Origin of the sequence: Actinomadura sp. NPDC000600 (genome assembly GCF_040492135.1) — a bacterium.
Taxonomy (GTDB): Bacteria; Actinomycetota; Actinomycetes; order Streptosporangiales; family Streptosporangiaceae; genus Spirillospora.
This window is the reverse complement of record NZ_JBEUPD010000005.1, coordinates 1-57132: the sequence shown is the minus strand read 5'-3', so window position 1 is coordinate 57132 and position 57132 is coordinate 1. Positions and strand designations below refer to the sequence as shown.

Here is a 57132-nt window from a genome sequence, read left to right as displayed (position 1 = left end):
GCGCGATGCGCGCGGTGTACCGGGGCCACCAGGTCGGGTACAGCGGACGGAACTGGGGGCCGATGTCCTCGGCCGCCGCGTCGCGCAGCCGCTCGGGGTCGGGGTGGCGTTCGGTGAAGAGGGCGCAGTCGAGGGTCGGCCACGCGGTGTGCATCTCGCCGAGAACGAGGGTGAACTCCCCCGCCGCCATCGCCTCGACGCTCGGCGCGCGGACGCAGAGGTCGGGGCTGTGGATGCGGGCGCCCGCCCATCCTGGACGCTTGGCGGCGAACAGCCGGGCGGCCTCCGCCCGGAGATCCGCGGAGGTGAAGTCCAGGCGGCGCTCGCGCGGCGCGGAGTCCAGGCCGAACAGCGTGTCCCAGCGGCGGGCGAACTCGGCGGCGACCGCGTCCACCGGACGGTCCTTGCCGGTCAGCAGGGGCTGGGCGGCGTCCCAGAACTCCGGCATCGGGACGGCGGTCGCGCCGGGGCCGAGCAGGTCGCGGAAGGCGGCGTCGTACGCCTCCGCCAGGACCGCCGACAGCCAGCGCGCGGCGGGCAGGAGGACGGCCCCGAACGGGCCCGACAGCGTCTCAAGGAACGGGCGGCCCAACGTGAGGTCCAGGTCGCGAACCGTCTCCTCGTAGCAGAGCCGCCGCCCCGCGTACATCTGCCCGCTCCGCCGCTCCGGCTCCGCCCCGGTGACGGCGGTGAACTCGGCGTCCAGGTCTGCCAGCGCGATGGCCAGGGCGTCGGCGTCACCGGCCGCGGCGGCCACGGAGGCGCGGGCCCGGTCGAGCCGCGCGAGCCCGGCCAATGCCCGCTCCCTGGCCTGAGGCTCAGGGATCGCTTCGAGTGTGTCGCGCAGGACGCGCTCCGCCTGCGGGTTGTATGGCATGTTCACGCCTCGCCAGACGATCCCGTCCTCGATCAGACGGTCCAGGGCCGCGGCCAGGTGCGGTTCGGGGGCGATCTCCGCTGCGGGGCTGGTGCCGTCGCATCGGGAGAGCACTTCGGTCTCGGCGGGGGTAAGGAAGCGCGGGTCGTCCCCAGGGCGTAAGACGCGGTTTCCATCGACGAGCAGGTGCGGGTGGACGCCGGCGGGCAGCCACGGCGCCACGTCCGGGTCGTCCAGGAGTGCGGCGACGTACGCCTCCAGCGCCCAGAACTCGTAGTCGACCTCGCGGGACCGCACCAGTCCCCCGCCGGGCTTCGCCTCGACCGCCACCGGAACCTCGGGGTCGAGCGTGCCCCACGCGACGGGGCCGAAGAAGCCCGCGGTGTCGTTCTTGCCGCAGTACCGCTGCCAGTAGCGGACGAGGGTGTTCTCGCGCGCGCGTCGCTTCTGGCGTTCGCGCCTCGGGTTCTTGCCCGGCCGGACGGCCGGGGCGTCGGCGAGACGTGCCAAATGCCGCGCGGCGCCGGGGTTCTGCCATGTCACCGCCTCGCGGAAGAGCGGATCGGCGGCGATCTCCGCGGCGGCGCGGCCCGCGTCCGCCAATGCGCCGTGCATGGCCTGCGTGAATTCGGTCTCGGCCGTGTTCCCGTCGAGAAACGCGTCGGCGATTCGGGCGCATTCCGGGGCCGCGAAAAGGACGAGGCCGCCGACGGGAAATCCGGTGGAGCGGATCAGCACATCTCGCCAAACCGACCATCGCGTTCCGGGTAGCGGCACGGAGTGCCCTGCGTCGCCCACCGCGAACTCCCTCCGCCGTTGAGAACGGCTCTCGCCCCGGGACGGTGATCACCATAATGTGTTGATTTGTTCGCCGTCACCATCCGGAGGTCCGCACATGCGCTGCGACGGTCTGTTCCTCGCCGGGCTCGCCCATCGGATCCCCGAGGCCGTGGACGTGGACGATGCGGTGGAGGACGGCCGCTACGACCCGGACGACCGGAAGGCCGACGACTACGCCTCCGTGGCCGTGTCCACCGGGGAGGCCCCGCCGGAGATGGCCGTAGCCGCGGCGCGCCTCGCGCTGGCCCGGGCCGGGCTCCCCGCATCGAGCGTCGCGATCCTGCTGCACGCGTCGGCCTGGTTCCAGGGCGTCGACTTCTGGCCGGCCGCCTCCTACGTGCACCGCGAGGTCCTCGGCGAGGACGGCCGGCGCGCGCCCGCGCTGGACGTCCAGCAGATGTGCGCGGGCGCCCTCGGCGCGCTGGAACTGGCCGCCTCCTACCTGGCCGCCGACGCGTCCCGCGGATCCGCCCTGGTCACGACCGCGGACCGGTTCGCCGACCCCGGCTTCGACCGGTGGCGCGGGGACGTGCGCGGCATCGTCTACGGGGACGGCGCGGCCGCCGCGGTCCTCGCCCGGGACGGCTTCGCGCGGCTCCTGGCCGTCTCGACGGTCGTCGACACCGGGCTGGAGGGCATGTACCGGGGCGACGAGCCGTTCGCCGCCGCCCCCGGCCGCCGGGTGGACGTGCGCGCCCGCCGCGCCGCGTTCGCCGCGAGCTCCCGGCACCTGGTGGGGAGCGTGGCGGAGCGGACCACCTCCGGCCTGACGGAGGCCGTCGACCGGACGCTTGACGAGGCCGGGCTGAAGCTCGCCGACGTCTCCCGGTTCGCCTTCCCCAACGTCGGCCTGCATGTGCTGCGCACCCGGTACGCCGAACCGCTCGGCCTGGACGTGGAGCGCACCACGTGGGACTGGGGCCGCCGCACCGGGCATGTCGGCGCGGCCGACCAGCTCACCGGCCTGACCCACCTGGTCGAGACCGCCCAGGTGGGGCCGGGCGACCGGGTGCTGCTGGTCGGGATCGGAGCCGGGTTCGCCTGGACGTGCGCCGCCGTCGAGATCACCGCCCGCCCCGTCTGGGACGTCTGACACGGACGGCCGCCGCGTTCAGGTCAGGCGTTCCCGGAGGGTCGTCTTCTGGACCTTGCCGGTGACGGTCTTGGGCAGTTCGTCCACCAGTTCCAGCCGTTCCGGCCAGTAGATCGGGGTCATCTCCGCCTCCTTCAGCGTCGCCCGAAGCTCCTCCAGGGTGACCGGAGGCTCCCCGGCGGTCGGCACGACCACCGCGCAGATGACCTGGTCAGCGCCCTGCCGAACCGGGATGCCGATCACGCTGGCCTCTCGGACGCCCGGGTGCCGGCAGAGGGCCGCCTCCAGTTCGGTGTCCGGGACGAACAGGCCGTTGCGCATCACCGTGTCCTTGGCGCGTCCGGTGATGCGGATGCCGCCGCGGCCGTCGTCGCGGGCGAGGTCGTCGGTGTTGAACCAGCCCTCATCGTCCAGCAGCGCCTGGTACAGCTCCGGGCGCCGGACGTAGCCGAGGCACTGGGTGGGGCCGCGCACCCACAGCACGCCCGAGCCGTCGCGCTGGCCCTCGATCGGGTCGATGCGCAGCTCCATGTCGGCCATCGGGCTGCCGTCGCTGTGGACGGCCCAGTCCTCGGGGTCGTCGGGGCGGCTGACGGTGACCGCGCCGTTCTCCGACATGCCCCACAGGGAGTGCAGCCGCAGCCCGAGCACCTCCTTGACCTCCTCGACGAGCTTTGGGGGGATCGGCGCGGAGCCGCTGATGACCGCGCGCAGCATGCCGAGGTCGCGCGGCGCCTCCCGCTGCGCGTCCACCAAGGAGCGCAGGTAGTGCGGCGGGGCGTACACGTAGGTGACGCCGTATGAGGCGAGCATTTCGAGGGTCGGCGGGCCGTCCTGGGAGTCCTGGAAGACGGAGGTCGCGCCGAGCGACAGCGGCATGAGCATGCCGCGGACGAACCCCGTGTAGTGGGTGTTCCAGGCGACCATGGTGATGACGTCCGAGCCGTCCAGCGCGAACACCTCGGCCTCGCCGCGGATCGCCGCGTACAAGGTGTTCTGGCTGTGCAGGACGCCCTTGGGCTCGCCGGTCGTGCCGGACGTGAACAGCACGAGGAACGGCTCGTCCGGCTCGCGCTCCCGGCCGTCCAGGTCGTCCGCGCGGGTCTTCTCCCAGGGCGTGTCGAAGAAGTGCGCGTGCAGGTCGAGGGCTCCGGCGGGCTTCGGGCCGCCGGACACCGCGACGTGCTCCAGCGACGGCAGCTCGCCCGCCAGCCGCACGCCGAGCTCGCCGAGCTCCTCGCCGCCGTGCACGGCCTCGGTGATCAGCACCCGCGCGTCGGTGAGGTCGAGCATGACCTCCAGCTCCCGCCGCCGGTAGATGGGCAGCAGCGGGCAGATGCGGGCGCCCGCGCGCAGGCAGCCGAGCGCGAGGACGGTGATCTCCCAGCCGTTGGTGAGCTGGACGGCGACGGTGTCGCCCGGCCGGACGCCGAGCTCGGCCAGCGCGCCGGCGCACCGGTCGGCGAGCCGGGTCAGGTCGGCGTAGGTCAGCGCGCGGGTCTCGCCGCCGACGCGGCGGGCCACGAGGGCGGTCTTGCCGGGGTGCGCGCGGACGTGCCGGCGCAGGTCGTCGAGGAAGGTCTCGTCCCGCCACCAGCCCGCCCGGCGATATTGCAGTGCGTTGGTCAGCCCCGCCATCACGGCCTCCGTCTGTTATGTCACGACGTCACAAAAAGACGAATCAATCCTGTTCTTATCTTGGTGGTTCCGCTTTACGCAAGATCATGTTTTTATGTTCCCGACCAGGTTGCACCGGTACGCCCGGAGGAGCCGAGTTTGCCAGTGAAGGTGCTTTACATCACCGGTTGGTGTCGCAGCGGCAGCACCATGCTGGGCAACGTCCTCGCCGAGGTACCGGGCGTCGTCCATGTCGGTGAACTGCGTTTTCTCTGGTTGAACGGGGTTCTCGGAACGGGCAGCAACGGGCGCTGCGGCTGCGGTTCCGGACACCGCGAATGCCCGTTCTGGTCGGAGGTGCTGGAGGAGGTCCGGCCGTCCGGGACGTCCCTCGAACGGCACGCCGCCGAGGTCGTCGCCTGGCAGGACGCGTACCGGACCCGGCACACCTGGCGGGTGCTGCGCGACCCGTCGCGCAACGCATGGCCGGACGTGCTGGCCGCCACCTACCGCGCAATCGCCCGCGTCTCCGGTGCGCGGGTCATCGTCGACAGCTCCAAGTTCGCCTCGGACGCCGCGCTGCTGGCGTCCCTCCCGGACGTCGAGGGGCGCTACGTCCACCTGATCCGCGATCCCCGCGCGGTCGCCTGGTCGTGGCTGCGGCCGAAGGACTACACGGGCCGCCGCTCCGCGCTGAACAGCACCTGGCACTGGACCGGCTTCAACCTGGCGGCCGAGGCGGTCGGCCGCGCGCACCGCGACCACGCGCTCCACATGCGCTACGAGGCGCTGGTGCGCAACCCGCGCGCCGCCGTCGACGCCGTCCTGGACCTCCTCGGGCACGAGGGCCCGAACCCCGTCGCCGCCGACGGGACGGTCGAGCTCGGCGGCAACCACACGGTCACCGGCAACCCGAACCGGTTCGGCCGCGGCCGGACCCGCATCGAGGAGGACCGCAGGTGGCACGCCGCGCTCCCGCGCCCCCAGCGGTCCGCGACCACGCTCATGGCGCTCCCCCTGCTGCACCGCTACGGCTACGAGAAGAGGGTGTGACGTGGACCTGGGACTGAACGGAAGGGTGGCCCTCGTCGCGGGCGGATCGGCGGGCATCGGCCTCGCAATCGCCCGCGACCTGGTGCGCGAGGGCGCGACGGTGTCGATCGCGGGCCGCGACGCCGCCCGGCTGGCCAAGGCCCGCGACGAGATCCGCGCGGACCTCGGCGCGGAGGTCGGGACCCGGCCGCTGGACGTGCGCGACACGGAGGCGGCGCGGGCCTGGGTGGACGACGCCGCGGCCGAGCACGGCGCCGTGCACATCATGGTCACCAACGCGGGAGGGCCGCCCGCCGGGCCGACCGGGGCGTTCGGCCCGGACGACTACCGCGCCGCGCTCGACCTCGGCATGATCGCCCACATCGGGCTCGTGCAGGCCGCGCTCCCCCACATGCGGCAAGCCGGATGGGGCCGGGTCCTCATGGTCACCAGCGAGACCGTCCGCGACCTCATCCCCGCGTTCGCGCTGTCGGGGATCGTGCGGACCGGCCTCGTCGGCTACGCCAAGACCCTGGTCCACGAGCTGGGCCCGGGAGGCATCACCGTGAACGTCCTCGCCCCGGGATACACCGCGACGGACGCGCTGCTGTCCGGCATCACCGGCGAGCCCGAGGCGGAGACCGCACGCGTCGCGCGGGAGGCGGGCATCCCGCTCGGCCGGGTCGCCCGCCCCGAGGAGGTCGCGGCGGCCGGGGTGTTCCTGCTGAGCGAGCGCGCGAGCTTCGTCACCGGCACCGTCCAGGTCGTCGACGGCGGCCGCTCCCTGGGGGTCTGACCATGTCGAATATGCCCGTGTCCGACGTCCGCATGATGCTGGACGACCCCGAGTTGACCCGGCGCAGCCCCGGCGAGGAGTTCGCGCTCGCCCACGCCCGGTACGGGCCGGACGCGGCGGTCCACCTGCGCGCCTCCATCAGCGACCTGTTCCCGCCGGCCAAGCGCCGTCCCCGCTTCACCGTCCGGCACCTGCTCCGCAAGGCCGTCGTGGACGCCGACGAGACGACCGTCTTCACCGAGCGGGCCGAGAACACCTCGCCGGACGACGCCGCCCCCGAGTGGGAGTTCGAGGTGGGCGTGGAGACCGTCCGGACGCAGGTCGTGCGGGCTTCGGTGCCGGTGCCCAAGGAGATCCTCGCCGACCCCGCCGCGCTCGCCGCGTTCGTGGACTACCGCCTGCTGGTGCGGCTCGGCACGGCGGAGAACGACGTCCTGCTCAACGGGATGGGACCGATCCGGGGCCTGCTGCGCCACCCGGGGCTGCGGCGCCGCCCCGCCGAGCCGTCGGACGGCGGGTCGGCCGCCCGGACGCTGCTGGCGACGGCCGCGCTGTGCGAGTGGTACGGCGGCTCTGCGGACGGGATCGTCATGCATCCCGACGACTGGTGGCCGCTCGTCGCGGACGGCGCGTTCCTGGAACGGCTCGCCGTGCAGGGCGTCAAGGTCAGCCGGACCCGCATGGTGCCCGCGGGCACGGCCCTCGTCGGCGACTTCACGGCCGCCGCGACTTTGCTGGACCGCCGCTCCTCCACGATCCGGCTCGACGGGGACGCGCTGGTGGCCGAGATCATCGAGGGCCTGGCCGTGCACCTGCCCGGCCATTTCGTGCTCACCTCGCTTCCCGGCGGGCGCTGATGGGCGGCCCCGCACCGACCCGGCCGCCGGCGGCGGACCTGCCGGCCGTCGCGCACCGGGTGCGCGAGCACATCGTGCGGATGTGCGCCGGGCCGGAGGGCGGCCACCTCGGCGGGTCGATGTCGCTCGTGGAGATCCTCACCCTGTTGTACTTCGAGGTGATGCGGGTCGATCCGCGCCGCCCCGCGGCTGTGGACCGTGACATCTTCATCCTCAGCAAGGGGCACGGCGCCATGTGCCTCTACGCGGTGCTGGCCGAGCGGGGCTTCTTCCCCGCCGCGGAACTGGCGGAGTACTCCCGGCCGGGGAGCAGGCTGATGGGCCATCCGGTCCGCGCGGTGCCCGGGGTGGAGATGCCCACCGGATCGCTCGGGCACGGGCTCGCGCTCGCCAACGGGTTCGCCGTCGCCGACCGGGGGCGCCGGTGCTTCGCCGTCCTCGGGGACGGCGAGTTGCAGGAGGGTTCGGTCTGGGAGGCGGCCATGGCCTCCGCCGCGCTCGGCCTCGGGAACCTGACGGCCGTCATCGACCGCAACCGCCTCCAGATCACCGGCCCGACCGAGGACGCGATCGGGCTGGAGCCGCTCGCGGACCGCTGGCGCAGCTTCGGCTGGACGGTGCGCGAGGTCGACGGCCACGACTTCGACGCGCTGCGCGAGGCGCTCACCCCAGAGGAGACCGGGAGCGGGCCTCCCGTGGCGGTCATCGCCGGCACCGTCAAGGGACGCGGCCTGCCGTCGCTGGAGGCGAAGACGCACAGCCACTACGCGAAACTGAGCGGCCGCCAGGCGGAGCGCTCCCTCGCCGTACTGCGCGCCCGACGCAAGCGAGCGCTCTCATGACAGCCGACATCCCCGGCGAAACGGCACGGCCGCGCTCCGCCCGTGAGGTGTACCGGGACCTGCTGCCCGAACTGATGCGGGCCGACGGGCGGCTGTACTGCCTGGACAGCGACACCGGGCTGTTCGACGCGGACGCCTTCGCCGACGTCCCCGGCCGCTACCTCAACCTCGGCATCGCCGAGCACAACCTGATGGGGACGGCCGCGGGCCTGGCCGCCAGCGGGAACGTCCCGTTCGTCACCACGATGGCGACCTTCGCCGCGACCCGGGCACTGGAGGCCATCAAGATCGACATCGCCTACAACGCGCTGCCGGTCCGGATCGTGGCCACCCACGGCGGGCTGGCCGCGGGGCATCTCGGCCCGACCCACCACGCGCTGGAGGACCTGGCCGTCATGCGGGCGCTGCCCGGTTTCACCGTGGTCGTCCCGGGCGACGCGGCGCAGGCGGGCGAGGCCGTCCGGCAGTGCGCGGCGCTGCCCGGTCCCGCCTACGTGCGGCTCGGCCGCTCGGCCACCCCGGACCTGGACGGCGCCGCGCCCGGAGGCGGCCCGTTCGAGATCGGGCGGGCGCAGTGGCTGCGGCGCGGCCGGGACGTGGCGATCATCGCGTGCGGGCCGTACCCGGTGCTGGCGGCGGTGCGGGCCGCCGACCGGCTCGCGGAGCGGGGCGTCCGGGCGACCGTCCTCAACCTGCACACGCTGCGCCCGCTGGACGTCGCGGCCGTGGTGGCGGCGGCCGAGGGCGCGGCGGGCGTCGTCACCGTCGAGGAGCACTGGCGCTCCGGCGGCCTCGGCGGCGCCGTCGCCGAGACCCTCGCCGAGCACGCCCCGGCCCGGGTGGCGCGCGTCGGCATGCCCGACACGTTCGCCGAGCGGGCGGGCGGCCAGGAGGACCTGCTCGACCGGTACGGCATCACGGCGGGCGCGGTCGTCGCCGCCGCGCTGAACCTGACCAGCGGAAGCCATGGAGGTGGCACGCATGACCCAGACCTGTCCCGAGTGTGAGGGCCCGGTCCAGCTCGCCGAGCCGGTCCGGCTGAGCGAGATCGCGCAGTGCGCCGACTGCTCCAGCGAGCTGGAGGTGGTCGGCCTGGAGCCGGTGACCCTCGCGCTCGCCCCCGAGATCGAGGAGGACTGGGGCGAGTGAGGCCGGTGGCCGTGCTGGCCTCCCGGGTGCGGTACGAGGAGAAGCGGATCTTCGCCGCGCTGGAGCGCCGCGGGGTTCCGTACGCGCATGTCGACACCCGCCGGTTCAGCGCCGAGCTGGGCGGTGAAGCGGCGAGCGCCGGGCCCCGGTACGCGGCGGCGCTGAACCGGGAGATCTCCCACAGCCGCGCCCTCTACGCCTCGATGCTCCTGGAGGCGCGCGGCGTGCCGGTGGTCAACCGGTCGGGGGTGATCGCCGTCTGCGGCGACAAGCTGCGCACCTCGCTGGAGCTGGAGCGCGCCGGCGTCCCCACTCCGCGCACGGCGGTCGCGCTCACCCCGGAGGAAGGGGTCGAGGCCGCCGAGCGCCTGGGCTTCCCCGTGGTCGTCAAGCCGCTGACGGGGTCGTGGGGACGGCTCGCGGCGGCGGTGCGCGACCGGGACGCGGCGCAGACCGTCCTGGAGCACCGGGCCGCCCTGCCCTCGCCGCTCCAGCACATCGTCTACCTGCAAGAACTCGTCGACAAGCCGGGCCGCGACATCCGCGTGATCGTGGCCGGGGACAAGGTGGTGGGCGCGACGTACCGCTACTCGGACGGCTGGCGCACCAACGCCGCGCGGGGTGCGCGCTCCGAGCCGTGCCCGCTCACGCCCGAGCTGGTCGAGCCGGCGATGCTCGCCGCGCGGGCCGTGGGCGGCGGGGTGCTGGGCGTCGACCTGATCGAGGGACCCGAGGGGCCGCTCGTGCTGGAGGTCAACCACAACGTCGAGTTCCGCGGCTTCCAGGACGCGCACGGCGAGGACGCGGACGTCGCGGACGCGATCGTCTCCCACGTGCTGGAGGCGGCATGATCCGGGTCGGCGTCATGGGCGCCGCCGGGTACCTCGGCGGCGAGCTGCTGCGGCTGCTCATCGGCCATCCGGGGACGGAGGTCGCCCACGCGGTCTCGACCCGGTTCCCCGGCCGCCGCGTGGACTCCGTCCACCCCAACCTGCGAGCCCAGACCGACCTGGTGTTCAGCGCCCCGGACGACCTGGACGCCTGCGACATGCTCCTGATGGCGACCCCGCACAAGGCGACCATGAAGCTGCTGCCCGAGATGCGGGGACGGGCCAAGACCGTCATCGACCTGTCGGGGGACTTCCGCAACCCCGACCCCGCCGTCTACGAGCGGTACTACGGCGTCCCGCACACCGCGCCCGAGCTGCTCGGCGCGTTCGTGCCCGGCGTCCCCGAGCTGTTCCGCGCGGAGCTGGCCGAGGCCGACCTCATCAGCGTGCCAGGGTGCATGGCCAGCGCGGCGATCCTCGCGCTGCACCCTCTGACCGGGCTGATCGGCCCGGACGTCCAGATCGACGCGCGCACCGGGTCGAGCGGGTCGGGCGCGCTCGCGGGGGACGCCAACCTGCACGCCGAACGCAGCGGCGCGCTGCGGGTCTTCGCCCCGGTGCGGCACCGCCATGAGGCGGAGGTCGCGCGGCTGACCGGCCTGAACGCCAGGATGACCGCCACCGGGGTCGAGGCCGTGCGCGGCGTGCAGGTCGTCTGCCACGCCACTGGCTCCGCCGACGAGAAGGCCGTCCGCCGCGCCTACCGCAAGGCGTACGCGGACGAACCGTTCGTCCGGATCGTCGCGCACCGGACGGGGACGCACCGGCTCCCCGATCCGAAGCTGCTGTCCGGGTCCAACTACTGCGACGTCGGCTTCGCGGTGGACGGCGACCGGATCACCGCGATCGCCGCGCTGGACAACCTGGTGAAGGGCGGTGCGGGCGCCGCGGTGCAGTGCCTCAACATCCGCACCGGCCAGCCCGAGACCCTGGGCCTGGGGTTCCCCGGCCTGCACCCGGTCTGATGGGCTCCGGTCGGATGGGCCCTGGTTCGGGGATAGTCGTGGTGAAGTGCGGCGGCGCGGTACCCGCCGAGACGGTGTGCGCGGACCTCGCCGGGCTCGTCGGGCGGGCGGTCCTCGTGCACGGCGGCGCCGCCGACGTCGACCGGCTCGCCGGGGACCTCGGCGTGCCCGCCCGCACCCTCGTCTCGCCGAGCGGCGTGACCAGCCGGCACACCGATCCGGCCATGCTGGAGGTGCTCACACTGGCGCTCGCCGGACGGGTCAAGCCGCGGCTGCTGCGCACCCTGGCCGCGAACGGCGTCCCGGCCGTGGGTCTGACGGGGCTGGACGGCGGCCTGCTGCGGGCGCGGCGCAAGACGGCGCAGCGCACCGTGCGCGACGGCCGCACCGTCATCGTCCGCGACGACCACAGCGGGCGGCTCACCGGCGTCCGGCCCAAGGTGCTGAACGTGCTGGTCGGCGCCGGGTTCGTCCCGGTGGTGTCGCCGCCCGCGCTGGGCGAGGACGGCGCGCCGGTGAACGTGGACGCCGACCGGGTCGCGGCCGCGGTCGCGGGCGCGCTGCGCGCCGAGCGGCTGGTCCTGCTGACCACGGCGCCGGGCGTGCTGCGCGACGCGTCCGACGAGGGCTCGCTGCTGGACCGCTGCCCGCTCCCCCGCGAGGGCCCCGTCCCGCACGCGGCGAGCGGCGGCATGCACCGCAAGCTCATCGCCTCCCGCGAGGCCCTGCTCGCGGGCGTCCCCCACGTGTCGATCGGCGACGGGCGGCTCCCCCGCCCCGTCACCGCGGCCCTGGGCGGCGCCGGCACGACCTTGGAGATCATGTGAGCGACCCCGTCGAGCTGCTGCACGCCATGCTGTCGATCCCCTCGCCGTCCGGGCGGGAGGACGAGCTGGCGCGCTACCTGGAGAAGGTCATGAACGACCTCGGCATGGCCGCGCGCCGCGACGAGGCCGGCAACGTGATCGGCGACATCGGCACCGGCGCGGGGCCGGTGGTGATGCTGCTCAGCCATCTCGACACCGTCGACCGGCCGCTGCCGGCGCGGCGCGTGGGCGGCCGCCTCGTGGGCCGGGGCGCCGCGGACGCCAAGGGCCCGCTCGCCGCGATGATCAGCGCGGCGGCTGCCCGGCCCTCGTTCCCCGGCACGCTGCGGGTCGTGGGCGCGGTCGAGGAGGAGCGGCTGTCGCGGGGCGGCGAGCACCTGGCGCGCACCTGCCCCGCGCCGGACGCGCTGCTCGTCGGGGAGCCGAGCGGCTGGTCGCGGGTGGTGCTCGGCTACAAGGGCAAGATCGACGTCGAGTACCGGGTCGCCCGGCCCTCGACGCACTCCACCAACCCGGCCGCCAAGGCGACCGAGGTGGCGGTGGCGTTCTGGCACGACCTGCTGGAGGCGCTCGGGCCCGAGCGCGACCACGCCGCGTTCGGCCTGCCCGCCGCGACGCTGCGCGGCGTCCACGGGGACCTCACCGAGGCGCGGCTCGACGTCGACTGCCGCGTCCCGCCCGGATACGACGCCGAGGCCTTCGCGGCGCGGCTGCGCGCCCGCGCGGACGGCGGCGAGGTCACGATCGTCCGGCACGTCCCGGCGGTGCGCAGCGGGCGGTCCGACCCGGTGGTGCGGGCGGTGACGGCCGCCATCCGGCGGCACGGCGGGACGCCCCGGCCCACCCTCAAGACGGGCACGTCCGACATGAACACCGTGGCGCCGCACTGGGACGTCCCCATGGCGACGTACGGGCCGGGCGACAGCTCGCTGGACCACTCCGACGAGGAGCACATCGAGATCGCCGAGTTCCTGAAGGGCGTCGACGTGCTCACCACCGCGCTCGACGAACTGGCCGCCGTCCTCTGACCGTCCCCGCGCGGAGTCAGGGTGCGCCGGCGGGGGTCGCGTCGCGGGCGGTGGCGCGTTCCCAGGCGTCGCGGTCGCGGAGGTAGAGGCCGCCGGGGGCGCGGATGGACAGCACCGTCATCCCGTCGCGGTCGAGGCGGTAGGTGATGCGGCCGGTGACGTGGCGGGCGACGCTCTCCACGAACGCCTGCGCGGCCTCCCGCAGCGGGCCGTACCAGCGCCCCTCCACGGCCTCCCGCGTCCACAGCTGCTCCAGCGCCATCTTCTCCCGCGTCGTCTCGGCCGGGACGGTGGCGCTCTCCAGCTGGCGGTAGGCGTGCAGCAGCAGGCACGCCGCCGGCATCTCCCGCACTTCGAGGACCTTCTCGCCGCCCTCCAGGTGCTCCAGGCCGGAGTAGCGGCCGAGGCCGAACCGGCCGGCGCGGACGTTCAGCGACGCGATCATCTCGCGCAGGCCGGCGGCCGCGCCGTCGACGGCCACGGGCCGGCCCGCCTCGAAGTCGAGCGTGATCTCCGCGGGGCGGTCCGGGCGCGGGCCCGCCGTCCAGAAGTAGAGGTCCTCCGGGACGGGGAACCACTCCGGATCGTCCAGGATGCCCGACTCGAACTCCCGGCACCACAGGTTGGAGTCGCCGCTGTAGGCGCGGTCGGCGAACTCCGCGAACCCGGCGTCCTTGAGCGCCGCGCGCTTGTCGTCGCGGCCGATCGCGTCCCGCTCGTAGGGGCTGCCGAAATGGCCGTCGAACCCGAGCGCGGCGATCGAGGAGTCGATCCGGCGCAGGCTGTTCTGCGACCGGTTGGCGGTGTGCACGATCGCGTGCGCGCCCACCTCCCGGGCGAGGTCGACCGCGGCCCGGGCCAGCAGCGGGCGGCTGAGCGACGAGCTGACCGGGTGGATGCCGAGGTAGACGGCCTGGGCCGCGATGGCGGGCGCCACGAACTCCTCGGCGAACTCCTCCGACAGGTCGGCCCGCACGTGCTCGGCGCCGAGCGAGCCGAGGTCGGCGCCCGTCCGGTCGTACTCGGCGTCGCCGCCGAGCTCCACGGACAGGGCGTGGACGCGCAGGCCGCGGTGGCGGCTGAGCCGCCACAGGAGGTAGAAGCTGTCGAGGCCGCCGCTGAAGAGCGTCACCACCCGACCGCCCTGCGCCGCCACGGTGTCGATGTGCCCGAACTCGCGGATGCGTCTCCCACTGTGCCTTCGCGTTTCCGGACCCACGTAACCGACCCTCCAGGAGCGAGCGGCGAGCAGCGGTCAAGATCAACTTATGGGCCAAGATCATCGCCGCGCACTGGCACGTGATCACAAAATCGGCCGCGAACGCAGACAGCAATCGCCGGTTGCGCCGCGCGCGCTCACCGGGCGGGCGGACCGGCCGTCAGGACGCAGGGGCGGAGGCCGCCGGGGACGCCGGTGAGGGCCTCGCCGCCGCTCTCGTAGGGGAGGGCGAACGGCAGGCCGGCGGCGGCCAGCGGGCGCGGGCGGTCCATGAGGTGGAAGTGCAGGTGCGGCTCGGAGGTGTTGCCCGAGTTGCCCACCTCGCCGAGGACGTCCCCCGCCCTTACCCGGTCGCCCTTGGCGACTCGCACCGACCCGCGGCGCAGGTGGGCGAAGACCGCGTACACGCCGCCGCCGAGGTCGAGCGTGACGGAGTTGCCGACGACGAACCTGCCCGCCGACAGCGTCAGGACGGACAGCAGCTGGCGGAACACCATCCCCTCGACCAGGAGGTAGGCGATGCCGGGCCAGGAGTTGCGGCTCCAGTGGTCGCGCTGCCACCCGCTCGCCTGGACGACCACGCCGTCGGCCGGTGCGACGACGGGGCGCCCGAAGGACGGGAACGTCTCCGGGCGCGCGGCGAGCGGCCAGCGCCGAGTCGCGCGCCATTCGCCGTCCGGGACGTGGACCAGGTCGATCGCGTAGGTCTGGCCGAGCTCGTGCGTCCCGTGACTGGGCACCTTGTCGGCGGGACTGTTGACGGGCACCCAGCGCCCCTCGACCGGGCTGCGCAGGACGACCGGCTCGCGGTCCGGTGCGCTGCCGGACACGAAGAACAGCACGAGCCCCGCCGCGATGAGGACCATTCCGGCGCCCCAGAGCACGCCTATGCCATGCAGGGACGTGGTGAGGGCCAGCGCGAGGCCCAGCAGGATGAACAGCGTCCGGAACCGTGCGAGCGTCCTGATCATCGTTCCTCCACGGGTCGGTCAGCGGCGGGTCGCGGCGATCACGGTGAGGATCGGCACCACCCGTTCGCCGGGGACGGTGTAGCGCCCGCGCCCGGTGGTGCGCAGCCAGCCGGCCGCGACGAGCTGGCGCAGATGGTGGTAGAGCTGGCCGGTCGTGCCGAGGCTCTCGTGGGCGGCCAGCTCGGAGACGGTGCGGGAGCCGTGCAGGATCTCCCGGAGCAGCAGCAGCCGGACGGGGTGCGCGAGCGCCGAGAGCGCGTCGGCGGACTGGGACCAGTCGTCCGACAGCAGATCTCCGGTCGGGTGGCCCTGCTGCCATTCATAGTGCTCGCCGGACGGCAGCGCCACCGAGCCGGTGAACAGCACCGCGCCGGGATCGGGCGCCCGCTCCTTCAGCGCGTCCAGCGCCCAGAAGGTGTCGCCCGGCTCCGGGCGCCCGGCCGCGGGGGCGACCCCTTCCAGCGCGGCCATGCGCTCCTCCAGCCGCGCGACGCGCTCCGCCAGCGTCTCCTCGGTCACTCCTCCACTATTACGTAAGTACGTAGATTCGACAAATCCCGCCCCTCGGTCGAGGTCGGGCTCAGTCGGAGGCTGGGGTGACGAGGGGGCGGTAGTGCGCCAGGTAGGTGCGGTGGTCCCAGTCGTCCAGGAACTGCGCCGCCGCGGCGCGACCGGCCTGGAAGAGGCGCTCGCGGGTCGCCGCGTCGAGGTCGAAGTCGGTCGCGAGCACGCCGTCGGTATGGGCGAACATCGTGCGGGCCACGATGGCCGGCTCGTCCATCTGCACCCGGTCGTGCGCCTCCGCCATCGTCGAGACGAGCGCGCGGCCGTACCCGACGGGGCCGCGGACGGCGCGCCATTCCCGGTACACGCCCTCGGAGGGGGGACGGGCCGACAGCTTCACGCCGAACGTCGGCCAGCGGGGTTCGCGGTCCTCCCGGTCGAAGATGGTGATCGGGTAGTTGGAGAGCATTCCGCCGTCCACGTGGAGGCACTGGCGCCCGTCGTTCCGGCACAGGCGGCGCGGCCGGAAGAAGACCGGAATGGACGCCGAGGCGCGCACCGCGTCCGCGACGGGCTGCTCGTCGGCGGGCAGGCCGTACCTCTCGTAGTCCCACGGGAGCCGGACCATACGCCCGCTGCTGATGTCGGAGACCACGACGACGAGCTTGTAGGCGTGCCGGGGCGGCAGCGCCGAGTCGGGGTCGTGCAGTTTCAGCTGCCCGAACGTCTCGACCCCGCATTCCTTCAGGCGCGCCGCGATCCACCGGTGCAGGGCGTCGCCCTTGTGGAGGCCGAGCGTGGTGAGGAGGGACAGGCCGCGGACTGCCGCGAAGCGCGAGCCGTCCTGGAACGTCCGGTAGTCGAGTCCGCGCATGAGCTCGACCATGTCCGGGACGGGCATCCCGGCCGCCAGCAGCGAGCCCACGATCGCGCCGGCGGAGGTCCCGGCGACGCGGGCCGGCGCGCCGAGCCGGTATCCCCGCGCCTGCGTCTCGGCGATCGCGCCCACCAGCGCGATGCCCTTCACGCCGCCGCCCTCCAGGACGAGGTCGGCGCGCGGTGGTGCCGAAGAGCCCATCGATCTCCCTTCCCCCGCGGCGCCGGGCGGCGCCGCGAGCCGCTTTCCGAACCGGAACGCGAAAACGACTGACAGGCGAATGGAATCCGTTTCGCCTTTCTATTGAGAGATGCCCTATCGATCTTTCTTTCAATGGTCTCCGCACGATTTTTTCCGCACGGCTTTAGTGATCGAGAAAGTGCGGGGCGACCAAAGGCGGTATCGATCGGCGGCAGAAGCCCCGAGGACGGGGCACTTCGGCGGATCGCTGGGCTCGAAACGTTTCGACAGATGATCTGCCGAGCCGGGTCGCCGGTCAACAGCGCTGACCTGTGAAAGCAGGAACGGGTGGTTGACGCTGGTGTCTCACAGAGTTAGTTTCCTGTCGGCTGCCGAAAAGATATCGAAACTTTTCGGATCCGCTCCCGCCGAGGCAGCCGAATGGCAGATCCCCGCGGACCTGGGCAAGGAGGAAAGAGACCATGAGAAGAGCACTCACCGCGGTGCTCGGCACGGGCGCGCTGCTCCTGGCGATGCTGGTGGCCGTCGCGCTCCCCGCGTCGGCCGCCCCGGGCACGCTGAAGGAGGCCGCCGCGGCCAAGGGCCGGGTCTTCGGCGCCGCCGCGGCCACCGCCCACATGGGCGAGTCGGCGTACGCCGCCACGCTCGACCGCGAGTTCAACCAGCTCACGCCCGAGAACGAGATGAAGTGGGCCACCACCGAGCCGTCCAGGAACTCGTTCGACTTCGGCCCGGCCGACCAGCTCGTGAGCCACGCGCAGGCCCAGAGCATGAAGATCCGCGGGCACACGCTCGTGTGGCACAACCAGCTGCCGGACTGGGTGAGCGGCATCTCCTCGCGGGACGACCTGCTGAGCGCCATGCGGAACCACATCGCGAAGGAGGCCGGCCACTACGCGGGCAAGGTCGCCTACTGGGACGTGGTGAACGAGGCGTTCCAGGACGGTTCGGGCGCCCGGCGCGACTCGGTGTTCCAGCGGGTCATCGGCGACTCCTACATGGAGGAGGCGTTCCGCGCGGCGCGCGCGGCCGACCCCAGCGCCAAGCTCTGCTACAACGACTACAACATCGACGGGCAGAACGCGAAGAGCAATGCCGTCTACAACATGGTCAAGGACTTCAAGGCACGCGGCGTCCCGATCGACTGCGTGGGCCTCCAGGCGCATCTGACGCTGGGGGCCGTCCCGTCCGACATGCAGACCAACATGCAGCGCTTCGCCGACCTCGGCGTGGACGTCCACATCACCGAACTGGACATCCGCATGTCCACCCCGCCGGACAGTTCCAAGCTCGCCACCCAGGCGAACGACTACAAGAAGGTCGTCTCCGCCTGCCTCGCCGTGTCGCGCTGCACCGTCATCACCGTCTGGGGCGTCACCGACAAGTACTCGTGGATTCCCGACGTGTTCCCTGGTGAAGGCGCCGCGCTGCTGTTCGACGGCAACTACGCCAAGAAGCCCGCATACGACGCGGCGCTCCAGGCCCTCGGCGGCGAGGACCCGGGCGACCCCGGCGACCCGGGCGACCCCGGGGCCGTCACCTGCACCTACGCTCGCACCGCGCAGTGGAACGGGGGCTTCAACGGCCAGGTGACCATCAAGGCCGGCGCCACCGCGGTCGCCTCGTGGACGGTCGTCATGACGATGGGCTCGGGCCAGCAGATCGTCGCCCTGTGGAACGGCACCGCGAGCACGAGCGGCAACGTCGTCACGGTCAAGCCGGTCGGCTGGAACGGCAGCCTCGCGCCGGGCGCGTCGGCGTCGTACGGGTTCACCGTCAACGCCCCGACCGGGAACACGGCCGACCCGGTCATCAGCTGCGGCACCCCCTGACCCGCTCGCGTCCTCCCGCAAGACCTCCGTCCGGCACGGCGGCGGCTCCCATGCCGCCGTGCCGGACGGGGCCTCACCGGCTCGCCACAAACACCTGCGCCCCGTACATACATCCCTGATCACGGGTTAGTGGAGGAAGCCAGAGGAACCGAGGACGGGAGGTGGCGCGTCTTGGCACTGCGGATCGAGGACTACGGGCTGCTGGGCGACACGCAGACGGCGGCGCTGGTCGGCAAGGACGGCTCGATCGACTGGCTCTGCCTGCCCCGGTTCGACTCCCCCGCCTGCTTCGCCTCGCTACTCGGCGACGAGGACGCCGGGTTCTGGCGCGTCGCGCCCGCGGCCGGCGGGATGTGCGCGCGGCGCCGGTACCGGGACGACACGCTGATCCTGGAGACCGAGTGGGACACCCCGGACGGGTCCGTCCGGCTGATCGACTTCATGCCGCCGCGGGGTGAGGCCGCCGACGTCGTCCGGATCGTGGAGGGGCTCAGCGGGAGCGTCCCGATGCGCATGGCGCTGCGGCTGCGGTTCGACTACGGGCGGATCGTGCCATGGGTGCGGCACCGGGAAGGAGAATTCAACGCCGTCGCAGGCCCGGACGCCACCTGGCTGAAGACGCCCATCGCCCTCGAAGGGCGCGACCTGACGACCTGCGCCGACTTCACGGTGTCGGCCGGGGAGCGCGTCCCGTTCGTCCTGACATACCAGCCGTCCCACCTGCCGCGTCCGAAGGCGGTGGAGGCGGAGCAGGCGCTCTCCGACACGGAGCTGTTCTGGTGGGACTGGATGGGCCGCTACGACTACGACGGGCGGTGGGACGAGGCGGTCCGCCGTTCGCTGATCACGCTGAAGGCGCTCACCTACGCCCCCACCGGCGGCATCGTCGCCGCCGCGACCACCTCGCTGCCCGAGCGGCTCGGCGGCCCGCGCAACTGGGACTACCGGTTCTGCTGGCTGCGGGACGCGACGTTCACGCTCCAGGCCCTGCTCGGCACCGGGTTCGTCGCGGAGGCGAAGGCGTGGCGGGAGTGGCTGCTGCGCGCCGTCGCCGGCGACCCCGCCGACCTGCAGATCATGTACGCGATCGACGGCACCCGGCGGCTCACCGAGTACACCGTGGACTGGCTCGCCGGCTACGAGGGGTCGGCGCCGGTGCGGGTGGGCAACGCCGCGTCCGAGCAGTTCCAGCTGGACACCTGGGGCGAGGTCCTGGACGGCCTGCACATCGCCCGCGAGGCCGACATCGGCACCGACGGGAACGCCTGGGACCTCCAGGTCGCCCTGATGGACTTCCTCGAAGGGCACTGGAGCGACCCCGACAACAGCCTGTGGGAGGTCCGCGGGGAGCGGCGCGACTTCGTCCACTCCAAGGTGCTCGCCTGGACGGGCGTCGACCGCGCCGTCAAGGCCGTCGAGGGGTACGGGCTGGACGGCCCCGTCGGCAGGTGGAAGGAGCTGCGGGAGCGGATCCACGCGGACGTGTGCAAGCACGGCTACGACGCGGACCGCGGAACGTTCACCCAGTTCTACGGGTCGCGCGGGCTCGACGCGGCGCTGCTGCTCATCCCGCGGGTGGGGTTCCTGCCCTGGGACGACCCGCGCGTGATCGGCACCGTCGACCAGGTGCAGCGGGAGCTGTACCGGGACGGGTTCGTGCTGCGCTACGACACCGGAGCCGACGGCGGCGTGGACGGCATGCCGGGCGGCGAAGGGGCCTTCCTGGCCTGCACGTTCTGGCTCGCCGACGCCCTGCACGGCATCGGCCGCACCGAGCAGGCCACCGACCTGTTCGAGCGGCTGCTCGGCCTGCGCAACGACCTCGGGCTGCTCAGCGAGGAGTACGACACCGCCGCCGGGCGGCAGATCGGGAACACCCCGCAGGCGTACTCGCACGTCGGGCTCGTCAACACCGCGCGGCATCTGAGCGGCTCCCGTCCCGCCCATCGCCGCGCCTAGCCGCCCAAGCCGCTGGAGACGTGGAAGTCGTGGAAGGAGAAGCGCCATGCGCGCCTTGACCGTCCTGCCGGAGAAGCCCGGCTCGCTGGCCGTGACCGACGTCCCCGACCCGGAGCCCGGGGAGGGGGACCTGCTGGTCGACGGGCTCGCCGTGGGCGTGTGCGGCACCGACAAGGAGATCGCCGCCGGCGACTACGGATGGGCCCCGCCGGGCCGCGACCGCCTCGTCATCGGGCACGAGTCGCTCGGCCGGGTGCGGCACGCCCCGTCCGGCAGCGGCTTCTCCCCCGGCGACCTCGTCGTGGGCGTCGTGCGGCGGCCCGACCCGGAACCCTGCGGGGCCTGCGCGCACGGCGAGTTCGACATGTGCCGCAACGGCCGGTACACCGAGCGCGGCATCAAGGAGATCGACGGGTACGCGAGCCGGGCGTGGCGGGTCGAGGCCGACTACGCGGTCCGGCTGGACCCGCGGCTGGCCGAGGTCGGCGTGCTGATGGAGCCGGCCACGGTCGTCGCGAAGGCGTGGGAGCAGGTCGAGAAGGTCGGCAACCGGGCGTGGTTCGAGCCGCGCCGGGTCCTGGTCACCGGCGCGGGCCCGATCGGGCTGCTCGCGGCGATGCTCGGCGTGCAGCGGGGGCTGGACGTCCACGTCCTCGACCGGGTGGCGGACGGGCCGAAGCCGCGGCTCGTCGCCGACCTCGGCGCGACCTACCACCGCGGCGGCATCGAGGAGGCCTTCGCGGGCGCGGAGCCGGACGTGGTGATCGAGGCGACCGGCGCGTCCCGCCTGGTGTTCGGCGCGATGGCGCACAACGCCTCGTACGGGATCGTGTGCCTGACCGGGGTGTCCTCGTCGGGACGGCCCCTCGAGGTGGACGCGGGCGACCTCAACCGGCAGATCGTGCTGGAGAACGACGCGGTGATCGGGTCGGTCAACGCCAACCTCCGGCACTACGCCGCCGCCGCGGACGCCCTCGCGCGGGCCGACCTGGACTGGCTCGGCCGGCTGATCTCCCGCCGCGTCCCGCTGGAGCGCTTCGCCGAGGCCTTCACCCCCCATCCGGACGATGTGAAAGTGGTCGTCACCCTCGCCGAATAACCCGTCGAATAAATACCTCAAATACCATCAATCCTTAATCTTTCCGGCGTTCGAATACGGGAAAAGCCGTGCGCGCGGGGCCGCATCCGGCCAGGATGCGGGCATGACGTTCCCGCTGATGCACGGGTACGACCACATCAACGTGGCGGCCCTGCTCGATCCGGTCGCGGACGTCCGCGACCGGGAACTCGGCGAGCGGATGCTGCGGTACCCGAAGCTCTTCCCCGCCGGATCCCCCGAATTCGGTTATGCGGTGCAATTCGCGAAGGAATGGCGGATCGCGTCGCTGGGCGCGGACGGACCGGCCACCGCCCGCTACAGCCTCGCGATGGACCTCCGCACGGCCGCCGCGCGGGAGACCGACGCCCCGACCGTCCAGGCGATGCTGGCGGCGGCCGGGCGGCTCGACCCCGAGGAGGGCGAGCAGCTCGCCAAGGACGAGTGGGAGATCGGCGACCGCCGCTACCGCGTCATCCGGGTGGAGAAGTTCATCCTGCTCGGCCACCGGGTGATGGAGCCGCCCCGGTCCACCGACGCCGACCTCTCCGCGAACGGCCTGCTGCGCGACCACCTCATCGACCCGGCGGCGCCGTGCGGCCAGTGGGAGGCGCAGCTCCGGCTGAACCTGGTCGGGCGGCTGCCGGTGCCCGGCACCGTCCCCGACATGGTCCGCACGGAGGCGCGCCACGCGATCCGGACGCATCCCGGGGTGGTGCTGCTCCCGCCCACCTTCATAGCGGTCGAGGTCGACGGCGACGCCTGGGCCCCGCTCACCGGCGGCGACAACCCGGAGGAGGCCCGCGACCGGCTGGCCCGCCACTTCACCGACCTCATGCCGAGGCTCCGCGAGTTCCAGGGCGACCCCCCGACCCCCGCCGAACTCGCCGAGTGGACCGCGATCGCCGACGGCATCCGGGCGACGCCGGGCCACGAGTTCAACGTCCGCGGCCGCGAGTTCCGCACCGTCCGCGTCTGCCGCATGCTCCGCCTGGGCCGCGACGGCCCCGAGGCCCCCCGCCCCTCCGACCAGGACCGCTACGACCTCCCCACCTTCGGCTGACCCACCCTTCCGATGCGCTTCGTGCGATCTTCCCCGAGTGTCAACCTCCGGCTCCTTGCCTTTCGCCGTGCGCGCGTCATGATCAAAAACAAGGGAGCCAGACGGAAGGGCGGGCGGATGGTGCGCAGGTGGGTGGCCGGTTGGGTGGCGGCGGTCGTGGTGGTCGGGGTCGGAGGAGTGCCCGCGCGGGGTGAGGTGGGGCCGGCGCCTGGGGTTGACGGGGCCGGGTCGGGGGAGCGGCCGGACGGGCGGGTGCGGGGGCTGCCGTCTTCGGCCGGGATCGGGGAGGTGCGCTTCACCTCCTCGGAGCAACTTGCCTCTGGCGTGACGTTCCGGACGTATGAGACGTCCGGAGTTGGCGGGGCTGTTGCCGGGGATCTGCTGGACGTCGATCTGCGGAAGGCCGAGGTCGGGCTTCTGCGGCCGCCCGTGGTCGCCGCGCGGCGGACGGTGTCGGCCATGGCGGACGCGCAGCACGCCGTGGCCGGGGTGAACGGCGACTTCTTCAACATCAGCGAGACCCATCCCGGGGTGGTGCCCACGGGGTCGTCGTCCGGGCCGGAGGTCGATGGCGGCCCTCCGCTCAAGGGGGCCGTGCCGGACGGGCAGCGGTTCGGGCCCGCGCTGCCGCCCGGGACGTCCACCGAGGACGTCATCGGGGTCGGCGACGACAGGCGCGGACACATGGCCCGCCTGCACCTGACCGGGACCGTCCGTTCCGGCGGGACGTCCATCGCGCTACGCGGCCTCAACCAGTACGCGCTTCCGGTGGGCGGAGTCGGGGCGTTCGGCCCCGAGTGGGGCGAGGTGTCGCGGCAGCGTGCGGTGTGCGGGACCGACCAGGTGCGCAGCGACCCGTGCAGCACGAACACCGCCGAGGCGACCGTGCGGCGGGGCGTGGTGACGGGAGTGTCCGGCACGGTGGGCGGCGGCGCGATCCCGGCCGACACGACCGTGCTCGTCGGGCGGGAGAAGGGCGCCGACGCGCTGCGCCGGCTCAGGCCCGGCGACCGGGTGCGGGTCTCCTACCGCTTCACCGGGCCGGTCCGCTTCCGGTTCGCCGTGGGCGGGTTCCCGATCCTGCGGGACGGCAGGCCGCTGGACGGCCTGGGCACCGCCGGCCCGGCGCCGCGCACGGCCGCCGGGGTGAGCCGCGACGGCCGGCACGTCTACCTCGTCGTGGTGGACGGCAGGTCCGTGCTGAGCGGCGGGGCGACCATCCCCGAACTGGCCTCCCTCCTGGACAAGGCGGGCGCCGACGACGGCGTGAACCTCGACGGCGGCGGCTCGTCCACGTTCGTCGCGCGCTCCCCCGGCGAGACCTCCGTGACCGTCCGCAACAACCCGTCGGACGGAACGGAACGCGCGGTCGCCAACGGCGTCGGCGCCTTCCCCTCCTTCGCGGGCCGTCCGTCCGGGTCCGGCCCCGACGGACCGAACGGACGGCTCCCCTAACCCCGAGACCCCACAATGGTGCGGTGACGGATCTGGACTCGGGGCCGGACGGACCACTGCCCTTCGCGCATCTCAGCGCGCCCAACGCCCCCCTCTACCGGGACGTGCTGCGCTCGTTCGCGCGGGCCAAGGAGCGCTTCATCGTCCACCTGCGTCCCGAGGACGTGGCCGCGGAGCTGCGCCGCGACACCGACGAACAGCTCGCCCAGGCGCTGGACAAGCTCGTCGAATGGGGCAACCTGCGCGCCGACGCCGACACCGGCCGCGTCACGACCGTCGAGGACTTCCACCGCAAACGGTTCCTGTTCCAGCTGACCCCGGCCGGGCACGCCGCCGAGCAGGCCATCGCGTTCTACGAGGAGGCGATCGGGCAGCGCGGCGTCCTGCAGTCGGTGGCGCTGGCCGACATCGCCGACCAGCTCGCCGCCCTGGCGGCACTGGCCGGCGAGCCCGACCCGGATCCGGCCAAGGCCCATCTGCTGCTGCTGGCGCTGGCCGAGCGGTTCTCCTCGCTGGCCGACAACGCGCAGGCGTTCATGGCCTCGCTGCGCCGGGCGATCGACTTCTCCGACGGCGACGTGGAGGGGTTCATCGCCTACAAGGAGCGGCTCATCGACTACATCAACCGGTTCATCGCCGACCTCGCCAACTCGGGCGCCCGGATCGCGGCGCTGCTGGCCGAGGTGGAGTCGCGCGGCCACGAACGGCTGCTGGCGGTGGCGGCGCGGCGCGAGGCGTCCGACGCCGTCCCGGAGGGCGCGGACGCCGCCGAGGCGTACGCCCGCGCCGAGGCCGCGGCGCTGGTGTCGTGGCGCAACCGGTGGCGGGGCCTGTGCGACTGGTTCGTGTCCGGCGGGACGGCCCGCCCGTCGCAGGCGCGGCTGCTCCGGCAGTCGGCGGTGACCGCGATCAAGCAGTTGGTGGACACGGTGGGGCTGCTGAACGAGCGGCGCTCGGGCCGGTCGGACCGGTCCGCCGACTTCCGGGCATTGGCCCGCTGGTTCGCCGAGGCGCCGGACGAGGAGGCGATGCACCGGTTGTGGCGGACGGCGTTCGGGCTGACCTCCGCGCGGCACCTGACCGTCACCGCGGCGACCGTGGCGGCGTGGGAAGAGGAGGCCCCGCAGGGGCTGCCGTGGGCGGAGGCGCCGCCGGTGCGGATCTCGCCGCAGCTGCGCCGGACCGGCTCCTACGAGCGGCGCGGAAAGCCCAACCGCGTCCAGGACCGGTCGGAACTGCGCCGGCTGCTCCGCGAGCGCGCCGACCGCGAGGCGGCGGAGACCGCGGCGGCACGGGCACGGCTGCGGACCGGCGGCCCGGTGCGGCTGTCGGAGCTGGGCGTCCTGGACCCGCGGGCGTTCCGCCTGTTCCTGGCGCTGCTGGGGGACGCGCTGGCGGCGCGGCTGCCGGGCGAGACGGAGGTGAAGGCGCTCACCGGGGACGGGTCGATGGAGGTGCGGCTGTCGCTCGTCCCGGACGGCGGCGAGATCCGGATCGTGACCGAGGACGGCGTGCTCACCGGCCCCGAGCACATCATCGAGATCACCGACCTGAGCAGGGCGGGCACGTGAGCGACGACGACCTCGCGCGGCGGCGGTCGGCGCTGCGGGCGCTGCTGAAGCGCCCGCTGCTGACGGTCGAGTCCGATCCGGAGGACCTCGTCCTCGTCCGCCGGTATCAGTCGGAGCTGCGGAACTGGCTGAACCGGGAGACGGGCTGGCGCCTCCAGGTGGACGCCGAGACGGCCCGGCTGTTCAAGACGGCGCCGGCGCTCGACGACGGGACGCATCCGGCGCGCGGCAAGGCCGGTGAGCCGTTCGGGCGGCGCCGCTACGTCGTGCTGTGCCTGGCGCTGGCGGTGCTGGAGCGCGCCGACGCGCAGACGACGCTCGGCCGGCTCGCCGAGGAGGTGCTGAACGCCGCCGCCGAGCCGGACCTGGCGTTCCCGTTCACCCTGGACAGCCGGGCGGAGCGCGCCGACCTGGTCGCCGTGGTGCGGCTGCTGCTCGGCTGGGGCGTGCTGCGGCGGGTCTCCGGCGACGAGGAGTCGTACCTGTCGGCGTCCGGGGACGTCCTCTACGACGTGCGCCGGGTCGTCCTCGCGTCGCTGCTGACCGGGGCGCGCGGGCCGTCCACGGTCGCCGCGGCGGGGTTCGAGGAGCGGCTCGCCGAGCTGACCGACGAGCCCGTCCCCGACACCGAGGAGCTGCGCAACCGGGCGCTGCGACGCCGCCTCACGCGCCGGCTGCTGGAGGACCCGGTGGTTTACTACGGCGACCTGGACGACGCCGAGCACGGCTACCTCGTCTCCCAGCGCGTCGCGATCACCCGCCGGATCGAGGAGGCGACGGGTCTCGTGCCCGAGCTGCGGGCGGAGGGGATCGCCATGGTCGATCCGGACGACGAACTGACCGACGTGCGGATGCCCGAGCAGCGCACCGACGGGCACGTGACGCTCCTGGTCGCCGAGTATCTCGCTGGGCGTTCCGAGGCCGGGTGGGACGAGCTGGAGGCGTTCGTCCGGGACGCGGCGGTGCGGCATAAATCGTTCTGGCGCAAGGGCGTGACCGAGCCGGGCGCCGAGTCCGAACTCTTGGACATCGCGCTCGGGAAGCTGGTGGCGCTGCGGCTGGTGGAGGTGCTCCCGGACGGCCGGGCCCGGGCGCGTCCCGCGATAGCGCGGTACGCCGTGGATGAGCCGACCATCCGCGACAGAGGAAAGGCGGAAAGGTGACACACGCGCCCCTGCCGACGTCGGAGCGCTGGAAGCCGCTGCGCGCCGGGCTGGTCGACATGTTCTACTACGACGTCGAGGAGTTCCGGTTCCATGACGGGCGGCTGCTGCTGCGCGGCAACAACGGCACCGGCAAGTCGAAGGTGCTGGCGCTGACGCTGCCCTTCCTGCTGGACGGCGAGCTATCCCCGCACCGCGTCGAGCCGGACGGCGACCGGCAGAAGCGAATGGAATGGAACCTGCTGCTCGGCGGGAAGCATCCGCATCCGGAGCGGCTCGGCTACACGTGGCTGGAGTTCGGCCGGCTCCACCCGGACGGAACGCCGGAGTACCGGACGCTCGGCTGCGGGCTGAAGGCGGTGAAGGACCGCGGCATCGTCCGGCACTGGTTCTTCGTCACCGCGCAGCGGATCGGCACCGGTCTCTCCCTCGTCTCGGAGACCGGCGTGTCGCTGACCCGGGAGAAGCTCCGTGAAGCGGTGGACGGCCACGGCATCGTCTACGACCGGGCGTCGGACTACCGGCGGGCCGTGGACGACGCGCTGTTCGGGCTGGGCGAGCACCGCTACGAGGCGCTGGTCAACCTGCTGATCCAGCTCAGACAGCCGCAGCTGTCGAAGAAGCCGGACGAGCGGCTGCTGTCGCGGGCGCTGACGGAGGCGCTGCCGCCGCTCAGCCCGGCGCTGATCACGACGGTCGCGGAGGCGTTCCGGGGCCTGGACGAGGAGCGGGACGCGCTGCGCGCCCTGGAGGAGGCGCACAAGGCGGCGACGGACTTCCTCGGGCACTACACCCGGTATGGCCGGATCGCCGCGAAGCGGAAGGCCGCCGGTCCCCGCCTCACGCAGAGCAGGTACGAGCACCTCAACCGTGAACTCGCCGAGGCCGAGACGCGGTTCGCGGCGGCCGAGACCGAGTTGACCGAGGTGGCCGGGCTTCTGGAAGGGCTGGCCGCGGACAGGGTCCGGCTGGAGGCGCGCCGGCAGGCGCTGGAGGCCAGCCCGGAGATGCGCGACGCCGAACGCATCGAGCAGATGGGCGAGGAGGCCCGCCGCCGAGACGCGCACGCGAAGGCGCGGGAACGCGACCGCGACGAACTGTCCGGCGAGGCCGCGCGCAAGCAGGCCAGAGCCGAGACGACGCGGTCGCGGGCGGACGAGGCCGAGTCGTCCTTCGGCACCGTCCGGGACGATTCGGCGGCTCTGGCTGCGGCCGCTGGATGCGGCCCGGCGCACGCGTCCGCCATGGACGGCTGGGAGGCCGGCCTCACGGAGGCGCGCCGCGCGACCGGCGCGCTGGCCGACGACCGCTCCCGCGCCCTCACCGAACTCGACCGGCTGATGGCGGCGGTCACCGCCGCGCGGACCCGGCTGGAGACCGCCACCGCCGAGGCGGAGCGGCTGGTCGGCGAACTGCAGGCCGCGGCCGAGCGGATCTCCGCGGCGGAAACGGAGACGCGGGCGGGTGCGGCGGACCTGCTGGACGCCTACGTCGGCTACCTGGCCGGGCTCGCCGAGATCCGGGTGGACGACCCGGACGCGGTCCTGGCGAAGCTGGAGGAGTGGGCCGAGACCGCCGACGGGCGCAATCCCGCGGCGACCGCCGTGGACGACGCCGCCCGCGAGGCCACGGCCGCGCTCGGCGGCCGGGTCGCGGACGCGGAGTCCCGGCTGCGGGCCGAACGCGCAACCGAGACCTCGCTGCTGGAGGAGATCGGGCGGCTTGAGGCGGGCGCGCATGACGCGCCGCCCGTCCCGTACACGCGCGCCGCCGCCCGGGAGGGCCGGCCGGGCGCGCCGCTGTGGAAGGTCGTCGACTTCGCCGAGACCGTGCCCGCCGACCACCGCGCCGGGCTGGAGGCCGCGCTGGAGGCCTCCGGCATCCTCGACGCCTGGGTGACACCTGACGGCGCACTGCTCGGCACGGACGACACGTTCGTGCTGACCGGGGAGGCCGCCCAGGGGCCGTCATGCGCCCTGGTCCTGCGGCCCGCGATCGACCGCGCCGACCCGCAGGCCGCCGCGCTCACCGCCGACGCGGTGCACGCCGTCCTCGCCGGGCTGGGGCTCGGTCCGGGCGCGCGGGCGTGGGTCGCTGTGGACGGCCGGTGGGCGAACGGCGTCCTCGGCGGTACCTGGCGCAAGGACAGCGCCGACTTCATCGGCGAGGGCGCCCGCGAGGCCGCCCGCCGGGCCCGGATCGCCCGGCTCCGCGCCGACCTCGCCGAGACCCGGTCCCGGATCGCGGCACTGGGCACGGAACTGGACGGCTTGGCGGCGCGGCGGGAGACGCTGGCCGCCGAGCACCGGGCTGTTCCCCGCGACACCGCGCTGCGCGAGGCCCACGTCCGGCTCGCCGGCGAGCATCGCAGGCGGCGGGAGCTCGACGGCGAGCACACGCACGCGGAAGAGGCCGTGGCACGGCGCCGCGAGGAGGTCTCGGCGGCGGCGGAACGGGCAGCCGAGTTCGCCTCCGACGTCGGCCTGCCCGATGGCGGACCGGAACTGGCGCGGGTGCGCGAGGCGGTCGGCGGCTACCGGATGGCGCTGGCGGAGCTGTGGCCCGCGGCGCAGACCCTGCTGGCCGCGAGGGAGTCGGCCCAGGATGCGGCCGGGGACCTTGCGCGCGTCCGGGAACGGCTGGCGGAGGAGGCGGAGCAGGCCGCGGAAGCGCGCGGGCAGGCCGACGCCGCCGCCGAGGCGCACCGGGCGCTGGTCGAGACGGCGGGAGCCGCCGTCGACGAGCTGTTCCGGCGGCTGGAGGAGGTCAAGCGGGCCATCACCGACCGGGAGGGCGCCGAGTCGCGGGCCCGCGACCGGGAGCGGTCGGCGGTCGCGGAACGCGGCAAGGCCGAGGAGGCCCGCGACAGGCTGCGCGAGCAGATCACCGAGGCGGCCGAGGTCCGCGACAAGGCGGTGGCGGAATTCCGCGCGTTCACCGCCACCGGCCTGCTGGCCGTGGCCGTGCCCGCCTTGGACGTCCCGGACCCGTCCCAGGAATGGGCACCCAACCCCGCCGTCCTCCTGGCCCGCGCCGTCAACACCGAACTCGACGCGGTGGACGACGGCGACGGCCCGTGGGACCGGGTCCAGAAGCGGGTCTCCGAGGAGCACAAGCTGCTGTCGGACGCGATGTCCCGGCACGGGCACTCGGTCGGCCTCACCGTCCACGACGGGATCATGGTCGTGGACGTGCTGTTCCAGGGCCGCACCCGCGACGTCCCCGGGCTCGCGGAGGCGCTCGAAGCCGAGACGGAGCAGCGCGCCCGCCTGCTGTCAGCGCGCGAGCGGGAGATCCTGGAGAACCACCTGCTGAACGAGGTCGCGGGCACCCTCCAGGAGCTCATCGCCGCCGCCGAGGACGAGGTGCGGGAGATGAACGCCGAGCTGACGTCCCGCCCGACGTCCACCGGGATGCGGCTGCGGCTCGTCTGGAAGCCCGCGAAGGACGCCCCCGAGGGCCTCGACCGCGTCCGGGAGAAGCTGCGGCAGACCATCGACGCCTGGTCGGTCGACGACCGCGCCGCAGTCGGCCGGTTCCTCCAGGAGCAGATCGCACGCGAGCACGCCGACAACCCGGCGTCCGGCTGGACCGAGCAGCTCACCCGTGCGCTGGACTACCGGTCGTGGCACGCGTTCACGATCCAGCGCCTCCAGGACGGGCAATGGCGCCCCGCGACCGGCCCCGCGTCGGGCGGCGAACGGGTGCTGGCCGCTTCGGTCCCCCTCTTCGCGGCCGCGTCCGCGCACTACAAGTCGGCCGGCAACCCCCACGCGCCCCGCCTCGTCGCCCTGGACGAGGCGTTCGCCGGCGTGGACGACGACTCCCGCGCCAAATGCCTCGGCCTGCTCGCCACCTTCGACATGGACGTGGTCATGACGAGCGAACGCGAATGGGGCTGCTACCCGCAGGTGCCGGGCCTGTCGATCTGCCAGCTGTCCCGCCGCGACGGCATCGACGCGGTCCTGGTGACACCGTGGCGCTGGGACGGCCGCGAACGCACCCGCGCCGACCTGCCCGTCCCCGAACCGGCGACCGGACAGACGGACATCTTCGAATGACGGACACCGACCGCCTCCGCCGGCTGCTCGGCGGGCCGGACACCGCATGGCTGGTGCAGCGCGTCCGCTCCCGCCTGGAACGCGGCGCGCCGCTCACGGGGAAGGTGACCCTGGCGCAGGCCACGTCCGCCGAACGCCGCGCGGCCGAGCTGCTGCTCGGCCGCCGCGCCGGCGCCGGGACATCGCTGTCGGTCCCGCTCCCCGAGGTCGACCGCGTCCTGCGCGCCAGCGGCGCGTCCCCGGAGGGCCTGGCCGCCGCCGTCGAACTCCTGGACGGCCCCGTCCGCGATCTAGCCCGCGAGAACGCCGCGATCGCCGCCGCGTGGCGGGACGCCTTCGCCCCGCTGGACGAGGCCCTCGCCTACCGCCCCGAGCTGGCCGAGTGGCGCGCCTGGCTGGACGCGACCGGCCTCGTCCGGCGCCTGACGTCCGGCCCCGCCGAAGCGGCGGACGTGCTCCGCCGCCTCGCCGCCGTGCTGCGCCGCCTGCCGTCCCCCGACATCCCTCTCGGCCAGTTCGCCGCCGAGACCTGCGGGCATGCCCACGCCCTGGACGACGGCCCGCTCGCCACCCTGGCCCTCTCGTCCGCACGTGCCCTCGCCGGCCTGCCGTTCCGCGCGGACGGCGGCGCCGAGGCCCGCCGCGAAACCTGGGCGGCCGTCGGCGTGCACCTGGACGAACTCTCCTCCACCGTCCTGTGCCTCGGCCTGCCCGGCGACGCGCACACACCTATGGGCCGGATGCTCGCCGCCATGCGCGGCGAACCTGTGTCGCTCACGCTCCGCCAACTGCGCCGCCACACGGCCCCTATGAGGGCCGGCCTCGTCCGCATCTGCGAGAACCCGGTCGTGGTGGCCGCCGCGGCCGACGCGCTGGGTTCCGCCTGCCCGCCGCTCGTCTGCTGCAACGGCCGTCCGTCAATGGCGGTCTGGCGCCTGCTGGAACTCCTCGCCGGAGGCGGCGCCGAGTTCGCCTACCACGGCGACTTCGACTGGGGCGGCGTCGCCATCGCCGCCGCCGTGCACAGCCGCATCGGCTGGCAGCCCTGGCGCTACGACGCGTCCGCCTTTCTCAAGGCGTCCTCGGACACGCCCCTGGCGGGCCGTCCCGTCCCGACCCCCTGGGACCCGTCTCTAGCCACCGCGATGAGGGACCGCGCCGTCCGCGTAGAGGAGGAGCAGGTTCTCGCCGACCTCCTCACCGACCTGGCCCCCTGAGGGTACGGTGGCCCGGTGACGGACTCCAGGCAACGAGCACGACGCCTCGCCGAGAATCTCGAACATGACGCCGCGAAGTATCCGGAGGAGCGCGCGGAGATCCTGATCGAAGCCGCCAGGCATTGGTCCGACGCGGGCGAGCCTGACCGTGCACTGCGGATCTACGGCGACCTCATCGCCTCGGAAGGTGACGAGGACGCCCAGTTCGCCACCGTGGAAAAGATCTCCCTGCTCGCCGACCTCGGCCGTACCGATGAGGCGGAAGCGGAGATCACCCGACTCGGCCGCGCCAACGTTCACCCGGGGCCGGCCGAGCTGGTCGGTGAGTTCCTCGAAGCGCAGGGACGACTCGAAGAGGCCCTCACCTGGTTCAACATCGCGTGCCGCGACGTCATGGCGGACGACGGGGAACTCGCCGAGGCCAAGCTGTTCGCCCGGCCCGAGTTGCGGGGACGGCAGCGCGTCCGCCAGGCGCTCGGCCTCCCGCCCGACGACATCGACCTGCACACCGAGGACCAGCAGGCCGAAATGGTCGAGCTCTTCGAGAGGGCCGCGGCCCCGTCCCAACCGAACGCGGGCTCGTTCTTCGTCCGCACGGACGTCGAGCGCGCCTTCGCCGAGGGCCTCGTCCACGGCACCGCCCCCACCGACGCGTCCGGCTACTTCCGCGACGTCGAACGCGGCTGGCGCGCCTCCAGCGACGAGATCGGCGCGTCCAGACTGTGCATCCTCCCGACGACGGTGGACGACCTCCTCAAGTACGCGAACGACCACGACCGCGACCCGAAGGACCAGCAGACCCGCGCCGACCACCTGATGGACCGCATCCGCGAAGGCGCCCTCACCCTCGACTGGCCCCCGGAACGCAACGCCCCCTGCTGGTGCGGCTCAGGCCGCAAGTACAAGAAGTGCTGCGGCTCCCCCACCAACCGCTGACCACGGCACGAGCGGCGTCCTCCGCCCGCAGCGCAACACGCCGCACCCCAGCCCGGGGTGCGGCGTTTCACTGGAGCGAAGTCAGAGGTCGTATGCGCCCCGCTTGATCTGCACCACCAACGCTGCCCACACGTCGCGCTTCAAGGCCAGGACGCCGCCTCCGGTGTCCTTGGAGTCCCTCACGAGCTGCCTGGCACCCAGTCGGGCGACTTCAACACAGTCGCCCCCAGTACTACCGCTGTGCGAACTCTTGCGCCAAGCTATGCCGGACAACGCACCGACGTTCACGCACCCAACCTCCCTGCTTCGTCCCACTCTGCGGCAATATTCTCAATCATGGCGATTGAGTCTCTCGGACTCAACGCCTGGGCTCGCAGGGAGTCGAACGCCAACCGGTGGGTTTCAACCTCGGGCATCTTGTCCATCAGCAGCGTTCCTGCCCGATTCTCGACATACGCGTACTCAGACACGGCAGCGTCTCCCAGGTCGAGTGTGAGCACTGTGAACGAACCGCACGTCCCCGGGTGAGCTCCGACCGAGAACGGCAGGACCTGCAACTTGATGTTGCGGCGCCGAGCCAGGGACGCAAGAACGCGCAACTGTTCGGCCATGACCCCGGCCCCTCCAACAGCGCGACGTAGAACCGCCTCATCGAGCACGACCCAGTACTGAAGAGGGGCATCTCCGCTGAGAATCGCCTGGCGGGCGAGCCGGGCCTCAACACGCGCCCGGATCTCCTCGTTCGATGGCGGTCGAGGCTCGACAGATAGCACCGCGTGGGCATACTCCGCGGTCTGAAGGAGGCCAGGTACCCACTCACTGGCGTAGGCGTGCATCTCCGTGGCCTCGGCCTCCAGGCCGAGATAGAGCCCGAAGCCGGGGTGCAGAACCTCGTCGTAGCGCTGCCACCAGCCGCGTTGCCGCGCCGCCTTGGCCAGTTTGGTGAGTTGCGCCGTCTCGTCCGGCGTCGCACCGTACAGCTCCACGAGCCGTTCGAGGACGCGGGCGGACACCGAACTCTGCCCCGTCTCCATCCGGCTGATGGTCGAGTCCGTCCGGGCGATGTGACGTGCCGCGTCGTCCGCCGCGACGCCGGCTCGGGTCCGCAGCGCGCGAAGGCGGATGCCCAGCATGATCCGGCGGACGGTCGGACTCTCGGGGCGTGGCATGAGGGCACCTCCTGGGTGGTCAGTGGTCATTCTGCACTCGCAAGCTCGCATTGCGTGGTCGATCCCACACACACAGTCTTTTCGGTCACTGCATATGAGTTTTCGAAACGGGATTGCATCTTAACGTTGCGTCAGTCACTATCGAGCCATCCACACGACACGTAATGAGACGCACACGAACTGTGATCATTGGGAGGCAGGCTCGATGGAGGTCAAGGGGGCTTGGGGACTGGTGACGGGCGGGCTGTGCGCGTGGCGGCTGCCGGGGGACGAGAGCGGGCCGGCGGCGGCGCGTCGTCTCCTTCACCAGGCGATGTCGGAGCTGCGGCTCGACCGGGACGTGATCGAGGACGGGAAGCTCGCCGTGTCCGAGACCGCGACCAACGCGCTGCGGCACGCCGGGACCGCGCGAAGCGACCGGCCCCCGACCCCGCCGGAACTCTGGATCTGGGCGCGGACCGTCCCGTCACCTCAGCTCATCGTCTCCGTCTTCGACGGCGAGCGGGCGTCCACACCGCGTGCGGCCGGGGCCGGGTTACTGGACGAGCACGGCAAGGGCCTCCAACTCGTCCGCGAGGTCACCTCCGACTGGGGCAGCGCGCCGACGCGCTCACGCGTCAGCACCGTCCCCGTCTACGGCAAGGCGGTCTGGTTCGCGCTTCCGCTGCCCCGCGAGTGGCCCGGACTGCACTACAGGGTCCACCCGGGGACGGCCGCGCAACACCTGCTCCTCAACCTCACTCGCCGCGGCTTCGAGGGGACGCGCAACACCGCCGATGACGGCATGTCCGTCCTGGTGCTCCCCGACCTCAACGTGTGGGTGCACCGCCGGACCTTCTGCTGGTGGGCCACCCCGCACCGCTACGTCCGTCGCCCCCTCATCGATCTCCAGGAGACCACCGAACTCCTCGTCCGCCACCTCGACTCGGTAAGGCTCGCCGAGCAGTTGCGCGACCTTCGTGCGTACGGGCGGCAGCGCACGGCCGAACTGGGGATCGAGCCCGCCGACATTCCCGAACGGATCCGGGAGTTCCTCAAGGGCGCAGACGGCACCTGACCATGCCGGCCAGGTGGGCTATGACATCAACGTGCTGGTGACCGCGGGCGACCACAGGCGACAACCCCTGCCACGGCGCAGCACCCCCCCGATCGTGGCCGCTGCGCCGCCAGCGAAGGTCACCGGCTCAACTCTCGGTGTCCTTCGGATGACGGGGCGACGCATAGACAAGCCACACTGTGCGCTTCTCGTCGTCGATCACATAGCGCACGCGACCGCCGCTGGTGACCTCGTACTCCCACTGCTCCAGGTCACGACCATTGTGCCTGTGAGTCGCAAGCTCTCCACGAAGCCGATGCTGGCGTTCGTGGTTGACGCGGGAGCGCGGCTCGGAGCGGAGCATCTCGAAGCATCGCTGGGTGTTGGCCAAGGCGAGCCGACACAACTCGTCCCAGCCGCGCACCGCCTCACTCGTTCCGAACCGCACATCCCACTGGCCGTCCGGAGGCGGAACCGTGACCCTGTCCCCCCGTTTGGGACTCATGGGCGGACTTCCACCGGACCGAAGTCACCGCTCGTGGGCCGCACCGCCTCTTCACTCTGCTGGGGATCTGCCTTGATGCGGGCGGTCGCACGCCAACCGGCGATCACCTCGGTGATGGGCGCATCAAGATTGAGTTCCGCGGCGTCCGAGAGCGCCTCGACCAACTCCAGAGTGAACGCGCGAACCTCGTCGGTGCTGAGGTGGCGCACCCAGGGGAACACGTCGGGCATGGCGAGCAGCAACTCGCGTGCGCCCGGGTCGTGCTTCATGAGAGCGATGAAGATTCTGGAAGCGGTGGCCAGCGTCTCATCACGTCGGTCTTCGCGATCAGCGGCCGTCAGGTAGAAGTCGTGCGCATCACGATGGGTGACGCGCACCCGTCCCAGCCTGGAAGCCCGCTCCGCGACGGCCCGTGGATTGCGGGACAGGTCAGAGAACGTGACCGAATCTGGATGGATCGTGCCGCTCATACCGTCAGGTTATCAGATCGTGTTCTGATTCAGCTCCCGCGCAGGTCGAAAGCTCATGCAAGAGAGCCTGCGCCATGCCCCCCGCTCCGCCCCTCTTAGGACGGTTTGCCGTCTTGGTGGCGCTTGTCGCGGACGTAGATGGTGTTTCCCTTGCCGTCGCCGGGGCCTCGGCGGTCCAGGACGAACAGGGTCGTCGCGGCGATCAGCTCGCTGAGCTTGGTGTAGCCGTAGTTGCGGGAGTCGAACTCGGGGCGCTGCTTGGTGATGATCTGGCCCACGGACCCCAGGGCGGCCCACCCGTCCTCGTCGGACGCCGCCTCGACGGCGTTGCGGAGGAGGTTGACGAGCGCGGTGTCCTGCTTCAGCTTGGCGGCCGAGGTCGGGGGCGCCGGTTTGAGCGTCTCGGCGGTCGGGGTGGTCGGGCTCTGGTCGTACAGCAGGTTCTCGATGTAGACGAACTTGTCGCACGCCGCCATGAAGGGCTTGGGCGTCTTGCGCTCGCCGAACCCGTACACGGTCAGGCCGGACTCGCGGATGCGCGCGGCCAGGCGGGTAAAGTCGCTGTCGCTGGAGACGAGGCAGAACCCGTCGAAGCGGTCCGAGTACAGCAGGTCCATCGCGTCGATGACCATCGCCGCGTCGGTGGCGTTCTTCCCCCTGGTGTAGGCGAACTGCTGGATCGGCTGGATCGACTGGTCGAGCAGATGCTGCTTCCAGCCCCGCAGGTTGGAGCCGGTCCAGTCGCCGTAGGCGCGCTTGACGTGCGCGGTGCCGTACTTCGCGATCTCGGCCAGCAGCGCCTCGACGTTCGCGGGCTGGGCGTTGTCGGCGTCGATGAGCACCGCCAGCCGGGCGGTGTTCTCATTCACCATGCGTCCCCTCCTGGAAGCCGCCCGCCGACCGGGCTGCGGCCAGTACATCAGAGGTCGTATGCGCCGCGCTTGCTCTGCGACACCATCGTCGGCATTGGCGGATATAGGGTGGTTCGAGCAATTTCACATGGCGTTGATCGAGGAGACGTTCGTGGCGTCGGATCGGCCTGGAGAATCATCGGGTGAGGAGAAGCTCTCCCGGTTCAATACGAGCATTCCGCATCCCGCCAGGGTGTACGACGTCTGGCTGGGCGGCAAGGACAACTTCGCCGCCGACCGGGCGGCCGCCGAGGCCGGTCTGAAGGCATTCCCGAGCACGGTCAAGTCCGTGCGGGCCAACCGCGCGTTCCTGGCGCGGACGGTGGAGTGCCTGGTCGAAGAGGCCGGGATCCGCCAGTTCCTGGACATCGGTACCGGGCTGCCGTCGGCCAACAACACCCATGAGGTGGCTCAGGCGATCGCGCCCGAGAGCCGGATCGCCTACGTCGACAACGACCCGATCGTGCTGGCCCACGCCGAGGCGCTCCTAAGGAGCACCGACTCGGGCGCGACCGACTACATCGACGCCGACCTGCGCGAGCCCGGCAAGATTCTGCAGGAGGCATCCCGCACGCTGGATTTCAGCCGGCCGGTGGCGGTCATGCTCATCGCCGTACTCCATTTCGTTCCGGATGAGGCGGACCCTTACGGGATCGCGGAGACGCTGATGGCCGCCGTGCCCCCGGGCAGTCACCTGGTGGTCTCCCACACCGCGAAGGACATCTTCCCCGAGGAGATGGCCGCGTTCGCGCGGGCCATGAACAAGGACTCGGCGGAGAAGGTCACGCTGCGCGACCGCGAGCAGGTCTCCGGGTTCTTCAACGGGCTGGACCTCATCGAGCCCGGCGTCGTCCAGGTTCCGCGGTGGCGCCCTCGTTCCGAGCTCGAAGCGTCCGCACCCGCCGCCCTGTGGGGCGGAATGGCCCGCAAGCCGGCTTAGGCCGCCATGGCCTGCGTCCTCAGCGGGTCAGGTCGAGGGAGCCCAGGTCCAGGGCGTGGTGGGCGTGGCGGGTCGTCATGGTGCGGAACATCTCGTCGCCGCGCCGGGTGCGTTCGACGAGCATGGACGCGCCGATCGCCATGACGATGCCGTGGAAGACGTGGAGGCGGTAGGCGGCCCAGCACTCGTCCCAGGTGAAGGCGACGCCGTGGGCGGTCAGCGCCGCGTGGTAGCGCTGGACGAGGTCCTTCTCGTGGGCGCGGCGGGCCTCGATGGGGAGGCTGGAGCCGAGGAAGTAGGACAGGTCGGCCACGCCGGGGCCGTAGGTGACGGTCTGCCAGTCCAGGACGGCGGCGCGCGGGCCGCCGAAGAGGAGGTTGTCGGCGCGGAAGTCGCCGTGGGCGAGGGTCAGCGGGCCTTCGCGGGCGGTCAGATAGGCGCCGATGGACGGCAGGAAGTCCTCGATGAGGCCGATGACCTCGGGGCCCAGGTCGGCGGCGTAGCGGTCCTTGAAGCCGGTGTAGAGGTCGGTGACCATCGCGGCGGTGAAGGCCGCCGAGTCGGCGTCGTGGCGGTTGAGCCAGGTCAGGGTGGCCAGGTCGGGATCGTCCCAGCCGGCGGCGTGCAGCGCGGCCATCTCGGTGATCGCCGCGGCGGCGTCCTCGGGGGTGATTCCGGCGAGCTGGTCGCCGGGCTGCGCCGGGGCGAGGTCGGCCAGCAGGACGGCGTACTCGTCCCGTTCGGGGTCGTAGGCGGAGGCGTAGCAGGCGGGGACACCGGCGTCGAGGGTGGGCGCGATCTCGGCGTAGAAGCTCGCCTCGACCTCGTAGGTGCGAATGGTGCGGGCGGCGGCACGGCTGGACGGGTCGGCCGCCGGGACCTTGGCCACCATGGTGGACGGGAGGTGGGTGTCGCCCGCGTAGGTGAGGTGGAGGCGCAGGCTGTCGGAGACCTGGCCGGTGCCGACCGGTTCGGCGCGGACGGCGGTCACCTCCGCGCCGAGTGCGCCGCTCAGCCAGGACGCGGTCAGTCCGCCGGCGCCGGACACCGCCCCGGTCATGCGGTCTCCCCGGCGAGGTGGGTCCAGCCGTGGTCCTCCCAGCCGGGGGGCTGGTGCCACTCCGTCCAGCCGTGGCCGGTCCGTCCGTCCTCGGTCTCGTAGCGGCACAGGGCGCGGGGGAAGCGGGCTTCGCGGCCGTCGGGCGAGGTCACGGCGACGGGCGCGAAGGCCACCGGGGTCACCGTCATGGGCGAGCCCGGGAAGCGGAGGTCCGAGCGGGCGGGCAGGCCGCCGGCGAAGGTCGTCGCGGCGGAGAAGCCGTCGCGGTGCTCGATGCCGCCCTCCGGCGGGACGGCGAAGCACGGCCACGGGAGCGGGAAGCCGATGTTGGCCTGCATGCCGTGGACGAACGTGCCGTCGCCGAGGCGGCCGGACGTCCAGAGCCAGGAGACCTTCCACCAGTCGCGCTCGCCCCAGCTGTGGTCGCGCTCCCCGTGGGCGGTGACGGCGATCTTCTCCCCGCCCACGCTGACCAGGCCGGAGACGGAGCACGGGACCTCGTAGCGCGGGATGTCCTTGTAGGGGTAGACGCCGCCGGCGGTGTCCCAGCGCAGGTCGAACGAGAGCCCGATGGTCTCGGCCCCGCTGACGTCGCCGTAGGCCGCGGTCGCGTCGGGGAGGACGGAGGCGGTTCCGGTCAGGGCGACCCTGGCCGGGCCGAAGGGGTCGGTGATCTGCTGGGTCGCCGTGTAGGTCTCGGTGCGGACGTCCGTCGTTCCCCGCTCGGGCAGCGGGGCGTCGTTGTCGGCGATGAGGAGGAGCGGACGGCCGGGGCGCACCAGCGCGGCCCAGTACCAGGCGCGGTCCCAGTTGGGGTACAGCCCGAGCCGCACGTAGCCGGCGACGGAGCCGTCGGGGGCGGCGAAGTCGAAGTAGTAGGACTCGTTCCACAGCGGCTCGGGGCCGGGGTCGTGCAGTCCCTCGTCCGCGGGCTCCAGGCTCCAGGTGCCGTGCTCGATGATCCTCGCCATGGGCCCTCCGGAGCTTCCGAACGTGATTCTAGAGCGCGATCTTAACCGCGCGCCGCCGTCTCCGACAGACCCCGGCGTCACCCGCGTCCGCAGCCGCACGGGTCAGTCGCTCAGCAGGAAGATCGCGTCGGCGAGCGCTGCGACCCTCTCGTGCCGTGGACGCGCGAGGACCTCGCGGAGCAACTCCTGGGCGAGGTCGGGATCCCAGTTGAGCCGTTCCGTCCACACCCTGACGAGTTCGGCCATCGCCGTGTCCACGCCGGGGTCGGGGATCGCGACCTCGACGCCCGCCAGCGCGCGCTGCACGGTGTGGTCGTCCTCCCAGAACCGCCACCGCCAGCCGGGCCACGACCAGTGCACCTCATGGAGCGGGCCGTGGATGAAGCCGTGCGTCCAGTACCCGCCGGTCTCCGTGGTCAGGTCGAAGTGGACGCCTGAACCAGGAAGGCTCCCGCACTGGGTCATGCGCGCCGCCTCGGGCAGGCGGTCCAGGACACGGGGGCCGCCCTTGAGGAGGTTGTCGTAGCTTGGCGTCACACCGTAGGCGCGGACGCGGGTTCCGTCCTCCACGGTCACCAGGCAGTAGTTCCGATCCCCGGCGCGCCGGGGCGAGATCTCCGGCATCCTCAGGTTGGGCCTCGTACGAGGCGTGAACCGCAGCCTGCCCTCGAAGTCCGGATCGCTCAGGCGTGGCGCGCCGAGGACGGACATGTCGAGGGCCAGATAGGCGACGACGTCCTCGACGCCGTTGTACGCCCAGTCGACCTGCCAGCCCTTCCACACGTGGCGGACCAGCCTCAGGAACAGCGTGCGGTACGCCTGCTCGTCCGGGAAGTCATAGAGGTAGATGAACGACAGCAGCAGCACCCGCCGGTCGTGGTCGACGAGATAGACGGCGTCCGAGCCCGGGTTCCAGCGGTCGTCATGCCAGTCCCCGAGGCGGTCCATGGTGAACCGCTCGCGGTCCAGCAGGATCTGGAACTCCATCCCGGGCGCGCCGCCCCACCTGTCGTAGACGACCCGCTGGGCGCCGCCCTCGATGATGACGATCTGCGCCGGATGCCCCATGCGACGAGCTTAGGAACGGGAATCGCGGTTCTCAGGGGATTTTTCGCCACCCGGGGGATCTCACTGGGCGGGAGGGGGCGACGGGGGTGCGAGGGGGCGGTTACTCTACCAAACAGTTGTTAGAAAGAGGGTCGCATGGATCTTGAGTTCGGGGCGGCGGACGAGGAGTTCCGCGGCGAGGTGCGGGCATGGCTGCGCGAGCACGTCCCGGCGCGGCCGCTCCCGTCGCTGGAGACCGGGGAGGGCTTCGCGGCGCACCGGGAGTGGGAGCGGACGCTCGGCGCGGCGCGGCTGGGCGTGGTCTCGTGGCCGGAGGAGTACGGCGGGCGCGGCGTCTCGGTCCTGCAGTGGCTGGTCTTCGAGGAGGAGTACTACGCGGCGGGCGCGCCGGGGCGGGTCAGCCAGAACGGCATCAACCTGCTGGCGCCGACGCTGCTCAAGCACGGCACGCCCGAGCAGCTCGCGCGGATCCTGCCCCCCATGGCGGCCGGCGAGGTCATCTGGGCGCAGGCGTGGTCGGAGCCGGGCGCGGGCAGCGACCTCGCCGCACTGCGGTCGACGGCGACCCGCACCGACGGCGGCTGGCTGCTGAACGGGCAGAAGACATGGAGTTCGCGCGCCGCGTTCGCCGACCGGGGGTTCGGGCTTTTCCGGTCGGATCCGGAGTCGTCCCGCCACAAGGGGCTCACCTACCTGATGTTCCCGCTGGACGCCGAGGGCGTGACGGTCCGGCCGATCGGGCGGCTGGACGGCAAGCCCGCGTTCGCCGAGCTGTTCCTCGACCAGGTCTTCGTCCCCGACGAGGACGTCATCGGCGCGGCCGGGGACGGCTGGCGGGTCGCGATGGCCACGGCCGGCAACGAGCGCGGCCTCACGCTGCGCAGCCCCGGGCGGTTCACCGCGGCGGCCGAGCGGCTCGTCGAGCTGTGGAAGGAGCGCGCGGACGCCTCCGGGGACGCGCTGCGCGACCGGGTCGCGGACTCCTGGATCAGGGCGCGGGCCTACCGGCTCAAGGGGTTCGAGACGGTCTCGCGGGACGACGACATCGGCGCGGAGTCGAGCCTGAACAAGGTGTTCTGGTCGGAGCTGGACGTGGCGCTGCACGAGACCGCGCTCGACCTGCTCGGCCCGGACGGCGAGCTGGAGTCGGAGTGGCTGGAGAACTACGTGTTCTCGCTGGCCGGCCCCATCTACGCGGGCACGAACGAGATCCAGCGCAACGTGATCGCCGAGCGGCTGCTCGGCCTGCCGAGGGGGTCCCGGTGAAGTTCGTTCTCTCCGCCGAGCAGCGGATGTTCGGCGAGACGCTGCGCAAGCTGCTGGGCGGCCCCGGCACCGCCGAGGCGGCCCGCGCCTGGGCGGCCGGGGACGCCGGGCCGGGGCGCGCGCTGTGGTCGGCGGTCGCCGAGGCTGGGGCGTTCGCGGTGGCCGTCCCGGAGGAGGCCGGCGGCGCCGGGCTGCTGCCGGTCGAGCTGGCCGTCGCCGCGGAGGAGCTCGGCCGGGCCGCCGCGCCCGGCCCCTACGTGGAGACGTTCGCCGCCGCCGAACTGCTGGACGGGTCGCCGTGGCCGCAGCGCATCGCCGAGGGCGAGGCGGTCGTGACGCTCGCCGTCCCGCACGCGCTGGACGCCGACGTCGCCGACCTGGTGCTCACCGTCGACGGCGTCGAGCGGAAGGCGGCCGGGGAGGCCGTCGCGTCGCTCGACCCGGCGCGGCGGCTGTTCCGCGTCCCCGAGGGCGGGGGGTTCACCGACCTCGGCGTGCTGCTGTGCGCGGCGCAGCAGGTGGGGCTCGGGCAGGCGCTGCTGGAGGTGTCCGTCGAGTACGCCAAGACGCGGCAGCAGTTCGGGCGCCCGATCGGCGAGTACCAGGCGATCAAGCACCATCTCGCGAGCGCGATGGTCGAGCTGGAGTTCGCCCGCCCGCTCGTGTACGGGGCGGCGCTGTCGTACGGGACGCCGGACTTCGCGCGGGACGTCTCCGCCGCGAAGGTCGCCGCGTCGGAGGCGTCCTACGGGATGGCCAAGACCGCACTCCAGGTGCACGGCGCGATCGGCTACACCGACGAGTACGACCCGTCGCTGTGGATCCGCAAGGCGCGGGCCCTGTACTCGGCGTGGGGCACCGTGGCCGAGCACAGGGCGCGGGTCATCGCCGCTCTCTGAGCGACGCGCCCCCGGCGCGGGTCAGGCCCGCTCCTTGAGCTTCACGCGCCAGATCTTGCCGGACGCGGTCTTCGGGAGGTCGTCCACGAAGACGACCTCCCGGGGGACCTTGAAGTTCGCGAGCCGCTCCCGGCAGTGCTCGACCAGCTCGTCCTCCGTGGCCGCGGCGCCGGGGCGGAGCTTGACGTAGGCGCGTCCCACCTCGCCCATCCGCTCGTCCGGGACGCCGATGACGCCCGACTCGGCGACGGCGTCGTGCCGGGCCAGGACGTTCTCGACCTCCGCCGGGTATACGTTGAACCCGCCGACGACGAACATCTCCTTGGTGCGCCCCGTGATGGTGAGGTTGCCGCGCTCGTCGAGGCGCCCGCAGTCGCCGGTGTCGAGCCAGCCGTCGCGGACCGCCTCCGCGGTCGCCTCCGGGTCGTCCAGGTAGCCCTGCATGACGTTGTAGCCGCGCACGAGGATCCTGCCGTCGGTCCCGGCCGGGAGGCGCTTGCCGTTCGCGTCGACGATCGCGACCTCGACGTCGGGGATGGCCCGGCCGGACGTGGTGGCGATGGTCTCGTCATCGTCGTCCACCGAGCAGGCGGTGACCGTCCCGGACGACTCGGTCAGCCCGTAGGCGGTCACGACCTGCGGGAACAGCTCGTCCTTGATGCGCCGCACCAGCGCGACGGGCACGTCTCCCGCGCCCGTCACGGCCAGCCGGAGGGTCGACAGGTCGTGCTCCTCCCGGCCGGGGGCGTGCAGGAGCGCGGTGTAGATGGTCGGCGGCCCCGGCAGCACGGTGATCTTCTCCTGCTCGATCAGCCGCAGCGTCTCCGGGACGTCGAACGTGCGCTGGAGCACCATCGTGGCGCCCCGCATCACGCACGCCAGCACGCCCGCCTTGTAGCCGAACGAGTGGAACATCGGGTTGACGATGAGGTAGCGGTCGCCGGCCCGCACACCGGTGCGGTCCGTCCACGCCCGGTAGGTGAGGACGTTCTGCTCGTGCGTGACCACGGCGCCCTTGGGCCTGCCGGTCGTCCCGGACGTGAACAGGATGTCGGCGACGGTCTCCGGACGGACGGCCGCCGTCCGCGCGTCGGCCTCGTCCGGGGAGGCGGCCTTGGCGACGAAGTCGTCCCAGGCGGTCACCCCCGGGCGCGCGGGGCCGTTGAACGTGACGACCGTCCGCAGTGCGGGCAGCCCGGGGGCGCCGGATCCGTCCACGCCGAGCATGGCGGGATAGTCGATGCCGAGGAACCCGTCCTCCACGAACAGGACCTTCGCCTCGGCCTTGGAGAGCGGCCACCGGGCCTCGTCGCCCTTGTAGCGGGTGTTCAGCGGGACGAGCGTCGCGCCGGCGCCGAGCGCTCCGAGCACGGTGACGATCCAGCGCAGGCCGTTCGGCGCCCAGATGGCGATGCGGTCGCCCGGCTCGATCCCCGCCCCGACGAACGCACCCGTCGCCTCGCGGACCCGCTCCCGGAGCTCGGCGTAGGTGACCCGGACGTCGCCGTCCACGACCGCCTCGGTCTCGGGGTACTCGTTCGCCGCCCGCGCCACCAATTGCGGAATCGTCAGCTCGTTCATGAACCCTCATCATCCCGGCCCGGCCCTCGCCCGGCCTTCGGCGTCCCGGTCACCGGTATATCCGTTTCGTCCGCACGGCGAGAAGGTGTAGGCGCGGTCCGGATCGGGGGCGTCAGCCGGGGGACGTGTCGGCGCGGAGTTCGTTGGTGGCGGTGCGGTAGGCGTCGGCGATGCCGTCCAAGAGGCCAATCAGCAAGGGCGCCTGCTCCGGGCCGTAGCGAGCGCCGACCTCGTCCAGGTGGCGCCGTGCTCCCGCGCTGACGGCGTAGTAGTCGGCCAGGCCGTCCTCCACCAGTTCCACGGTGACCGTGCGCCGGTCGTGCTCGCCGCGGACGCGCCGCACGTACCCGGCCTTCTCCAGCCGGTCGACCACCCGGGTCGCCGAGGCGGACGGCAGGCGGAGCTCCTCGGAGATCGCGCCGACCGGGAGCGGCCCGCGCATCTCCAGCAGGATCACCGCGGCGACGTCGATGGGCCGCAGGCCGAGCCGGTCGGCGGCCGCCTCGATGTGCAGGAGGACGGCGATCAGGAATCCGCGGAAGACGTCCTCTCCCTCTTGTTCGGCACCCACCCGCAGAGGATACTCCGAAGCGATGTATCTTCATATCGAAGATACTTCACTTTGGAGGGGAAATGGAGATCCTCGTCATCGGAGCCGGGGTGGGCGGGCTGGCCGTAGCGCGCGTGCTGCTCGCGGCGGGCCACGAGGTACGGATCCACGAGCAGGCGCCGGGGCCGCGGACGGGCGGCAAGGCGGTGCTCATCTGGAGCAACGGCAACGCCGTCCTGGACGACCTCGGCATCACTCTGGAGGGCGTCGGCAACCGCATCGACCGGATCGACGCCCTGACCTCGTCGGGGCGGCTGCGCACCGGCCAGGACATCGCGCACGCCGCGGCCCGCTACGGCTTCGAGACCAAGGCGATCGCCCGCCGGGACCTGCTCGGACGGCTCGCCGGCGGCCTGCCCGGCGACCTAGTCCGCTACGGCATGACCTGCACGGGCCTGACCCAGCACGGCGACCGGGTCACGGCGACCTTCGACGACGGGACGGCGGACACCGGGGACCTGCTCATCGGGGCGGACGGGCACCACTCGGCGGTGCGGCGGCACCTGTGGGGCGAGAGCGGCGTCCGGGCCGCGACGTTCGGCACCTGGCAGGGGCTCAGCCCGATCGGCATCGAGATCACCGGCACCCACCGGCACCTCATGATCACTGGGAAGGAGGGCGCCTGCGGCCTCATGCCCGCGGGCGGCGGCCTGCTCCAGTGGTGGTTCGACATGCGCTGGACGCCCGGCGAGCCGCGGCCCGCGTCACCGCTCGACGAGCTGAGGCGGCGCTTCGGGCACTGGGCGTCCCCCGTCCCCGAGGTGCTCGCCGCCGCCACCGACGACGACATCGAGTTCTTCGGCCACCACTGGAACAAGGTGCGCAAGGTCTGGGGCGAGGGGCGCGTCACCCTTGTCGGCGACGCCGCCCACACCATGCCGCCCACACTCGGGCAGGGCGCCAACCAGACCCTCGAGGACGCCTGGGTGCTCGGCCGCGAACTGGACGGGAAGGACGGCGACCCGGCGGCCCGGCTGCGCGCCTACGAGCGGGCCCGCTACCCGCAGATCTCCCTCGTCTCCCGCATGGCCCGGCGCAACCCGGCGAACTGGCGCATCCCGCCGCTGATCGGCCGGCTGATCCCGGAGACGTCCCAGAGCGGCATGCTCGCCCGGTTCAGCAACCGCCTCGCCGTCCAGTCCCCCTGACCGCACGGGCCCCTGACCGCCCAGTCCCCCTGACCGCACGGGCCCCGGGACCGCGCACCCGGGCTGACCGGCGGCGATATGAGGACTATTCACATTTGCCCGGATCGGTGTTTCACTCGGCTGAGAGCCACTGGACGTCTCCCCCCGGCCGAGGTGCCCCATGCCCGTCCGACGTGCCGCCTGCGTTCCGATCCTCCTCACCCTCCTGCTCGCCCTCCTCACCGTCCCCCGCGCGCACGCGGAGGGCGAGCCGCGCGAGGTGCGCGGCTACATCGACGCCCACAGCCACCTGATGTCGTACGAAGCGTTCGGCGGCAAGCTGATGTGCGGCAAGCCGTTCGACCCCGACGGCATCCAGGAGGCGCTGCGCGACTGCCCCGACCACGCCGGCAACGGCGTGCTCGCCTGGTGGGAGAACTTCACCCGGTACGGCACGCCGTTCGGCACCCACGACCCCACGGGCTGGCCGACGTTCAAGGACTGGCCCGCCTACGACTCCCGCACCCACCAGCAGGTCTACTACACCTGGCTGGAGCGGTCGTGGCGGGCCGGGCAGCGGATCCTCGTCAACCACCTGGTGGCGAACCGCCAGCTCTGCGACATCTACCCGCTCAAGGGCAACCCGTGCGACGAGACGGCGACGATCCGGCTCCAGGCGCAGCGGATGCACGAGATGGAGAGCTACATCGACGAGCGGAGCGGCGGCCCGGGCAAGGGCTGGTTCCGCATCGTGCGCGACTCGGCGGACGCCCGCCGCGTCATCGAGGACGGCAAGCTCGCCGTCGTCCTCGGCATCGAGACCTCCGAGCCGTTCGGCTGCCGGCTCGTCAACGGCGCCCCGGCCTGCACCCGCGCCGACATCGACCGGGGGCTGGACGAGGCGCGCGGCCTCGGCGTGGCCTCGATGTTCGTGTGCCACAAGTACGACAACGCGCTCTGCGGCGTGCGGTTCGACGGCGGCACGGCCGGCGCGTTCGTCAACCTCGCCAACTTCATCGGCACCGGACGGTTCTGGCAGGCCGAGACGTGCACCGGCCCCGCCCACGACAACACGATCGCCCCGGCGGGCGAGGTCGGCGACGCCCTCGAACCGATCCTGAAGCTGCTCGGGCTGGCGGGGATCACGCTGCCGATCTATCCGAGCGCCCCGCACTGCAACGTCCGGGGCCTCAGCGACCTCGGCGCGTACGCGGTGCGCGGGATGATGAAGCGGCACATGATCGTCGAAGTCGACCACATGAGCGCGAAGGCCGCCGACCAGACCCTCGGCATCCTGGAGGAGGCGCGGTACCCGGGCGTCATCTCGTCCCACAGCTGGATGGACGCGACCTACCTGCCCCGCCTCTACCGGCTCGGCGGCATGGTCACCGGCTACGGCAACGCGGCCGACCGGTTCACCTCCGAGTGGCGGCGCAACAAGGCCCAGCGCGACCCCGCCCGCCCGTTCGGCTACGGCTACGGGCTCGACGCGAACGGCATGGGCGCGCTGCCCGAGCCCCGCACGGGCGGCGGCGCGGGCCCGCTGAGCTACCCCTTCACCTCGCCGATCGACCCGTCGGTGAAGCTCGACCGGCTCACCGAGGGGCAGCGCACCTGGGACCTCAACACCGACGGCGTCGCGAACTACGGCCTCGTCCCCGACTGGATCGCCGACATGCGCGCCGTCGGCGGCCAGGAGCTCATCGACGACATGGCGAACGGCGCGGAGACCTACCTGCGCATGTGGCGCGCCGCCGAGACCTGGTGAACCCCGCCGCCGGTGGGCGGTGAAGGCGAGTGGCGGCCCGCCACGACATGCGGGCCGTCCTCGCCGCGGCGGAACCGTGGGGCCGCTCCGCACCGGCCGCAGCCCGGCCCGCGAACCCCGGGTCAGGCACCTACCTGGATGGTGGCCTGCAGGACGGCCTCGCTCAGCGCTTCGCTCCGGAAGTGGGCGACGGCCTGGAAGTCGGGGTCGGCGACCATGCGGGAGAACACCTCGCGGGACGGGTAGCGGACGAGGAGCACGGCGTCCCAGGACTGCCCGTCCTCGGCGACCAGCGCGGTCGACCCCTTTCCGTAGTAGAGGACCTCGGCGCCGTAACGGGCGAGGATGTCCCCGCCGAGCGCCTTCGAGTAGCGGGCGTAGCTCTTCTCGCCGCCCTCGCGGAAGCGCAGCAGGTTGAGCATCACCACCGGGCCGCCGGGATCCTCCGCGAGGAACCGCTTCAGCCCAGCACCGGTCGGGTCCACCGCCATCAGGCACCTCCGTGACGAGTCCTATTCTAGAAATAGATTCTAGACACGCCGGCGCCCGCGGGGTCCGCGGGCGCCGGCGCGGCGGCGGGACGAGGCTCAGCAGGTGCCGAGCATCGTGTTGAGGGCGCTCTTCTCCGCGCTGTCCACGCTCAGGCCGTAGTACCACTTCACCTGGATCCAGGCGCGGGCGTAGGTGCAGCGGAAGGAGCCGACCGAGGGCTGCCACTCGGCCGGGTCCTTGTCGCCCTTCGCCTGGTTGACGTTGTCGGTGACGGCCCACAACTCCGGGCCGCCGAGGTCATTGGCGTAGGCCTGGCGGCGGGAGGTCGTCCAGGACCAGGCACCGGACGCCCACGCCTCGGCGAGCGGCACCATGTGGTCGATGTCCAGGTCCGAGGCCTGCGTCCAGGTCGCGCCGTCGTAGGGCGAGTACCACGTGCCGGACGTCGCGGCGCACGAGGAGTCGGTGGTGACGTTCGTGCCGTCCCGCTTCAGGACGGTCTCCCGGGTGTTGCACGTCCCCGAGATGGTGATCCAGTGCGGGAACAGGCTGCGGTCGTAGGTGCTCTGGTGCGATTCGGTGCCCACGGTGAGGCTCGCCAGGCGGCTCGCGGCCGTGGAGGCGGACGGGATGTTCGGCGGTGTCGCGGACGCGGGCGCGCCCATGGCGCCGACCAGCGCCGCGCTCAGGGCGGCGGGGAGTGCGAACAGGAGAAGTCGTCGCATCGGGAGCCTTTCCGCGCCGTTCCCGGCCAGGGCGGGGGCCCCGAGGGGGAGCGGGAACGACGGCAATGCGACGGTGACATTTTCGGCAAATCCGAATAAATGTCACGCTTTGCCCACGCGCGACTCCGTCCTTGGTCGGAAGGTGACGTATATCGCCATGCAGAGCCCGCTGAGCTGCGACGACACCGCCGATGCCACTCCCGTAACGGCGGATGAAGAACTCTTGAACCCCCGGCTCAGGGCATTGCGCGGCCCTTCCCGGAGCGCGGCAGGGCGCCCGGTGCTTCTCCGGTCCGCAGTGAAGGGCGCCTCAGGAGGCCGCGTAGCGGCGGTCCGGGCGCCCCTCCTCCTGGCGTCCGGTCTGCCAGGCTCCGACGAGGTCGGCGTAGAGGCCGGAGCGCCGCAGCAGCTCGTCGTGGCCGCCGAGCAGCGTTCGCTCCCCGTCCATGACGAGGATGCGGTCGGCGCGCCGGGCCGAGCTCAGCCGGTGCGCGATGACGACGAGGGTGCCGGGACGGGCCCGGAACGCCTCCTCCATCCGCGCCTCCGCGACCGGGTCGAGGTGGCAGGTCGCCTCGTCGAGCAGCACGACCCGCGCGGGCGAGAGCCAGACCCGCGCGAGGGCGATCATCTGCCGCTCCCCCGGCGTGAGCCCCGAACGCGATCCGACGGCCGCGTCGTTCCCGCCGAGCCGGTCACGCAGCCGCCCAAGGCCGAGGGTCGTGACGGCGTCCTCGATGTCGGCATCGGACGCGGCGGGGTCCAGGTAGGTGAGGTTCTCGCGCAGGGATCCGGCGAAGACGTACGCCTCCTGGGGGATGATCGCGACGGTCCGCCGCAACCAGTGCGGGTCCAGGGACGCGAGCGGCAGCCCGCCGATCGACACCGTGCCTCGCTGCGGCTCCGCGACACCGGTCAGCAAATCCGCCAGCGTCGACTTGCCGATCCCGCTGGGGCCGACGACGGCCAGATGCGATCCGTACGGCACCGTGAACGTCACGTCGCGCAGTACCGGCTCCGCTCCGGCGCCGTAAGAGAACGTGAGCCCGTCCACGCGCAGCTCGAAATCGCTCGGAACCTTGGCGCGGGGCGCCGGGCTCGGGGCGGGCTCCGGTTCCGGACCGGCGCACGATTCCAGCCGGTGCAGGGCGACCCCGAGTCGGACGGCGGATCCTCCGGTCGTCTGCACCGCCGCCCGCAGTGCGGGCTGCAGGTTCGCGGTGATGTAGGTGAGCGCTCCGAGCAGCTCTCCCGTGCTGAGCCTGCCGCTGTGCAGCAGCCACGGCCCGGCGGCCAGCACCGCGACGAGGGCGAGCTGCCCGCCGGCGGTCCCGAGCGCGGTCCGCAGGGCGCCCGCCCGGGCGGCCGCCCGCTCCGCGGCGGCCTGGACGCGGAAGGCGTCGCCGGCCTCACCGGCCGCCTCGGGTTCGGCGCCGCACGCGACCACGTCGCGCACGTCAGACACGATGCCGCCGACCGTGTCGGCCACCCGCTCCTCGGCCAGCAGCGACGCGCGCTCGCGGGCCGCCAGCGAAGGCAGCAGCAGGACGAGCAGCAGCAGCGTCACCGCCACCGGCGGGACCACCAGCAGGGCGACGACGGGCGCCAGCAGCGCCAGGCCGACCGCGGCCGCCGTCACCGTGAGCCCGACCTGCTGCAATCCCAGCAGGAGGCCCGCGGTCGTGTCGCGGACCGTCTCGGTGTGCTCGGACATGCGGGTGATGACCGACAGGTCGGGGCGTCCGGGGGCCGCGCCGACCGCGCGCCGCAGCGTCCCCGTGACGACCCGGCGCACCAGCCGGTCCCGGAGCGGCTCGACGACCCGTCCCAGCGCGGGCGGGACGCGGCGCGCGCTCACGGCGGCCGCGACCATGGCCGCGCCGAGCACGGCCAGCCAGCCGAGGCCGGCGGCGAGGTCGTCCCGCAGGAAGCCGCGGTCCAGCGCCCGCGCGACCAGATGGCCCGACAGGAGCGCGGGCAGGGTCGCGGCGAGCGACCACAGCAGGGTGGCGGCCACCCCGCGGCGCTCGCGCAGCAGCTCCGCGAGCGGCCGCCGCCACACCCGGCGTCCGAGCCCGGCAGCCGCGTCCGCCGGGTCGTCCGGCGCGGTCACGGGGCCTCCCCGTTCCGCTCGGACACGGCGCCGCCGGCACTGGCCACCGGGGCGGGGGGCTCGAAGAGTTCGCGGTAGGCGCGGTGCCGCCACAGGGTGCGGTGCGGCCCGACGGCCCGGACCCGGCCGCCGTCCAGCCACGCCACGAGGTCGGCGCGCGCGGCCGTGCCCGCCCGGTGCGCGACGAGCAGCCGGGTGCGTCCCGCCGCGGCCCGCGCGAGCGCGGCGCCCACCTGCGCCTCGGTCACCGAGTCGAGGCTGGAGGTGGCGTCGTCCAGGACGAGCAGCCGGGCGGGCCGGACGAACGCCCGCGCCAGGCCGAGCCGCTGCTCTTCGCCGCCCGACATCGGAGCCTCCCGCAGCGCCGTCGCGTACCCGTCGGGAAGCAGCCGGACGAACCGGTCCGCGCCCGCCAGCACGGCCGCCCGCTCGACCAGTTCGGGGGACGGCTCCCCGCACCCGTAGCCGATCGCGTCGGCGACCGAGGCGCCCCGCAGCCGCGGGCGCTCGAAGGCGTACGCCACCTCGCGCCGCAGCGAGGCCGGGGCGACCTCCGCCACGGGGACGCCGTCCAGCAGCACCCGCCCCTCGTCCGGTTCGACCAGCCCGCCCGCGGCCAGCGCGAGCGTGCTCTTCCCGGCACCCGACCGGCCCACGATCGCGACGGACCGCCCGGCCGGGACGACCAGGTCGACGGCCTCCAGCAGCGGGCCGTCCGCACCGCGCACCGTCACCCCGCACAGGCGCAGCTCGCCCGGACCGTCCGGCAGCGCGCGCCGGCCGCGCTCCCGCACCGGTACGGACAGCACCTCACCGATCCGCCGCTCGCCCGCGCGCAGCCTCGCCAGCGCCAGCAGCAGCGACACCTGCCCGAGGATCCCGAGCGCCATCGGCGCGTAGCCGGCGACCGCGAGCATCTGCCCCGGCGAGATCCGCCCCGCCATCACGCCCTGCCCGGCCACGGCCAGCGCGGCCAGCCCCGCCAGCGGGATCAGCAGCGTCCCCTGCCCCTGGATCCGGCCGTAGGCGCGCCAGAGGTCCCGTCCCGAACCGGCCAGTTCGGGAAGCGGCGCGAGGATCCGGTCGGCCTCCCGCCGCCAGGTGCCCGCGCCCCGTACGGTGCGGATTCCCGCAAGGGCGTCGAGCATCCGGTTGGAGATCTCGCCCTGCAGCTCCTGGTAGCGCGTCACCAGGCCGGCCGCATGGCGCACGAAGAACCGCATCATCGCCAGCCCGGCCGGGACGGCGCAGGCGACGGTCGCCACCAGCCGCCAGTCGATGAGCCACAGCGCGGCGGCGCCGCCGAGCGCGGTCGCCGTCCCCGCGGTGAGCTGGACCAGCACGGGCCCGGCGCCCGCGGCCATGGACGCTCCGGTGACCACGCGGCCGGTCAGGTCGCCCGACGCGAACATGCGCTCGCCGGGCACCCCCAGGGCGAGCACGTGCTCCATCATCCGCGACCGGAGCCGGACGGTCTCGGCGGACGTGCACGCCACCTCCGTCACCTTGACCGCGTACGCCGCCGCCACCGCCATGGCCGCCAGCGCGACCAGCGCCGACAGCGGCGCCAGGGCGTCCCCGCCGTCCAGCGCCGCCTCCGTGGCCGCGCCCAGGACGGTCGGCAGGGCCACGACGCAGCCCACGTTGGCGAGGCTGGCCGCCACCAGCAGTGCCAACCGGCCGCCGCGGCCGCGCACCCGACGCTCATCCATACATCCGGCTCTCATGTCCGGGTCCGTCCGGGACGGCGCACCGCGCCGTCCCGGACGGACCGCCGTCAGCCCGGCTCAGCCGCTCAGCAGCAGTTGAACAGGCTGCCGTGGCTGCAGCACTCCCACAGGCTCCAGTCGCTCCGCGCGTCGCGGGCGTGCTCGACCTGGAGGTTCTGCAGTTCGAGGATCTTCGTCATCTCGTTCACCTCTTTCCGGTCACGTCGGGACCCTGGAGGGCCCGGGTCGGTGGGACGCGGATGCGCGATCAGCAGCCGCACGTGAAGGGCACCCAGCTTCCGGTGCTGCAGCACTCCCACACGCTGCCGTTGCTGTCGGCGGCGTTCGCGGAGTCGGCGCGCTCGACGTCCAGGTTCTGCAGTTCGAGGATCGAGGCCATGTCGGTGTTCACCTCCCTCCTCGAAGTCGAGGGTCGTCATCGGTCCCCTCTCCCCAGGGACTGAGGAAGGGGAGTTCGAGAGGGCGGCCGCTCAGCGCGGCGCCCAGGGTGAGCAGGACCCCGGCCGACCCAGTGGCCAGGTCCATGGACAGCCGCAGGAGCTGGTCTCCGATGAAGGCGGTCTTCTCCGGCCCCTGCCACGCGCCGTCGGGGCGGTCGGGAGCCGCGGCCCGATCGCTTTCCCGGCCGTGGAACGGGACGGCGTGCCAGCCGATGTTGCGCAGATGGCGCCGCACCGCCGGGTCGTCGGGCCCCGCGCCGGTGTGCAGGAGGTAGGCCAGGATCCCGGCGCGGCCGTTGAACAGGCCGCTCTGCACGAAGTAGTGCGGTTCCGCGGCGCGGCGGATGCCCTCCTGCGCCTCCTGGAACTCCGGCTCCGCGCGGTGGCGCAGGTACTCGTGCAGGACGATGCCGATGCCCGCGCTGCCCGTGGCGACGTAGGGAAGGACCCGCCACCCCTCGTCCACCTGCAGGGTGCGGTCCTTCTGCGTCCACTTGCAGGCGTCGAGTTCCCGGCGCAGCGCCCGATCGGCGTGGTCGAGCAGGCTCCGGTCGCCGGTCGTCTCGTACAGCCTGATCAGGAACAGGGCCGGACCGGACGAGCCGTGCATCAGCCCGGCCCGGTACCGCTCGTCCTGCGGACGGTCCAGCTCGTGGACGAGCCGCTCGGCGGTCCTCCGCGCCGCCTCCGCGTAGGACGCGTCGCCGGTGCTCCGCGCGAAGTGGAGCTGGTTGAGCCCGATCCCGGCGAGCCCGCGGAACAGGCTGAGGTCGGTCGACGCGGCCGGCCCGGGCGCGTACTCCATGATCTCCAGCGCCTCGGCGCGCCTGCCGAGCCGGTCCAGCGCGTACGCGACCCCCGCGACGCCGTCGAAGAACCCGGGCGGCGGCTGCGGCACGGAGCCGACGGCCTTCACCAGCCAGGCCTCGTGCTCGGGGAACCGCCCGGCACCGGTCTCCGCCAGCGCCCACAGCACGCCCGCCGCGCCGTGCCCGAACCCGATGCCGCCGGTGGGCGCGGCGAACTGCTCGATGTCGCCGGGGAACAGGCGGTCGGACCGGTGCGGGGTGGCCGTCGACAGGATCGCGTCCGCGATCGAGTCGCGGAGCCCTTCCCAGGTCGCCGGCTCCGGTTCCGGCCACAACGCCGGCGCACCGGACGGATCGGCCGGACCGGGCGGTGCGCCGGCATAGAGGTCGGCGCGGACCTTGTCGGCGTAGTCGGCGGGCACCGGAAACCGCCCGGTGATGAACTCGATGAACTGCTCGATCTTGCCGTCGTCCCAGCGCAGGACGGCGGTCAGCGACATGAAGACGGCGAGCCGGATGCATCCGAGCGCGTACCGGTCGATCGCGAGGCCGGTGTAGCCGTGCGGAGCCTGGTAGCCGGGCGCGCCCAGCGCGGGGCGCGCCGCCTCGGCGGCGTCGGCGACCAGTTCGAAGTCGACGAACGCGATCGTGTCGTCGTCGCGCACGATGATGTTGCCGGGGTGCAGGTCGCCGAAGACGACGCCGCGGCGGTGCAGCTCCCCCAGCGCCCGCTCGACCTGGTCCAGGATGTCCAGCGCCCAGGCGGTGTAGCCGGCGATCTCCTCGGCCGTGGCGCCGAAGTGCAGCATCGGATTGCGCCGCACCATGTGGTGCGAGAGCGTCTCACCGGCCACGAACTCGCGGACCAGGAAGTGGTGCTCCCAGCAGACGCGGTGGTCCACGATGTTCGGTATGACGTCGAGGTCGGCCATGCGTTCGAGGAACCGGCGCTCCCGGTCGAGGCGGACGACCGCGTCGTCCTCGTTCCGGTCCAGCCCGGCCAGCGGCCGGGCCTCCTTCACCAGGACCTCCCCGCCGGTGCGGGTGTCGGTGGCGCGGTAGAGCCCCCCGCCGTTGGAGAAGTGCAGGGCCTTGTGGATCTCGTACGGGAAGTCGTCCAGCGCGCCCGCGTCGCGCTCGGCCATCGCCGCCTTGAGGCACTCGGGAACGGTGACCCAATCCGGCACGCGGAAGACCGGGTCGCGGTGGTCCGGGACGAGCCGCCCGTCCGGCGTCTCGATGCCCGGCACCATCTCGCCGTACTCCGACCGGCACAGCCTTTCGCGGAATCCGCCGTAGCGGACGAACAGCGGCCCGGCGCCCCAGCGGAGATCGCTCAGAATGTACGGGCCGCGCTGCCCTTCCAGCATTCCGCCGAGTTCGCGCAGCGTCCGTTCGAGAACCCGCTCGTCGGCGGGATAAATCGTGATGAATTTTCCGCTGCCGCCGCGCTCGGCGTACTTGCTGTTGCGCGCGAGCAGCACCCGGCGGCTGCGCAGGTGCTTGAAGAACACTTCGTGCTCGACGCAGTATTTCGCGACGATGTCGAGGATCTCTTCGGCATTGTTCAGCCCGGCCGAGACATGGATCTTCCAGCCCTGGTCGGGGATCGACCCGTCGGTCCGCCCCTGCATCGTCCACACGCCCCTCGGCTGGCGCGTCCAGCCGTCCGAGAGGTGCTGACCTGCGGAGTAGTCGTCCTCTTCGCCGGGGACCTCCGTGGAAGGCGCGTCGTAGAAGACCGGATCCACCATTCCGTAGGCGTGATACCGAAGATCCATGCATGACTCCAATCAGCATCCGGGTCTCCCCGGCGTCGACGCCATACTGAGCCGCATGCCGATCGGTCGGCCACTCACTTCGGCAATCTCCGAAACGTCCGTGGACCACTCTTCGGCGCTGCACCAAACGTGCCGGTCAACGGCGGGGGCGGCATCTGCACGCGACTCCGGCGGGCACTGATCCGCGTTCTTCGATATTTCCAGCCGGGCGCCCGCGTGGTTATAGTCCGAAGGGCCGGGGCGCCGGTGGACTTTCCGGCCGGACGGCACGCGACGAGGTGATTCGATGGCCATGATGATCGGCGCCACGGCGGCGTCGCTGACGGTGCTCGTCCTGATCAACGGGGCCGCGGGGCACGTGCTGCGGCCCGCCGTCCTGACCGGGGCGCTCCGGGCGCACGGAACCGTCCCGCCGCGGCTGATCGGGCCGCTGGCGGCGGCCGTGCCGGCGGCGGAGGCGGTGCCCGCCCTGCTGGCCGCGCACGCCCTGCTCGCCGGCCGGTCCGGCCAGCTGCGCGTCGGGATGATCCTCGGCGCCGTCCTGGCCTGCGGTTACGCCGCCTACGGTCTCGTGGTCGCGCGCACCCGGCCGGACGTCCCGTGCGGCTGCTCGGCCGCGGGAACGCCGATGAACGATCTCGCCCTTGCGGGTCCGCATGTCGGCGGTGACGACCAGCTCGTCGTTGTCCTCGTCGGAGATCTCGACGCTGACCAGCCCCTCGG

General features: G+C 72.9%; 51 protein-coding genes (1 of these 51 only partly in view). 28 read left to right on the top strand and 23 right to left on the bottom strand.

Annotation, left to right across the window (positions count from 1 at the left end):
* On the bottom strand, positions 1–1492 hold the 5' portion of the coding sequence (locus tag ABWI07_RS09295) for a lantibiotic dehydratase (protein ID WP_353818209.1). It extends 605 nt beyond the left edge of the window; only the first 1492 of its 2097 coding nucleotides appear in the window; the start codon lies at positions 1490–1492; its stop codon lies off the left edge, out of view.
* A 280-nt stretch (positions 1493–1772) separates the two neighbouring features.
* Between ABWI07_RS09295 and ABWI07_RS09290 the strand changes: the two genes are divergently transcribed.
* The gene (locus ABWI07_RS09290) at positions 1773–2810 is read left to right on the top strand and encodes a ketoacyl-ACP synthase III family protein (protein WP_353818208.1); all 1038 of its coding nucleotides are present in this window, start codon (positions 1773–1775) and stop codon (positions 2808–2810) included.
* 18 nt (positions 2811–2828) lie between these two features.
* Here ABWI07_RS09290 and ABWI07_RS09285 read toward each other — a convergent pair whose 3' ends face one another.
* Complete coding sequence (locus ABWI07_RS09285; protein ID WP_353818207.1) at positions 2829–4448, bottom strand: AMP-binding protein; 1620 nt, start codon at positions 4446–4448, stop codon at positions 2829–2831.
* On the opposite strand from ABWI07_RS09285, the gene ABWI07_RS09280 reads away from it, so the two are divergent.
* Genes ABWI07_RS09280 through ABWI07_RS09235 form a run of 10 tightly spaced genes read left to right on the top strand, consistent with a single transcriptional unit; the run spans position 4353 to position 12813 of the window.
* Positions 4353–5480: a sulfotransferase gene (locus ABWI07_RS09280; protein ID WP_353818206.1), complete on the top strand. Its 1128-nt coding sequence runs from the start codon at positions 4353–4355 to the stop codon at positions 5478–5480. The genes ABWI07_RS09285 and ABWI07_RS09280 overlap by 96 nt on opposite strands.
* Before the next feature lies 1 nt (position 5481).
* Positions 5482–6255 (top strand): SDR family NAD(P)-dependent oxidoreductase, encoded by a 774-nt coding sequence (locus ABWI07_RS09275; RefSeq protein WP_353818205.1) that lies wholly within the window; start codon positions 5482–5484, stop codon positions 6253–6255.
* Positions 6256–6266: 11 nt separating this feature from the next.
* Positions 6267–7112, top strand: a complete 846-nt coding sequence (locus ABWI07_RS09270) for a family 3 encapsulin nanocompartment shell protein (protein WP_353818204.1) — start codon at positions 6267–6269, stop codon at positions 7110–7112.
* The gene (locus tag ABWI07_RS09265; protein WP_353818203.1) at positions 7112–7954 is read left to right on the top strand and encodes a transketolase; all 843 of its coding nucleotides are present in this window, start codon (positions 7112–7114) and stop codon (positions 7952–7954) included. Before ABWI07_RS09270 ends, ABWI07_RS09265 begins: the two co-directional genes overlap by 1 nt.
* Complete coding sequence (locus ABWI07_RS09260) at positions 7951–8961, top strand: transketolase family protein (protein ID WP_353818202.1); 1011 nt, start codon at positions 7951–7953, stop codon at positions 8959–8961. The genes ABWI07_RS09265 and ABWI07_RS09260 overlap by 4 nt, the downstream gene beginning before the upstream one ends.
* Entirely contained in the window at positions 8936–9103 is a 168-nt protein-coding gene (lysW, locus tag ABWI07_RS09255; protein WP_141582295.1) for a lysine biosynthesis protein LysW, read from the top strand. Before ABWI07_RS09260 ends, lysW begins: the two co-directional genes overlap by 26 nt.
* Entirely contained in the window at positions 9100–9954 is an 855-nt protein-coding gene (lysX, locus tag ABWI07_RS09250) for a lysine biosynthesis protein LysX (RefSeq protein ID WP_353818201.1), read from the top strand. Before lysW ends, lysX begins: the two co-directional genes overlap by 4 nt.
* Complete coding sequence (argC, locus tag ABWI07_RS09245) at positions 9951–10958, top strand: N-acetyl-gamma-glutamyl-phosphate reductase (RefSeq protein WP_149262609.1); 1008 nt, start codon at positions 9951–9953, stop codon at positions 10956–10958. Before lysX ends, argC begins: the two co-directional genes overlap by 4 nt.
* Positions 10959–10996: 38 nt before the next feature.
* Complete coding sequence (locus ABWI07_RS09240; protein WP_353818200.1) at positions 10997–11785, top strand: [LysW]-aminoadipate kinase; 789 nt, start codon at positions 10997–10999, stop codon at positions 11783–11785.
* The gene (locus ABWI07_RS09235; protein WP_353818199.1) at positions 11782–12813 is read left to right on the top strand and encodes a M20/M25/M40 family metallo-hydrolase; all 1032 of its coding nucleotides are present in this window, start codon (positions 11782–11784) and stop codon (positions 12811–12813) included. The genes ABWI07_RS09240 and ABWI07_RS09235 overlap by 4 nt, the downstream gene beginning before the upstream one ends.
* Before the next feature lie 16 nt (positions 12814–12829).
* Here the strand turns inward: ABWI07_RS09235 and ABWI07_RS09230 are convergent, their stop codons facing one another.
* The 4 genes from ABWI07_RS09230 to ABWI07_RS09215 all read right to left on the bottom strand — a co-directional run bounded on the left by ABWI07_RS09230 (position 12830) and on the right by ABWI07_RS09215 (position 16585).
* Entirely contained in the window at positions 12830–14032 is a 1203-nt protein-coding gene (locus ABWI07_RS09230) for an argininosuccinate synthase-related protein (RefSeq protein ID WP_200842215.1), read from the bottom strand.
* A gap of 137 nt (positions 14033–14169) precedes the next feature.
* Positions 14170–15003 carry a M23 family metallopeptidase gene (locus ABWI07_RS09225; RefSeq protein ID WP_149262607.1) on the bottom strand — a complete coding sequence of 278 codons (834 nt, stop codon included), beginning with the start codon at positions 15001–15003 and terminating at the stop codon, positions 14170–14172.
* A gap of 18 nt (positions 15004–15021) precedes the next feature.
* Positions 15022–15522: an ArsR/SmtB family transcription factor gene (locus tag ABWI07_RS09220; protein ID WP_268843288.1), complete on the bottom strand. Its 501-nt coding sequence runs from the start codon at positions 15520–15522 to the stop codon at positions 15022–15024.
* Positions 15523–15583: 61 nt separating this feature from the next.
* On the bottom strand, positions 15584–16585 hold the full coding sequence (locus tag ABWI07_RS09215; protein ID WP_353818198.1) for a patatin-like phospholipase family protein: 1002 nt from the start codon (positions 16583–16585) through the stop codon (positions 15584–15586).
* A 461-nt stretch (positions 16586–17046) separates the two neighbouring features.
* Between ABWI07_RS09215 and ABWI07_RS09210 the strand changes: the two genes are divergently transcribed.
* The 10 genes from ABWI07_RS09210 to ABWI07_RS09165 all read left to right on the top strand — a co-directional run bounded on the left by ABWI07_RS09210 (position 17047) and on the right by ABWI07_RS09165 (position 32938).
* The gene (locus tag ABWI07_RS09210) at positions 17047–18417 is read left to right on the top strand and encodes a glycoside hydrolase family 10 protein (RefSeq protein WP_353818197.1); all 1371 of its coding nucleotides are present in this window, start codon (positions 17047–17049) and stop codon (positions 18415–18417) included.
* A 177-nt stretch (positions 18418–18594) separates the two neighbouring features.
* The gene (locus ABWI07_RS09205) at positions 18595–20376 is read left to right on the top strand and encodes a glycoside hydrolase family 15 protein (RefSeq protein WP_502912812.1); all 1782 of its coding nucleotides are present in this window, start codon (positions 18595–18597) and stop codon (positions 20374–20376) included.
* A 46-nt stretch (positions 20377–20422) separates the two neighbouring features.
* Positions 20423–21475 carry a glucose 1-dehydrogenase gene (locus tag ABWI07_RS09200; protein WP_149262603.1) on the top strand — a complete coding sequence of 351 codons (1053 nt, stop codon included), beginning with the start codon at positions 20423–20425 and terminating at the stop codon, positions 21473–21475.
* Positions 21476–21578: 103 nt separating this feature from the next.
* A complete protein-coding gene (locus ABWI07_RS09195; RefSeq protein ID WP_353818195.1) occupies positions 21579–22535 on the top strand; it encodes a DUF5954 family protein in 957 nt (318 codons plus the stop codon).
* Positions 22536–22859: 324 nt separating this feature from the next.
* Positions 22860–23990: a phosphodiester glycosidase family protein gene (locus ABWI07_RS09190; RefSeq protein ID WP_353818194.1), complete on the top strand. Its 1131-nt coding sequence runs from the start codon at positions 22860–22862 to the stop codon at positions 23988–23990.
* 23 nt (positions 23991–24013) lie between these two features.
* Positions 24014–25561: a TIGR02677 family protein gene (locus tag ABWI07_RS09185; protein ID WP_353818193.1), complete on the top strand. Its 1548-nt coding sequence runs from the start codon at positions 24014–24016 to the stop codon at positions 25559–25561.
* Positions 25558–26724, top strand: a complete 1167-nt coding sequence (locus ABWI07_RS09180; protein WP_353818192.1) for a TIGR02678 family protein — start codon at positions 25558–25560, stop codon at positions 26722–26724. Before ABWI07_RS09185 ends, ABWI07_RS09180 begins: the two co-directional genes overlap by 4 nt.
* Positions 26721–30785: a TIGR02680 family protein gene (locus tag ABWI07_RS09175; RefSeq protein ID WP_353818191.1), complete on the top strand. Its 4065-nt coding sequence runs from the start codon at positions 26721–26723 to the stop codon at positions 30783–30785. The genes ABWI07_RS09180 and ABWI07_RS09175 overlap by 4 nt, the downstream gene beginning before the upstream one ends.
* On the top strand, positions 30782–32002 hold the full coding sequence (locus ABWI07_RS09170; RefSeq protein ID WP_353818190.1) for a TIGR02679 family protein: 1221 nt from the start codon (positions 30782–30784) through the stop codon (positions 32000–32002). The genes ABWI07_RS09175 and ABWI07_RS09170 overlap by 4 nt, the downstream gene beginning before the upstream one ends.
* Positions 32003–32017: 15 nt before the next feature.
* Positions 32018–32938, top strand: a complete 921-nt coding sequence (locus tag ABWI07_RS09165) for an SEC-C metal-binding domain-containing protein (RefSeq protein WP_353818189.1) — start codon at positions 32018–32020, stop codon at positions 32936–32938.
* An 81-nt stretch (positions 32939–33019) separates the two neighbouring features.
* Here ABWI07_RS09165 and ABWI07_RS09160 read toward each other — a convergent pair whose 3' ends face one another.
* Positions 33020–33226, bottom strand: coding sequence for a DUF397 domain-containing protein (locus tag ABWI07_RS09160; protein WP_308800879.1), 207 nt, complete (start codon positions 33224–33226; stop codon positions 33020–33022).
* Positions 33223–34107, bottom strand: coding sequence for a helix-turn-helix domain-containing protein (locus ABWI07_RS09155; RefSeq protein WP_353818188.1), 885 nt, complete (start codon positions 34105–34107; stop codon positions 33223–33225). Before ABWI07_RS09155 ends, ABWI07_RS09160 begins: the two co-directional genes overlap by 4 nt.
* Positions 34108–34312: 205 nt before the next feature.
* Between ABWI07_RS09155 and ABWI07_RS09150 the strand changes: the two genes are divergently transcribed.
* Positions 34313–35164 (top strand): ATP-binding protein, encoded by an 852-nt coding sequence (locus ABWI07_RS09150; protein ID WP_149262590.1) that lies wholly within the window; start codon positions 34313–34315, stop codon positions 35162–35164.
* Positions 35165–35291: 127 nt separating this feature from the next.
* Here ABWI07_RS09150 and ABWI07_RS09145 read toward each other — a convergent pair whose 3' ends face one another.
* From ABWI07_RS09145 to ABWI07_RS09135, 3 genes are all read right to left on the bottom strand, one after another.
* On the bottom strand, positions 35292–35567 hold the full coding sequence (locus ABWI07_RS09145; protein ID WP_235037180.1) for a hypothetical protein: 276 nt from the start codon (positions 35565–35567) through the stop codon (positions 35292–35294).
* A gap of 77 nt (positions 35568–35644) precedes the next feature.
* Positions 35645–36118 carry a hypothetical protein gene (locus tag ABWI07_RS09140; RefSeq protein WP_149262588.1) on the bottom strand — a complete coding sequence of 158 codons (474 nt, stop codon included), beginning with the start codon at positions 36116–36118 and terminating at the stop codon, positions 35645–35647.
* A gap of 95 nt (positions 36119–36213) precedes the next feature.
* Positions 36214–36990 carry an NYN domain-containing protein gene (locus tag ABWI07_RS09135; protein ID WP_353818187.1) on the bottom strand — a complete coding sequence of 259 codons (777 nt, stop codon included), beginning with the start codon at positions 36988–36990 and terminating at the stop codon, positions 36214–36216.
* Positions 36991–37117: 127 nt separating this feature from the next.
* Here ABWI07_RS09135 and ABWI07_RS09130 point away from each other — a divergent pair, with 127 nt between their 5' ends.
* The gene (locus ABWI07_RS09130; RefSeq protein ID WP_353818186.1) at positions 37118–37969 is read left to right on the top strand and encodes an SAM-dependent methyltransferase; all 852 of its coding nucleotides are present in this window, start codon (positions 37118–37120) and stop codon (positions 37967–37969) included.
* 19 nt (positions 37970–37988) lie between these two features.
* Here the strand turns inward: ABWI07_RS09130 and ABWI07_RS09125 are convergent, their stop codons facing one another.
* The 3 genes from ABWI07_RS09125 to ABWI07_RS09115 form a co-directional block, all read right to left on the bottom strand.
* A complete protein-coding gene (locus ABWI07_RS09125) occupies positions 37989–39029 on the bottom strand; it encodes a phosphotransferase (RefSeq protein ID WP_353818185.1) in 1041 nt (346 codons plus the stop codon).
* On the bottom strand, positions 39026–40000 hold the full coding sequence (locus ABWI07_RS09120) for a DUF7064 domain-containing protein (protein ID WP_353818184.1): 975 nt from the start codon (positions 39998–40000) through the stop codon (positions 39026–39028). Before ABWI07_RS09120 ends, ABWI07_RS09125 begins: the two co-directional genes overlap by 4 nt.
* A 102-nt stretch (positions 40001–40102) precedes the next feature.
* Entirely contained in the window at positions 40103–41068 is a 966-nt protein-coding gene (locus ABWI07_RS09115) for a hypothetical protein (RefSeq protein ID WP_353818183.1), read from the bottom strand.
* 135 nt (positions 41069–41203) lie between these two features.
* Between ABWI07_RS09115 and ABWI07_RS09110 the strand changes: the two genes are divergently transcribed.
* Together ABWI07_RS09110 and ABWI07_RS09105 are read left to right on the top strand one after the other, a co-directional pair.
* Positions 41204–42334: an acyl-CoA dehydrogenase family protein gene (locus tag ABWI07_RS09110; RefSeq protein WP_149262582.1), complete on the top strand. Its 1131-nt coding sequence runs from the start codon at positions 41204–41206 to the stop codon at positions 42332–42334.
* Positions 42331–43233 carry an acyl-CoA dehydrogenase family protein gene (locus ABWI07_RS09105; protein ID WP_353818182.1) on the top strand — a complete coding sequence of 301 codons (903 nt, stop codon included), beginning with the start codon at positions 42331–42333 and terminating at the stop codon, positions 43231–43233. Before ABWI07_RS09110 ends, ABWI07_RS09105 begins: the two co-directional genes overlap by 4 nt.
* 21 nt (positions 43234–43254) lie before the next feature.
* Here ABWI07_RS09105 and ABWI07_RS09100 read toward each other — a convergent pair whose 3' ends face one another.
* Positions 43255–44814, bottom strand: a complete 1560-nt coding sequence (locus tag ABWI07_RS09100) for a FadD3 family acyl-CoA ligase (protein WP_353818181.1) — start codon at positions 44812–44814, stop codon at positions 43255–43257.
* 112 nt (positions 44815–44926) lie between these two features.
* Positions 44927–45385: a MarR family winged helix-turn-helix transcriptional regulator gene (locus ABWI07_RS09095; RefSeq protein ID WP_149262579.1), complete on the bottom strand. Its 459-nt coding sequence runs from the start codon at positions 45383–45385 to the stop codon at positions 44927–44929.
* Between the two features lie 62 nt (positions 45386–45447).
* Here ABWI07_RS09095 and ABWI07_RS09090 point away from each other — a divergent pair, with 62 nt between their 5' ends.
* A complete protein-coding gene (locus tag ABWI07_RS09090) occupies positions 45448–46572 on the top strand; it encodes an FAD-dependent oxidoreductase (protein WP_353818180.1) in 1125 nt (374 codons plus the stop codon).
* Between the two features lie 160 nt (positions 46573–46732).
* A complete protein-coding gene (locus ABWI07_RS09085) occupies positions 46733–48319 on the top strand; it encodes an amidohydrolase family protein (protein ID WP_149262577.1) in 1587 nt (528 codons plus the stop codon).
* A gap of 122 nt (positions 48320–48441) precedes the next feature.
* Here ABWI07_RS09085 and ABWI07_RS09080 read toward each other — a convergent pair whose 3' ends face one another.
* The 7 genes from ABWI07_RS09080 to lanKC all read right to left on the bottom strand — a co-directional run bounded on the left by ABWI07_RS09080 (position 48442) and on the right by lanKC (position 56409).
* On the bottom strand, positions 48442–48810 hold the full coding sequence (locus ABWI07_RS09080; RefSeq protein WP_149262576.1) for a DUF1330 domain-containing protein: 369 nt from the start codon (positions 48808–48810) through the stop codon (positions 48442–48444).
* A gap of 96 nt (positions 48811–48906) precedes the next feature.
* Positions 48907–49536 carry an HNH endonuclease family protein gene (locus ABWI07_RS09075; RefSeq protein WP_353818179.1) on the bottom strand — a complete coding sequence of 210 codons (630 nt, stop codon included), beginning with the start codon at positions 49534–49536 and terminating at the stop codon, positions 48907–48909.
* Positions 49537–49846: 310 nt separating this feature from the next.
* Positions 49847–51649: an ATP-binding cassette domain-containing protein gene (locus ABWI07_RS09070; RefSeq protein WP_353818178.1), complete on the bottom strand. Its 1803-nt coding sequence runs from the start codon at positions 51647–51649 to the stop codon at positions 49847–49849.
* Positions 51646–53361: an ABC transporter ATP-binding protein gene (locus ABWI07_RS09065; protein ID WP_353818177.1), complete on the bottom strand. Its 1716-nt coding sequence runs from the start codon at positions 53359–53361 to the stop codon at positions 51646–51648. The genes ABWI07_RS09070 and ABWI07_RS09065 overlap by 4 nt, the downstream gene beginning before the upstream one ends.
* An 83-nt stretch (positions 53362–53444) precedes the next feature.
* Complete coding sequence (locus ABWI07_RS09060; protein WP_149262571.1) at positions 53445–53558, bottom strand: SapB/AmfS family lanthipeptide; 114 nt, start codon at positions 53556–53558, stop codon at positions 53445–53447.
* A 68-nt stretch (positions 53559–53626) separates the two neighbouring features.
* Positions 53627–53770, bottom strand: a complete 144-nt coding sequence (locus ABWI07_RS09055) for a SapB/AmfS family lanthipeptide (protein WP_149262570.1) — start codon at positions 53768–53770, stop codon at positions 53627–53629.
* Positions 53767–56409: a class III lanthionine synthetase LanKC gene (lanKC, locus tag ABWI07_RS09050; protein WP_353818176.1), complete on the bottom strand. Its 2643-nt coding sequence runs from the start codon at positions 56407–56409 to the stop codon at positions 53767–53769. The genes ABWI07_RS09055 and lanKC overlap by 4 nt, the downstream gene beginning before the upstream one ends.
* A gap of 286 nt (positions 56410–56695) precedes the next feature.
* Here lanKC and ABWI07_RS09045 point away from each other — a divergent pair.
* Positions 56696–57132: MauE/DoxX family redox-associated membrane protein (locus ABWI07_RS09045; protein ID WP_353818175.1), on the top strand; the 437-nt coding region annotated here is incomplete at its 3' end.

Excerpts from the sequence above, each read along its gene's own strand:
- ABWI07_RS09270 (WP_353818204.1), top strand. The coding sequence starts at position 6,267 with ATGCCCGTGTCCGACGTCCGCATGATGCTGGACGACCCCGAGTTGACC.
- ABWI07_RS09150 (WP_149262590.1), top strand. The coding sequence starts at position 34,313 with ATGGAGGTCAAGGGGGCTTGGGGACTGGTGACGGGCGGGCTGTGCGCG.
- ABWI07_RS09125 (WP_353818185.1), bottom strand. The coding sequence starts at position 39,029 with ATGACCGGGGCGGTGTCCGGCGCCGGCGGACTGACCGCGTCCTGGCTG.
- ABWI07_RS09135 (WP_353818187.1), bottom strand. The coding sequence starts at position 36,990 with ATGGTGAATGAGAACACCGCCCGGCTGGCGGTGCTCATCGACGCCGAC.
- ABWI07_RS09285 (WP_353818207.1), bottom strand. The coding sequence starts at position 4,448 with ATGGCGGGGCTGACCAACGCACTGCAATATCGCCGGGCGGGCTGGTGG.
- ABWI07_RS09210 (WP_353818197.1), top strand. The coding sequence starts at position 17,047 with ATGAGAAGAGCACTCACCGCGGTGCTCGGCACGGGCGCGCTGCTCCTG.
- ABWI07_RS09110 (WP_149262582.1), top strand. The coding sequence starts at position 41,204 with ATGGATCTTGAGTTCGGGGCGGCGGACGAGGAGTTCCGCGGCGAGGTG.
- ABWI07_RS09260 (WP_353818202.1), top strand. The coding sequence starts at position 7,951 with ATGACAGCCGACATCCCCGGCGAAACGGCACGGCCGCGCTCCGCCCGT.
- ABWI07_RS09215 (WP_353818198.1), bottom strand. The coding sequence starts at position 16,585 with ATGGGCTCTTCGGCACCACCGCGCGCCGACCTCGTCCTGGAGGGCGGC.
- lanKC (WP_353818176.1), bottom strand. The coding sequence starts at position 56,409 with ATGGATCTTCGGTATCACGCCTACGGAATGGTGGATCCGGTCTTCTAC.
- ABWI07_RS09195 (WP_353818195.1), top strand. The coding sequence starts at position 21,579 with ATGACGTTCCCGCTGATGCACGGGTACGACCACATCAACGTGGCGGCC.
- ABWI07_RS09120 (WP_353818184.1), bottom strand. The coding sequence starts at position 40,000 with ATGGCGAGGATCATCGAGCACGGCACCTGGAGCCTGGAGCCCGCGGAC.
- ABWI07_RS09265 (WP_353818203.1), top strand. The coding sequence starts at position 7,112 with ATGGGCGGCCCCGCACCGACCCGGCCGCCGGCGGCGGACCTGCCGGCC.
- ABWI07_RS09060 (WP_149262571.1), bottom strand. The coding sequence starts at position 53,558 with ATGACGAAGATCCTCGAACTGCAGAACCTCCAGGTCGAGCACGCCCGC.
- lysW (WP_141582295.1), top strand. The coding sequence starts at position 8,936 with ATGACCCAGACCTGTCCCGAGTGTGAGGGCCCGGTCCAGCTCGCCGAG.
- ABWI07_RS09170 (WP_353818190.1), top strand. The coding sequence starts at position 30,782 with ATGACGGACACCGACCGCCTCCGCCGGCTGCTCGGCGGGCCGGACACC.
- ABWI07_RS09290 (WP_353818208.1), top strand. The coding sequence starts at position 1,773 with ATGCGCTGCGACGGTCTGTTCCTCGCCGGGCTCGCCCATCGGATCCCC.
- ABWI07_RS09080 (WP_149262576.1), bottom strand. The coding sequence starts at position 48,810 with ATGGCGGTGGACCCGACCGGTGCTGGGCTGAAGCGGTTCCTCGCGGAG.
- ABWI07_RS09085 (WP_149262577.1), top strand. The coding sequence starts at position 46,733 with ATGCCCGTCCGACGTGCCGCCTGCGTTCCGATCCTCCTCACCCTCCTG.
- ABWI07_RS09225 (WP_149262607.1), bottom strand. The coding sequence starts at position 15,003 with ATGATCAGGACGCTCGCACGGTTCCGGACGCTGTTCATCCTGCTGGGC.
- ABWI07_RS09090 (WP_353818180.1), top strand. The coding sequence starts at position 45,448 with ATGGAGATCCTCGTCATCGGAGCCGGGGTGGGCGGGCTGGCCGTAGCG.
- ABWI07_RS09075 (WP_353818179.1), bottom strand. The coding sequence starts at position 49,536 with ATGCGACGACTTCTCCTGTTCGCACTCCCCGCCGCCCTGAGCGCGGCG.
- ABWI07_RS09065 (WP_353818177.1), bottom strand. The coding sequence starts at position 53,361 with ATGGATGAGCGTCGGGTGCGCGGCCGCGGCGGCCGGTTGGCACTGCTG.
- ABWI07_RS09100 (WP_353818181.1), bottom strand. The coding sequence starts at position 44,814 with ATGAACGAGCTGACGATTCCGCAATTGGTGGCGCGGGCGGCGAACGAG.
- ABWI07_RS09200 (WP_149262603.1), top strand. The coding sequence starts at position 20,423 with ATGCGCGCCTTGACCGTCCTGCCGGAGAAGCCCGGCTCGCTGGCCGTG.
- ABWI07_RS09140 (WP_149262588.1), bottom strand. The coding sequence starts at position 36,118 with ATGAGCGGCACGATCCATCCAGATTCGGTCACGTTCTCTGACCTGTCC.
- ABWI07_RS09115 (WP_353818183.1), bottom strand. The coding sequence starts at position 41,068 with ATGGGGCATCCGGCGCAGATCGTCATCATCGAGGGCGGCGCCCAGCGG.
- ABWI07_RS09130 (WP_353818186.1), top strand. The coding sequence starts at position 37,118 with ATGGCGTTGATCGAGGAGACGTTCGTGGCGTCGGATCGGCCTGGAGAA.
- argC (WP_149262609.1), top strand. The coding sequence starts at position 9,951 with ATGATCCGGGTCGGCGTCATGGGCGCCGCCGGGTACCTCGGCGGCGAG.
- ABWI07_RS09155 (WP_353818188.1), bottom strand. The coding sequence starts at position 34,107 with ATGCCACGCCCCGAGAGTCCGACCGTCCGCCGGATCATGCTGGGCATC.